This window comes from Streptomyces sp. NPDC046939, assembly GCF_040644575.1.
Classification (GTDB): Bacteria; Actinomycetota; Actinomycetes; order Streptomycetales; family Streptomycetaceae; genus Streptomyces.
This window is the reverse complement of record NZ_JBEYWV010000003.1, coordinates 167,834-224,396: the sequence shown is the minus strand read 5'-3', so window position 1 is coordinate 224,396 and position 56,563 is coordinate 167,834. Positions and strand designations below refer to the sequence as shown.

Genomic DNA, 56,563 nt, shown 5'->3' with positions numbered 1-56,563 from the left:
TGTTGCACGCGCTCGCGGGCGGGGGCCGCACCCTGGTCGCGTTCGGCGACCCGGACCAGTCGATCTACACGTTCCGCGGCGCCGACGTGAACGGCATCCTGGACTTCCCGGACGCCTTCCCGCGCGCGGACGGCGCGCCCGCCCCGGTCGAGGTCCTCACCACCTCGCGGCGCTCCGGAAGCAGCCTCCTTGAGGCCACCCGGCGCATCACCCAGCGGATGCCGCTGACCCGCCTGCCCGCCGACAAGGTGCGCGCCCACCGCGCGCTCAGACCCGTCCGCGAGGGCGGCAGGACCGAGGTCTACACGTACCCGACAGCAGGCACCGAGCTCGACAACATCGCGGACATCCTGCGCCGGGCCCACCTGGAGGACGGCGTCCCATGGAGCGACATGGCCGTCCTGGTGCGCGCGGGCGCGCGCAGCATCCCCTCGGTACGGCGCGCGCTCACCGCGGCGGGCGTCCCCCTGGACATCGACGGCGACGACCTGCCGCTGCGCCACGAACCGGCCGTCGCACCGCTGCTCACCGCGCTGAAGGCGGTCGCGCAGAGCCCGGCCGACGGGGACGCGGACGGCGCGGCCTTCCGGCTCGACGTCGAGACCGCCCTCACCCTGCTGACCTCGCCGCTGGCGGGTATGGACGCCGCGGACCTGCGCCGCCTCGGGCGCGCCCTGCGCGAGGAGGAGCGCGCCGCGGGCAACCACGTGCCGCCGCCCTCCGACGAACTGCTCGCCCGCGCCCTCGCCGAGCCCGAACGCCTCGCCCTGCACGACCCCGCCTACGCGCGCGGTGCGCAGCGTCTCGGCGCCCTCCTCGCGACGGCCCGCCGGAAGCTCGCCGACGGGGGCACCGCGGAAGAGGCCCTGTGGGAGCTGTGGAACGGCACGCCCTGGCCGCAGCGGCTGGAGCGCGCCGCACGCCGCGGAGGCGCCGCGGGACGCAACGCGGACCGGGACCTCGACGCCGTGTGCGCCCTGTTCGCGATCGCCGCCCGCGCGGAGGAGCGCACCGGCGGCCGGGGCGCCCGGAACTTCCTGGAGGAGCTGGAGGCCCAGGACATCGCGGCCGACACGCTGGCCGGGCGCGCCGTGCGTCCCGACGCCGTACGGCTGATGACCGCGCACCGCTCCAAGGGCCTGGAGTGGCGGCTCGTCGTCGTCGCGGGCGTCCAGGAGGGCCTGTGGCCTGACCTGCGCCGCCGCGGCTCCCTCCTGGAGGCGGACCGCATCGGCCGCGACGGCCTGGCCGCACCGCTGACGCCCGGCGCGCTCCTCGCCGAGGAGCGGCGCCTGTTCTACGTGGCCGCCACGCGCGCGAAGGAGCGCCTCGTCGTCACCGCGGTGAAGGCGCCCGCGGACGACGGCGACCAGCCCTCCCGCTTCCTGACCGAGCTCGGCGTCGAGCCCAAGGACGTCACCGGCCGCCCGCGCCGCCCGCTGTCGGTCGCCGCGCTGGTCGCCGAGTTGCGGGCCACCACGGTCGACCCGCGCGTCTCCGACGCCCTGCGGGAGGCCGCCGCCCGGCGCCTCGCCCGGCTCGCCGCGCTCAGCGACGACGACGGCCGCCCGCTCGTGCCCTCGGCCCACCCGTACCGCTGGTGGGGCATGTACGAGCCCACCGAGAGCAAGGTCCCCCTGCGGGACCGGGACCAGCCCGTCGTGCTCTCGGGCAGCGCCCTCGACCAGCTCGCCAACACCTGTGCGTTGCAGTGGTTCCTCGGCCGCGAAGTAAAGGCCGACGCGCCTGCCACCGCCGCGCAGGGCTTCGGCAACGTCGTGCACGTCCTGGCCGACGAGGTCGCCTCCGGGCGCACCCCGGCCGACCTCGCCGTCCTCATGGAGCGCCTGGACTCCGTGTGGGACGCGCTCGCCTTCGACGCGCCCTGGAAGTCGGCGCAGGAGAAGGAGCACGCGCGCGTGGCGCTCGAACGCTTCCTCCAGTGGCACGTCATGGACCGCTCCGGACGCACCCCGGTCGCCAGCGAGCACGCCTTCGACGTGACCCTCGAAGCGGGCTCCTACGAGGTACGCATCCGCGGCTCCATGGACCGCGTCGAGCGCGACGCCGAGGGCCGCGCCTACGTCGTCGACTTCAAGACCGGCAAGCAGGCGCCCAGCGCCGCCGAGGTGGCCCGCCACCCGCAGCTCGCCGTGTACCAGCTCGCCGTGCGCGAGGGCGCAGTCGACGAGCACTTCGACGGGGCCCGACCGCACCCCGGCGGCGCCGAACTGGTGCAGTTGCGCCAGGGCGCCCCCCAGAAGGCGGGCGGCGAGACGTTCCCCAAGGTGCAGGCGCAGGAGCCGCTCGAAGGGGAGTGGGTCGGCGACCTCCTGGCCACCGCCGCCGGGAAGGTCCTGGACGAGCGCTTCACCCCCACCACCGGACAGCACTGCACGCATTGCGCCTTCCGCGCCTCGTGCAGCGCGCGGTCCGAGGGGCAGCACGTCGTGGAGTGACGTGCGGGAGTGACGTACGGGAGTGACGTACGCCTCCGCTGTGCCGATTCGGGCCGGTGCTGTCAGTGGTGCCGGTTAGCCTCATTGAGGTGACCAACCGCCTCACCGACCCCGAGCAGCTCAAGGAGCTCCTCGGCATCCCGTTCACCCCGGAGCAGACGGCCTGCATCGTCGCGCCGCCCGCCCCGCAGGTGATCGTGGCCGGAGCCGGCTCCGGCAAGACGACGGTGATGGCGGCGCGCGTGGTCTGGCTGGTCGGCACCGGACAGGTCGCGCCCGAGCAGGTCCTCGGCCTCACCTTCACCAACAAGGCGGCGGGCGAGCTGGCCGAGCGCGTCCGCAAGGCCCTCGTCAAGGCGGGCGTCACCGACCCCGACACCATCGACCCGGACAACCCTCCCGGCGAGCCCGTGATCTCCACGTACCACGCCTTCGCCGGGCGGCTCCTGACCGACCACGGGCTGCGCATCGGCCTCGAACCGACGACGCGGCTGCTCGCCGACGCCACCCGGTTTCAGCTCGCCGCGCGCGTGCTGCGCGAGGCGCCGGGGCCCTACCCCGCCCTCACCCGCTCCTTCGCCGACCTCGTCAGCGACCTCCTCGCCCTCGACTCCGAGCTGGCCGAGCACCTCGTACGGCCCGACCGGCTGCGCGCGTACGACCACGAGCTGCTGCGCTCCCTGGAAGGCGTCAAGCTCAGCAACGCGGATCTGCGCAAGGTCCCCGAGGCCGCCGCCGCACGGCTCGAACTGACCGAGCTCGTGGACCGCTACCGGGAGGCCAAGCGCGCCCGCGACGTCCTCGACTTCGGCGACCAGATCGCCCTCTCCGCCACCCTGGCGAGCACCCGCCCCGAGGTCGGCGAGATCCTGCGCGAGGAGTTCCGCGTCGTCCTGCTCGACGAGTACCAGGACACCTCGGTGGCCCAGCGCATCCTCCTCGCGGGCCTCTTCGGCGGCGACACCGGCCACGCCGTGACCGCCGTCGGCGACCCCTGCCAGGCGATCTACGGATGGCGCGGCGCCTCCGTCGCCAACCTCGACGACTTCCCCCGCCACTTCACCCACGCCGACGGCCGCCCGGCCACCCGCTTCGCGCTCAGCGAGAACCGGCGCAGCGGCGGCCGCCTCCTGGACCTGGCCAACGAGCTGGCCGAGCCGCTGCGCGTGATGCACGCGGGCGTGGAGGCGCTGCGGCCCGCGCCCGGGGCCGAGCGCGACGGCATCGTGCGCTGCGCCCTCCTGGAGACGCACAGCGAGGAGATCGCCTGGCTCGCCGACTCCATCGCCCATCTCGTCCGCACCGGCAAGGAGCCCGGCGAGATCGCCGTCCTGTGCCGCACGGCGACCGACTTCGCCGAGATCCAGGGCGCCCTCGTCGCCCGCGACGTCCCCGTCGAGGTGGTCGGCCTGTCGGGCCTGCTGCACCTCCCCGAGGTCGCCGACCTCGTCGCCGTGTGCGAGGTGCTCCAGGACCCCGGCGCCAACGCGTCACTGGTGCGGCTGCTGACCGGACCGCGCTGGCGCATCGGCCCCCGCGACCTCGCCCTCCTCGGCCGCAGGGCCCGCCTCCTCGTCTCCCACGCGCGCGGGGGCGACGAGGACGACCCCGACCGGCGCCTGGCCGAGGCCGTCGAAGGCGTCGACCCCTCCGAGGTGATATCACTCGCGGACGCGCTCGACACCTTCCTGGAGACCTCCGTCGAGGCCGACGGGGACGACGACGGGCTGCCCTTCTCGCCGGACGCGCGCGTGCGCTTCGCCCGGCTCGCCACCGAACTGCGCGACCTGCGCCGCTCCCTGTCCGACCCGCTGATGGACGTCCTGCACCGCGTCCTGGCCGTCACCGGCCTGGAGGTCGAGCTCTCCGCCTCCCCGCACGCCCTCGCGGCCCGCCGCCGCGAGACGCTGTCCAACTTCCTCGACATCGCCGCCTCCTTCGCGGCCAACGACGGCTCCGCGTCCCTGCTCGCCTTCCTCGGCTTCCTGCGCACCGCCGCCCAGTACGAGAAGGGCCTCGACAACGCGCTGCCGGGCGGCGAGAACACCGTGAAGGTGCTCACCGCCCACAAGTCCAAGGGCCTCGAATGGGACGTCGTCGCCGTCCCCGGACTCGTCAACGGCACGTTCCCCAGCAGCCAGGGCCGCGAGAAGTGGACCGCACAGGGCAAGGTCCTGCCGCACGAACTGCGCGGTGACGCCGCCACCCTGCCCGACATCGAGGCGTGGGACTCCCGCAGCATGAAGGCGTTCCACGCCGCCATGAAGGACCACCAGCACACCGAGGAGCTCCGCCTCGGCTACGTCACCTTCACGCGCCCGCGCACGCTGCTGCTCGGCTCCGGCCACTGGTGGGGCCCCTCCCAGAAGAAGCGGCGCGGCCCGTCCGACTTCCTCCAGGCGCTGTACGAGCACTGTGCCGCCGGGTACGGCGAGATCGAGGTCTGGGCCGACGAGCCCGCCGAGGACGCGGAGAACCCGGCCCTCCAGGAGGCGTCGGCCGAGCACGCCTGGCCGCTGCCGCTCGACGAGGCGTCCCTGGCGCGCCGCCGCGCCGCGGCCGACACGGTGCTCGCCCACGTGGAGCGCGCCGCCGATCCGGCGCAGGGCCGGGCGCACACGCAGACGCACCCCGCCGCCCACGCCGAACCCCCCTTCGAGGACCCGGACTGGCCGCCCCCGCCCGACGACGAGGAACCACCCCTCGCGGACGAGGCGTTCGCCGAGGAGCTGCCCGACGACGAGGAACCGCCCCTCGGGGACGAGGCGTTCGCCGAGGAGTTGCCCGACGACTGGGACGCCCTGCCCACCGAGCGGCCCGCCGTCCCGCACCCCGCGGAGGAACCGCCCTCCCACGCGCGCGTGCCGGAGCCGGTGGACGAGCCGCCCTTGCCGGCCGTCCCGCACCCCTCCCCGGAGCCCACGCTCACCGCCGAGGAGGCCCGCACCATCGCCTCCTGGGACCGCGACCTCGACGCCCTCACGGGTGAGCTGCTGCGCGCCCGCGCCGGGGTGCGCGACGTGCCCGTGCCGCACTCGCTCACCGCCTCCCAGGTGCTGCGCCTGGCCGCCGACCCCGACGGGTTCGCCCAGGAGCTGGCCCGCCCGATGCCGCGCCCGCCCCAGCCCGCGGCCCGCCGCGGCACCCGCTTCCACGCCTGGATCGAGTCCCGCTTCGAAGAGCTGCGCCTGCCCATGCTCGACCCCGAGAAGCTGCCCGGCAGCGACGCCGAGGTCGCCGACGAGCAGGACCTGGAGTCGCTCAAGGAAGCCTTCGAACGCACCCCCTACGCGCACCGCGCCCCCTACCGGATCGAGCTGCCCTTCCAGCTGGCCGTCGCGGACCGGGTCGTGCGCGGCCGCATCGACGCCGTCTACAAGGACGGCGAGGGCGACGACGCCACGTACGAGATCGTCGACTGGAAGACCGGCCACCGGCAGAACGGCGACCCCCTCCAGCTCGCCGTCTACCGGCTCGCCTGGGCCGAGCGGCAAGGGGTGCCGCTGGAGTCGGTGAGCGCCGCCTTCGTCTACGTACGCAGCGGGGAGACGGTCCGGCCGCGGCGGCTGCCCGGCCGCGCCGAACTGGAGCGGCTGCTGACCGGGGAGCCGCACGCCCCGGCGGAGCCCGCCGAGGAGCCGCCGACCGAGCACGCCCCGGCGGGGGACTAGGCTCGTGAGCATGAGCAAGCCCGTCGAGAACGCTGACAACGCGGTCAGCACGGTCCGTGCGTACATCGAGAACAACCGAGCGGCGTTCCTCGACGACCTCGCGGCCTGGCTGCGGATCCCCTCCGTCTCCGCCCAGCCCGCCCACGCGCCGGACGTGCGGCGCAGCGCCGAATGGCTCGCCGCCGCCCTGGCCGCGACCGGGTTCCCGACCACCGAGGTGTGGGAGACGCCCGGCGCCCCCGCCGTCTACGCCGAGTGGCCCTCCGGCGACCCGAAGGCGCCCACCGTGCTCGTCTACGGACACCACGACGTACAGCCCGCCGCCCGCGAGGACGGCTGGGACACCGACCCCTTCGAACCCGTCGTCGTCGGGAACCGGCTCCACGCGCGCGGTGCCGCCGACGACAAGGGACAGGTGTTCTTCCACACACTGGGCGTGCGCGCCCACCTCGCCCTGACCGGGCGCACCGCCCCCGCCGTCAACCTCAAGCTGCTCGTCGAGGGTGAGGAGGAGTCGGGCTCGCCGCACTTCCGCGCCCTTGTCGAGCGCCACAAGGAGCGCCTCGCCGCCGACGCCGTGATCGTCTCCGACACCGGCATGTGGTCCGAGGACACCCCCACGGTCTGCACCGGGATGCGCGGCCTCGCCGACTGCGAGATCGAGCTGCGCGGCCCCGACCAGGACATCCACTCCGGCTCCTTCGGCGGCGCCGTCCCGAACCCGGCGACCGCCGCCGCCCGCCTCGTCGCCGCGCTCCACGACGAGCACGCGCGCGTGGCCGTGCCCGGCTTCTACGACGGCGTGGCGGAACTCACCGACCGGGAGCGCGAACTCTTCGCGGAGCTGCCCTTCGACGAGGAGCAGTGGCTGCGCACCGCCAAGTCCCACGCCACCCACGGCGAGGCCGGACACAGCACCCTGGAGCGCATCTGGGCCCGCCCCACCGCGGAGGTCAACGGGATCGGTGGCGGCTACCAGGGCCCCGGCGGCAAGACCATCGTGCCGTCCACCGCCATGCTGAAGCTGTCGTTCCGGCTGGTCGCCGGGCAGGACCCCGACCACGTCGAGAAGGCGGTCACCGCCTGGGTCGCCGAACAGCTGCCCGCCGGGATCAGCCACACGATCACCTTCGGCGCCGCCACCCGGCCCTGCCTGACCCCGCTCGACCACCCGGCCCTGCAGTCCGTCGTCCGGGCGATGGGCCGCGCCTTCGAGCAGAAGATCCGCTACACGCGCGAAGGCGGCTCGGGGCCGGCGGCCGACCTCCAGGACGTCCTCGACGCCCCCGTGCTCTTCCTGGGCATCTCCGTCCCCTCCGACGGCTGGCACGCCCCGAACGAGAAGGTCGAGCTCGACCTCCTCATGAAGGGCGTCGAGACCACCGCCTACCTGTGGGGCGACCTCGCGGAGAACTGGCCGGATGCGCACTGAGCCACGCCCCGCCCCCGCCGCACGACCCGCTGGACCACCCGCCGAACCACCCTTTTCACGACCGGGGGAGTTGGAAGCACCTGTGACCACCTGGACCGAACGCACCGCCGACCTCGTCGGCGACCGCCCGCTGACGCTCGCCGCGCCCAGCGGGATCGACCGCGCCGCGCACCACCGCCTCGACGAGGCATGGCTCGCCGCGGCCTGGAGCCACCCCTCGACCCGCGTCTTCGTGGTCTCCGGCGGTCAGGCGCTCATCGACGAGACGCCGGACGGTGCGACGGAACTGGTCATGACCCCGGCCTTCGAGGCGCCCCTCACCGAGGCCCACCGCTACTTCCTCGGCACCGACGAGGACGGCGTGAGCTACTTCGCGCTCCAGAAGGACAGCCTCCCCGGGCGCATGGACCAGTCCGCGCGCCCCGCGGGGCTGCGCGAGGCGGGCCTCCTGCTGTCGCAGCGCGACGCCGGCCTCCTGGTGCACGCCGTCGCCCTGGAGAACTGGCAGCGCCTGCACCGCTTCTGCTCCCGCTGCGGCGAACGCACCGTCATCGCCGCCGCGGGCCACATCCGCCGCTGCCCGGCCTGCGGGGCGGAGCACTACCCGCGCACCGACCCGGCCGTGATCATGGCGGTCATGGACGAGCAGGACCGCATCCTCCTCGGCCGCCAGGTCCACTGGCCCGAGGGCCGCTTCTCGACGCTCGCCGGGTTCGTGGAGCCCGGGGAGTCCATCGAGCAGTCGGTGCGGCGCGAGGTCTTCGAGGAGGCGGGCATCCTCGTCGGCGACGTCTCCTACGTGGCCAGCCAGCCCTGGCCCTTCCCCTCCAGCCTCATGCTCGGCTTCATGGCCCGCGCCACCTCGACGGAGATCAATGTCGACGGTGACGAGATCCACGAGGCGCGCTGGTTCTCCCGCGACGAACTGCGGGCCGCCTTCGAGACCGAGGAGGTCATGCCTCCCTACGGGATCTCGATTGCGGCCCGCTTGATCGAGCTCTGGTACGGCGAACCCCTGCCGAAGCCCAGCGACGCGCTGTGAGCGGTCGCCGGTCCGTCCGCCGGTAAGGGCCTCAGGCGCCGATCTTCTGCTTGACCTGCGCCAGCGAGGGGTTGGTCAGCGTCGTGCCGTCGGCGAAGAGGACGGTGGGGACCGTCTGGTTCCCGCCGTTCGCCTTCTCGACGAACGCCGCGGACTCCGGGTCCTGCTCGATGTTGATCTCGGTGTACTCAATGCCCTCGCGCGCCATCTGCTTCTTCAGTCGCTGGCAGTAGCCGCACCAGGTGGTGCTGTACATCGTCACAGTGCCCGGCATGTTCCTCGCGCTCCTTAAGGGCTGGGGTGCGTGTTCGCAATCAGACGAACGCGAGCGACGGGCCCGCCATTCCCGCCTGCCCTGCGCATTAGTACGACTAACACGCGCCGCCTGTGGACAACGCGACGCATCCGTCCCCACCGACCTGGCAGCATGGCGGGGTGACAGCAGCAACGCACTCCACCCTGTTCCCACAGGTCCCGCGCACGGCCGACGAGGTGCTCGACGGGCTCGACCCCGAGCAGCGCGCCGTGGCGACGGCCCTGCACGGTCCGGTGTGCGTGCTCGCGGGCGCCGGCACGGGCAAGACGCGGGCGCTCACCCACCGCATCGCCTACGGGGTCCGCGCCGGGATCCTGCAGCCCGCCAGTGTGCTCGCCGTCACCTTCACCAACCGCGCCGCGGGCGAGATGCGCGGCCGGCTCCGCCAGCTCGGCGCGGGCGGCGTCCAGGCCCGTACGTTCCACTCGGCGGCCCTGCGCCAGCTCCAGTTCTTCTGGCCGAAAGCCGTCGGCGGGGAGCTGCCCCGGCTCATCGACCGCAAGATCCAGTTCGTCTCCGACGCGGCGGCGGCCTGCGGGGTCCGCCTCGACCGCGGCGAGCTGCGGGACGTGACCGGGGAGATCGAGTGGTCCAAGGTCACCCAGACCGTCCCCTCGGACTACGCGGCCGCGGCGCACAAGGCCGGGCGGGAGACCGTGCGCCACCCGGCCGAGATCGCCCAGATCTACGCCCACTACGAGACCCTGAAGCGGGACCGCTCCGTCATCGACTTCGAGGACGTCCTGCTCCTGACCGTCGGCATCCTCCAGGACCGGCACGACATCGCCGAGCAGGTCAGGGCCCAGTACCAGCACTTCGTCGTCGACGAGTACCAGGACGTCAGCCCCCTCCAGCAGCGCCTGCTCGACCTGTGGCTCGGCGACCGGGACAACGTCTGCGTCGTCGGCGACGCCAGCCAGACGATCTACTCCTTCACCGGCGCCACCCCGGACCACCTGCTCAACTTCCGCACCCGCCACCCCGGCGCCACCGTCGTCAAGCTCGTCCGCGACTACCGCTCCTCGCCCCAGGTCGTCCACCTCGCCAACGGGATCCTCGGCCGCGCGGCGGGCCGCGCCGCCGAGCACCGCCTGGAGCTGATCTCCCAGCGCGAGAGCGGCCCCGAGCCGGCCTACGTCGAGTACGCCGACGAGCCCGCGGAGGCCGAGGGCGCGGCGCGCCGCATCCGCGAGCTGATCGCCTCGGGGATCTCGGCGGGCGAGATCGCGATCCTGTTCCGCACCAACAGCCAGTCGGGCATCTACGAGCAGGCGCTCGCCGACGCCGGGGTGCCCTACCAGTTGCGCGGCGCGGAGCGGTTCTTCGAGCGGGACGAGGTCCGCAAAGCGCACCGCAGACTGCGGGCCGCCGCGCGCTTCGGCCGGAACGACACCGAACTCGACGACGCCGTGGACCTGCCCTCCCAGGTCAGGGCGGTCCTCACGGGCGAAGGCTGGACGACCGAGCCCCCCGCCGGTTCCGGCGCCGTGCGCGACCGCTGGGAGTCCCTCGCGGCGCTCGCCCGGCTCGCCGAGGAGTACGCGCGCGCCGAGCCCGCCGCGGGCCTCGCCGACTTCGTGGCCGAGCTGGACGAGCGGGCCAACACCCAGCACGCCCCCACGGTCGAGGGCGTCACGCTCGCGTCGCTGCACGCGGCGAAGGGCCTGGAGTGGGACGTCGTGTTCCTGGTCGGCCTCGCCGAGGGCATGATGCCGATCACCTACGCCAAGACCGAGGAGCAGATCGAGGAGGAGCGCCGGCTGCTCTACGTCGGCGTGACCCGCGCCCGTCACCACCTGTCCCTGTCCTGGGCGCTGTCCCGCTCGCCCGGTGGCCGCCCCAACCGCAGGGCCAGCCGCTTCCTCGACGGGCTGCGGCCGGGCTCCACCGGCACGGTCGGCCGCGGCGGCGGCGGAGGGCGCGGCGGCGTCGAGCACGGGACGCGGGCGGGCGCCGCCGAGCCGCTGGGCGCGGTGCGGCGCAGGGGCGCCCGGAAGGTGGCGCGCTGCCGGGTCTGCGGGCGCACGCTCGAAGCGGTCGAGATGAAGCTGATGCGCTGCGAGGACTGCCCCTCGGACATGGACGAGGGGGTGTACGAGCGGCTCGTCGAGTGGCGGGCCCGCACGGCGGCCGCGCTCGGCCAGCCCGCGTTCTGCGTCTTCACCGACAAGACCTTGATCGCGATCGCCGAGGCGGCGCCGGAGGACGAGGCCGAGCTGTCCCGCATCCCGGGTGTCGGCGTACGGAAGTTCCGCGCCCACGGATCCGATGTGCTCGCCATCTGCGCAGGTCAGACCCTGGACGATGAGTCTTCGGAGGCCGACGGGGAGGGCTGAGGGAAACTCGTCGAAAAAATAGTTTGCGCATGCCCCAGCGATCCCCATAGGTTCTTAAGCACGAAAGCAGCGGCCTTCTCGAAGGCGCTGGTTCCGTGCTGTACTTACAAGCCGTCGGGCCGGTTCACCCCGGTCCCCTAGACGCCGAGAGGAGGCGATTCCAGTGATCAGCATCAACACCAGCTCCACCGTCGCGGACTTCACCACCGCCAAACTGACCGATCACTCGGTCGTCGCTTCCTGCCTGCTCGGCTTCTCGAACCTGGGCACCGGTCTGTCTGGCGTCAGCGCCATTCGTCCGGAGTCCGGCCTGTCTCTCGCGGGTCTTCCCGTCCGCGAGGGCAATGAGCGACCGACCAAGGCACCGGAAGCAGTAGCGGCGGCACAGGCTCAGGCCTATGCCTTCGCGGCGGCCGGTGCCGGATTCCGGAAGCAGACGACGCAGCACCACACGATGTGGGCCTTCCGTGGGCTCGAACCCTGGAGTGATCCAGCCTGATCGACGATCAGGCCGGCGCCTTCAGGGCCGCGGAACCCCACCCGGGATCCGCGGCCCTTCTGTTTTCCCGGAAGAACCAGCGATCTTCCGAGGAACCAGCTCGAAGGGGCCTCGGGACAACAGAAGAACCCGGTACCACCGCCACCCGGCACACCCGCCGGAACAACCAGACGAGGAAGACATCACCGTGCAACTCGAAGCGCACGCCCCGTCCGTACCGCCTTCGGACCCTCTTCCCCCGCCCGTCCCCACGGAGGACTCCACCTTGAACCCGCTGACTGCGCTCACCGCGCTCGACGACGCCATCGAGAACCTCGGCGTGCCCGTCCCCTGCCGTGCCTACGACCCCGAGGTCTTCTTCGCGGAGTCGCCGGCGGATGTCGAGTACGCCAAGTCGCTCTGCCGTACCTGCCCGCTGATGGAGGCCTGCCTCGCCGGCGCCAAGGAGCGGCGTGAGCCGTGGGGCGTCTGGGGTGGCGAGCTGTTCGTCCAGGGTGTCGTGGTCGCCCGGAAGCGGCCGCGTGGCCGCCCGCGCAAGAACCCGGTCGCCGCATGAACACCCGAGGAACGATCGACCGCCCCCTGACGCACGACCCCAAGAAGCAGGCCCCGATGAAGCCGTCCACGAGCGAGCCGACCGGCTCCGCGATCCCAGACTTCCCCACGTCCGACGCGAACGACTCGCGTCAGAACAGGACCCGTCAGATGCAACTCATCCCAGAAGCCCTGGCCCGTGCGCATATGCACGAGCAACTGCGGGACTCCCATGCCGAGCGTCAGGCCATGCGCCTGGTGGTCGCCCGCCGGATGCAGCGGCGCGCCGAGCGCGCCTCGCTGCGGGCCCGGCGGGCGCTCGCCCAGGCCGTCATGCAGTAGGACGCCGAGGCGGCAGGGCCGTCACGCGGCGACAACCGTCACGCATCACCGCGGGGGCCGGTCCGGAAGGGCCGGTCCCCGCGGTGCGTTGTACCGGACGATCATCGGTCCATGGGGTTATCGTCGCGGAGTGATGTCTCTTCCTGGCGGGGACTCCGCGCAGCCCAGCGACCAACTGTCGGACGACCGGCGGCCGGACGAGCGGCCGTACGTCGTGTGCGCCCGGTGCGGCGCCATGGCCGAGGTCGCGCCGCTGACCTGGTCGTACTCCGTGGAGGACGGAGTGGGCCGGCACGTCTGCGACTCCTGCGCCCGCGCGCACATCCGGGCCATCGAGGCCCGGCTCGACTCCGACTGGTGGTGAACCGGGGCCCGCGCCGGTGCTCAGGCCTCCGCGGCCGCGTCCTGCTCGGGCTCCTGCTCCGCCTCGGCCACGAACCCGGGCAGCCACGCCTCCAGTTCGTCCCGCAGCCGGACCGTGGCGCCGAGCTGGCACAGCACCCCGATCGTGCTGAGCGTCACCCGGTGGATCAGCAGGTACGCCGGCGGCAGGTTGAGCTGCTTGCCCAACTGGTGCGCCGGTGAACGGGGATCGGCGATCCGCGCCGCCTGGGTGCGCATCCAGGAGCGGGTGAAGGTGAACGCCTCGACCTGCGCGGGCTCGATGATCGGCAGCAAGTAGTCGAGCACCGCGTCCGGTTCGAGCTCGATCGACTCCTTGATGAAGCCCTCCTCGCGCAGCAGGCCGTAGACGGCGAGCGCCTCGCCGTCGAGCGTCATCCGCAGGGAGCGGCCGATCGTGGCGGGCAGCCCGCCCGGCAGCCGGTCCACGGTGCCGAAGTCCAGGACGCCCAGGCGCCAGCCGCCCTCGCCGTCCGGCAGCAGCCGGAAGTTGCCCGGGTGCGGGTCCGCGTGGAGCAGCCCTGTGCGCGCCGGTCCGGAGAAGAGGAACCGGGCGAGCAACTGCCCCGCGCGGTCCCGCTGTTCCTCGCTGCCGTCGTTGATGACCTCGGCGAGCGGTGTCCCGTCGATCCACTCCGTGACCAGGACCTGATCGCTCTGGTGCACGACGTCCGGCACCACGACGTCGGGGTCGTCGGCGAACTCCTCGGCGTGCGCGCGCTGGGCCCGCGCCTCCAGCTCGTAGTCCAGCTCCTCGGTCACCCGGTCCCGCAACTCGGCGATCAGCGGCTTGATGTCCATGCCCGGGATGAGCGGCCCCAACAGGCGGGCGAAGCGGCTGAGTTGGGTGAGGTCCGACAGCAGCGCGTCCCCGGCGCCCGGGTACTGCACCTTCACGGCGACCTCGCGCCCGTCGTGCCACACCGCATGGTGCACCTGGCCTATCGAGGCGGCGGCCGACGGCTTGTCCTCGAACTCCAGGAACAGCTCCTGCCAGTCCGCGCCGAGGCGCTCCTCCAGCACCGCGTGCACCGTGCGCGTCGGCATCGGTGGCGCGGCCTCCTGGAGCTTCGTCAGCGCGGCCCGGTAGGGACCGGCGACCTCCTCCGGCAGAGCGGACTCGAAGACGGACAGCGCCTGCCCGAACTTCATGGCCCCGCCCTTCAGCTCGCCGAGGACCTTGAACAACTGGTCGGCCGTGCGCTGCTGGAGCTCGCGGCCCACGATCTCGGCGGACTTGCCGCCGATGCGCTTGCCGATGCCCCAGGTCGCCCGGCCGGCGAAGCCGATCGGTAGGGCGGCCAGCTTGGCGGTACGGGTAACCGCCTTCCGGGGAAGATCAGACATACACCCCTCCAAGTGCCGGACAGCCGTGCCGCGCATGCCCAGGCGTCATGACGCCGTCAGCCGTTGCTTACACCGCCATTGTGTCGTGCGGCCCTCGCTCCACGGGGGTCTCCTTCCCGTTACCTCCCTCACCCGCACCGCACGGGCAGTGCGGATGTGGCCAGACCGGCCGGGCATGCCAGTCGAGGCCGGGCGCGGCCGCCTCCCAGCGGGCCCCGGTGGAGGACGGGGACTCCCCGTCGAGGAAGGCGAGGGCATGGGCCGCGGCGAGGCCCGCGACCGCGGTGGCGAGCGCCAGGTCACAGGGCTGGATCTGGCGTGCGGCCTGCCCCGAGCCCCACTGGGCGAGCAGCCGGGGCCACGTGGGGTCCCGCTCCGTGCGCCCGAGCAGCAGACAGTTCGCGCACCCGGTGCCGCCGGGGAGCACGAGGGGCCCGACGACCCCGGTTGCTTCGACCACACCCGCGTAGAGATGGGGAATGCCCGCCGCGACCAGGTCCTCGGTGGACGCCGGGTCGGGGGAGTGGACGGCGAGTCCGTCGCGCGGCGCGACGACCACGAGGGAGAGCGCGGACTCCTCCTGTTCCCGGCTCACCAGCCGGTCCCGCGTCCCGCGCCGGTCGGGGCGCGGGGGCCGCACCGGCGCCGAGGCGCGCACCACCTGGCGCGCCGACACGTCCCGGCGCTCGCCCACCGCCTCCGCCGGCTGCCCGCCCGGGCCCACGTCCCACGGTTCGACGCAGCCGCCGTCCCGCACGTCGACATGGCCCACGCCCGCGCCGGCGAGGACGGACGCCACCAGCGCCCCCACGCGGCCGGCGCCCCGCACCTGCACCCTCGTGCGGTGCCGGGCCGCGAGCTTCCGCGCCGCCTCGGCGGGTTCGGCCGTGGTCACCGTCAGCGCCGCATGGTCGGCGCGGAGCCGGTCCATCACCCGTGTCTGCGCCCGCAGCGCCTCGGCGTCCGGGCCGCCGCCCGTGGCGTCGTCGAGCAGTCCGGCCCCGCTCAGCCGCTCCAGGAGCGCGTCCACATGCCCATCGGGCAGGCCCATGCGCCGGGCCTCCTCCCGCAGCAGCGGCACGCCGCGCACTCCGTCGAGCAGGGTCAGGAAGGTGCCGGTGGCCGTGTCGACCGGGCCGAGCACCACGGCGTGCGCCGGGGTGAGCCCGAACTGCACCGTGTTCAGGTCGTGCCAGCCGCGCCGCAGCGCGGGCTTCAGGATCGGATGCATGGCTGTGTCCCCCCGTGTGGAGCCCCCGTGTCGAGCCCCTGTGTCGAGCCCTCTGTCGATCGAGGCCCAGCATGGCCCGCCCGGCCGGAACCGTGCTGAAGGTTGTCCACAGGCAGGGGGTATTAGTCGTACTAGTCGGTGGGCGGGATCGGTGACGTCCCGAACAGGTCCGCGACAGCCCCCTCGGCCGCTGCGCCACAGCCCCACCGAACCGTTCCGGAGACGGGACTTCCGTACCGCGCAACCGGTAACGTCGGGGCGTGCCCGCCGACCCTCCGCACCGTGCCACGAAACCGCAGCGCAGCACGACCAGTCCGCCGCCGGGCGGCCCCGGAGTGAGCGCGGTCGAGGTCCGCAGGAGCGCCCGGCGCCGCAGGACGGTCTCCGCCTACCGGGAGGGCGACCGCACCGTGGTGCTCATCCCGGCCCGGATGTCGGAGGCCGAGGAGCGGCGCTGGGTCACGGTCATGCTCGACAAGCTCGCGGCGCAGGAGAGCAAGCGGGTCCTCGGCGACACCGAACTCGTCGAGCGCGCCCAGCGCCTCTCCGCGCAGTACCTCGACGGCAAGGCCCGCCCGACCTCGGTGCGCTGGGTCACCAACCAGAACACCCGATGGGGCTCCTGCACCCCGGCGGAGGGCAGCATCCGCCTTTCGCACCGTTTGCAGGGAATGCCGGAGTACGTCGTCGACTACGTGCTCGTCCATGAGCTGGCGCACCTTCTCGTGCCCGGCCACGGCCCGCGCTTCTGGCGGCTCCTGGAGGCGTATCCGCGGACGGAGCGTGCGCGTGGATACCTCGAAGGCGTGGTCGCGGCGGACCGCCTTCCGCACCTGCCGACCACGCGCGGTGAGTGACGGTCCCACGGAACCGGTTCTGTACCAGGGCTGTACCGACTTCTTCCGCCCCCGGCGTTTGCAGTTAGCCTGACGCGACGCAATCACCATCGGGATGGGGGACGGTCGTTACGCATGGCCAGGGAATTCCAACGCGGCCACAAGGCCAGGATCAGCGACCTCACCGCGGGCACGGATCTGTACGTCGGCGTGCAGATCACCGGCCCCGGACTGACCTTCGACATCAGTTGCTTCGGGCTGGACGCCGAGGAGCGGTTGTCGGACGACCGGTACTTCGTCTTCTTCAACCAGCCCAAGACGCCCGAGGAGGCGGTGCAGCTCCTCGGCGCGCAGGCCGGTGACACGGAGTCGTTCCGCGTGACGCTCGACAAGATCCCGGCGAGCATCCAGAAGCTGTCGTTCACCGCGACCATCGACGGTCCGGGGCAGATGTCCCAGGTGGCGCCCGGCTACCTCCGCATCGTCGCCGGTGGCGAGGAGGTCGCCCGGTACTCCTTCCACGGGGGCGAGTTCTCCACCGAGCGCGCGGTGATGCTGGGCGACTTCTACCTGAAGGACGTGTGGCGCTTCGCCGCCGTCGGGCAGGGTTTCGACGGCGGTCTGGAGGCGCTGCTCAAGAACTTCGGCGGCGAGGTCGCCGAGGAGGAGCCCGCCGCGCAGCCGCAGGCCGCAGAGGCCCCCGGTTTCGCGCCGCCCGCCTTCGCCGCGCCGACGGCATCCGCGCCGGAACCGGCCCCCGCGCCGCCCGCCTTCGGCGCCCCCTCGGCCCCGGCGCCCGCGCCGCCCCAGAGCCCGCAGCCGCAGCACCACACGCCCCCGCCCGCCCCCGCTCCCGCCGCGCCGCCCGTCCACGCCGCGCCGACCGTCATCGCGCCGCTGGCCACACCGCCGGGCACGGTCCCGCAGCCCCCGGCCCCCGCCGCCCCGTACGGGCAGCCGCCGCAGCAGCCCTCGTACGGGCAGATGCCCGGCCAGGGCGGTGCGAGCCTGCCGCCCGGCTACGGGCAGCCGCCCCAGGCGCCGCCCGGTTACGCACAGCCGCCCGCGGCCCCGTCCCCGTACGGCGCCCCGCAGGGCATTCCGCAGCAGGCCGGGGCCCCGGGCGTCGCCGCCGCGCTCGAGAAGTTCCGCGAGGCGCCCACCGGGCAGCGCTGGACCTTGCAGAACAAGAAGCTGATCCGCGTCGACCTCGGGGCCGGCGGCGACCAGCCCGTGCTCGCCCGGCAGGGCAGCATGGTGCTCTACCAGGGCAAGGTCGAGTTCAGCTACAAGGGCGCGGGTTTCGCGGGCCGCATCGTCGGCAACGCCACCGGCCAGGAGATGCAGCTCATGCGCTGCACCGGGCGCGGCCAGGTCTTCCTCGCCGAGGAGGCCACCTATCTGCACCCCATCGAGCTCCAGGGCGACGCGATCTGCGTCTCCGCCGAGAACGTCCTCGCCTTCGACGAGAGCCTCCAGCACGAGGTGCGCAGGATCGAGGGGCACGGCATCCCCGGCGGCGCCCTGTTCGTGCTGCAGTTCCAGGGCACGGGGACCGTCGTCGTGAAGACGCACGGCACGCCCGTCGTGCTGCCCGTGACCCCGACGACCTTCGCCGACTGCAACGCGGTCGTCGCCTGGTCCGCCGCCGCCCAGGCGATCGTCTCCAGCCAGGTCCGGATGCGCCGCAACGCCTACCCCGGGGACAGCGGGGAGAGCGTGAACCTCCAGTTCCGGGGCGCACCCGGCAACTTCATCGTCGTCCAGCCGTACGAGGTCTGAGGGAGCCCGTCATGAACCAGCCACTCGCGGGCTTCGCCCCGACCCCGGTCGCCGCCCGCATGGAGAACCACGGCAGCAACATGCTGAAGGTCGCCATGCAGAGCGGGAACGACCTCTTCGCGCGCGTGGGCTCGATGGTCGCCTACGAAGGGTTCGTCCAGTACGAGCCGAACCCGCCCGCCGTCCGCCAGATCGCCCGCGACTGGATCACCGGCGAGGGCGCGCCCCTGATGAAGTGCTCCGGCGACGGTCTGCTGTACCTCGCCGACTACGGCGCGGACGTCGTCGTCATCAACCTCGGTGGCGACTCGATCTCCGTCAACGGCACCAACCTGCTCGCCTTCGACGCCCACCTGCAGTGGGGCGTCGAGCGCGTGAAGGGCCTCGCCAAGTTCGCGGGGCAGGGCCTGTGGAACATCAAGGTCAGCGGCCAGGGGTACGTCGCCCTGACCTCGCGCGGCACGCCCATCGTCGTCGACTGCGGCCGAGGCGAGGACGAGACGTACGTCGACCCGGACGCGCTCATCGCCTGGTCGCCGAGTCTGAAGGTGAAGGGCAAGCGCAGCTTCCGGGCCGGCTCGCTCATCGGGCGCGGCAGCGGCGAGGCCTACCAGATGGGCTTCTCCGGGGAGGGCATCGTCGTCGTACAGCCCAGTGAGGACAGCACCGACCGTCTCCGGGCACGGGGCTGAGGGGGAGCGAAACACCATGCAGAGCCCGCTTTTCGCGTACAACGAGCAGCAGACCCAGGAGCGCTACTCGGTGCAGAACCCGCAGATGCTGCGGGTCGCCCTGGACGGCCACGACGACATCCTCGCCCGCAAGGGCTCGATGGTCGCCTACCAGGGGCTGATGGAGTTCGACGGCGAGGTCCAGACGTCCGGGGAGCGCCTCTCGCGCGCGTACACCGGCGAGGGACTCGACCTGATGCGCTGCCACGGGCAGGGCACCGTCTACCTGGCGAACCTCGCGCAGTACATCCACGTGGTCGACGTGGAGCGGGACGGGCTGACCGTCGACAGCTCCTACGTCCTCGCGATGGACTCGACGCTGCACCACGAAGTGATCGCCGTGGACAGCCAGTTCGGCATCTCCGGCTCCGGCAAGTACCAGCTCAACATCACCGGGCACGGCAAGGTCGCCCTGATGACCTCGGGCCAGCCGCTGATGATGCAGGTCACGCCCGACAAGTACGTCAACGCCGACGCGGACGCCGTCGTCGCCTGGTCGACCGGGCTACGGGTGCAGATGCAGGCGCAGACGCACTCCTCGGGCGTCTGGCGCCGCCGCGGCAACACCGGTGAGGGCTGGGAGCTCAGCTTCATGGGCCACGGCTACGCGCTCGTCCAGCCCAGCGAGCTGCTGCCGCCGCAGAACGCGGTCGTCGGACAGGGGATCGCGGCCCAGTACGGCATGGGGCAGCAGGGCGCCCGCGGCCAGAACCAGGGCAACGTCTGGAGCTAGGCACCCCGCAAGGCGATGTGTAAGGGGCGAACACCATGGTGTTCGCCCCTTACACGTGGCCCGGGAACTACAGGCGCGCCCGCGCCGCCTCCACCAGCCGCACCACCGACGCGTCGGCCACCCCCGCGACCTCGTCGTACGGGAACCAGCGCAGGTCCAGGGACTCGTCGCTGATGGCCTCCGTGGCGTCGGCCGGGGCGAGCGCCGCGTACTGCGTGTCCAGGTGCTGCGTGCAGGGCCCCGGGATGGGGTGCCGGTCGAGGCGGACCGGGCCGCCCGACAGGAGCGTCAGACCTGGGATGCCGGACTCCTCGGTCGCCTCGCGCAGGGCGGCGGCGGCCAGCGTCGGGTCGCCCGGCTCACAGTGCCCGCCCATCTGGAGCCACATCTGGAGCTTCTTGTGCAGCGTGAGCAGGACCCGCCCCCGCTCGGGGTCGATCACCAGGGCGCTCGCCGTCAGGTGGCCCGCTGTGCAGGACTTCCACAGCGCGGCGTCACCGTGGGCGGCGAGGTGGTCCAGGTAGCCCTGGCGCAGCTCGGGCTGGTCCTCGTAGCCCTTGAGCACGAGGACCGCGTCGTCGTACAGGCTCACTTGTCGGTGTCGTCCTTGCCGTCCGTGCTGCCCTTGTCGCCCTTGTCACCCTTGCCGCCGTCGCCGCCCTCGTCACCCGAACGGTCGGCACCGGCCGCCTCGCCGAGCATCTTGTCCAGCTCGGAGAAGTCCATCTGCTCGCGGTGGACGAAGCCGTCCGGGTCGTCCAGGTCCGAGGCCGTCGGCAGCATGTCCGGGTGCTCCCACAGGCCGTCCCGGCCGTCCACCCCGCGCGCGTCCGTGAGCGAGGCCCACAGGCGCGAGGCGTCCCGCAGGCGGCGCGGGCGCAGCTCCAGTCCGATCAGCGTCGCGAACGTCTGCTCGGCCGGGCCGCCGGAGGCGCGGCGGCGGCGCAGCGTCTCGCGCAGCGCGTCGGCGGACGACAGACGCGGCTTGGCGGCCGCGTGGACCACGGCGTCGACCCAGCCCTCCACGAGCGCGAGAGCCGTCTCCAGGCGCGCCAGGGCGGCCTTCTGCTCCGGGGTGTCCTCCGGCTGGAACATGCCCTGCTGGAGTGCGTCCTGGAGCTGCTCGGGGTTCTGCGGGTCGAACTGGCCGACGACGTCCTCCAGCTTCGAGGTGTCGACCTTGATCCCGCGCGCGTACCCGTCGACGGCGCCGAACAGGTGCGAGCGCAACCACGGCACGTGCGTGAAGAGGCGCTGGTGGGCGGCCTCGCGCAGCGCCAGGTAGAGGCGGACCTCCTCCTTGGGGATGCCGAGGTCCTTGCCGAACGCCTCGATGTTCAGCGGGAGCAGCGCGGCCTTGCCGGCCGGGGCCAGCGGCAGGCCGATGTCGGTGGAGCCCACGACCTCGCCCGCGAGCACGCCGAGGGCCTGCCCGATCTGCGAGCCGAACATGGCGCCGCCCATGGAGCGCATCATGCCGATGAGCGGGCCCGCCATGGCCTGCATCTCCTCGGGCAGGACGTCGCCCATGGCCAGGCCGACGCGCTCGGCGACCGGGTCGACCAGCTCCCGCCACACCGGCAGGGTCGCCTCGACCCACTCGGCGCGGCTCCAGGCCACCGCCGTACCGGCGCCCGACGGCAGCGACGTGGCGTCGTCCAGCCACAGGTCGGCCAGGCGGACGGCCTCCTGGACGGCGGTGCGGTCGGCGGCGCCGACGCTCGCGTCCTTCACGCCGTCCTGCGTGCCCTGGGAGACGGTCTGGCGGGCGATGTCCTTGGCCATGTCCCAGTTCACCGGGCCGCCCTCGTACGAGAGCATCTGGCCGAGCTGCTGGAACGCCGCCCCCAGGTCGTTCGGGTTCATCGACCCGAACATCGCCGCGAACGGGTTGTCCCCGCCCGCGCCGCCCGGCCCGCCGGCGCCCGGCAGACCCGGGAACCCGAATCCGAGCGGGTTGGCAGGTCCCTGACCGCCACCGCCCTGCTGGCCCTTCTTCTTGCCCTCGTCGCCGTCCTCCGGCTCCTCCGGCGGAAGGCCGAAACCAAATGGGGTGTCACTCACGGGATTCCTCGGCTGGTAAGGCCACCGGTTCTCTCCCGGCGGCGACTGCCCGACTACACACACCCAGCGTAGACACCGTGACGGGATCGGGCCTCGGTGCTCCGCCGACTCATGTCCTGCGGCAGGATGGATGCCTCCTGGTACGTACGCGTCATACACGTACGTACTGAAGACAACCGCTGGAGACGCCGGGTGAGTTCCCCAGATCCGCAGGTTCGCGCAGCGCGAAACCCCTCAACCAGTCCCGCCGTGCGCGGCCCCGTCGTCGCGGTCACCGGTGCCGCCTCCGGCGTCGGCGCCCGGCTCACCGAGCGGCTCGCCGCCTCCGACGCGGTCAAGCAGGTCCTCGCCATCGACGAGCGGCGCGGCGAGTGCGCCTCCGCGACCTGGCACGTCCTCGACGTACGGGATCCGGCCATCGCCGAGAAGCTGCGCGGCGCGGACGTCGTCGTCCACCTGGCGCTCGACCTCGATCTGGAGTCGGACCCGGCGGCCCGCACCGCGTACAACGTGCGCGGCACGCAGACCGTGCTGACGGCGGCCGCCGCGGCCGGGGTGCACCGCGTCGTCCTGTGCACCTCCGCGATGGTCTACGGCGCGCTCGAGGACAACGAGCTGCCCCTGTCCGAGGACGCCGAGCTGCGCGCCACGGCGGAGGCGACCGGCGTCGGCGACCTCCTGGAGATCGAGCGGCTCGCCCGCCGCGCCCCGCGCGCGCACCCCGGGCTCAACGTCACCGTGGTACGCCCCGCCGTGCTCGTGGGCGGCGGCACCGACACGGCCCTGACCCGTTACTTCGAGTCACCGCGCCTCCTGGTGGTGGCCGGGTCGCGGCCCGCCTGGCAGTTCTGCCACGTGGAGGACCTGTGCAGCGCCCTGGAGTACGCGGTCCTGGAGAAGGTCGACGGGGAGCTCGCCGTCGGCTGCGACGGCTGGCTGGAGCAGGAGGAGGTCGAGGAGCTCAGCGGCATCCGGCGCATGGAGCTGCCCTCGGCCGTCGCCCTCGGCGCCGCCGCCCGGCTGCACCGCATCGGCCTGACGCCCTCCCCGGCCGGTGACCTCGCCTACACGATGTACCCCTGGGTCGTCAGCGGCAGCAGGCTGCACGACGCCGGGTGGCGGCCCCGCTGGACCAACGAAGAGGTCCTCGCCGAGCTCCTGGAGGAGGTCGCCGGGCGGCGCACGGTCGCGGGCCGGCGCCTCGGCCGCAAGGACGCGACGGCGGCCGGTGCCGCGGGCGCGACGGTGGCGCTCCTCGGCACGGCGGCGGTCGTCCGGCGGGTGCGCAAGGCGCGGCGGCGCATCTGAGCCCCGCACCGGCGCGCAAGGAGTCGTAGAAGGCTCCAAGCCGCCACGCGCGCGTGCCGGGCGAAAGCGCTATTCACGGTTGTCGGCGGCGTACGGCACGATGAACGCATGGCACCCACCCAGCACGACCACCCAGGTGAGCAGGCGGCACAGGACCCGATCACGCTGCTCGCCATCCGTGAGACGCCCCTCTCCCTCGACGAGGTCTTCCGGGCCGTGGGGGACGACGCGGCGGGCGGCACCGCGCTCTTCGTGGGGACGGTGCGCAACCACGACGGCGGGGCCGACGTGGACCGGCTCGGCTACTCCTGCCACCCGACGGCCGAGGCCGAGCTGCGGCGCGTCGCGGAGAAGGTCGTCGCCGAGTACCCCGTGCGCGCCCTCGCGGCCGTCCACCGCATCGGCGACCTGGCCGTGGGCGACCTGGCCGTCGTGGTCGCCGTCTCGTGCCCGCACCGCGGCGAGGCCTTCGAGGCGTGCCGCAGGCTCATCGACGACCTGAAGCACGAAGTCCCCATCTGGAAGCACCAGACGTTCTCCGACGGGACGGAGGAGTGGGTCGGGGCCTGCTGAGCGCGTTGTGCTTCCCGTGTGGTTCCGGTTGCGAAACGGCACCCCCGCTGTGACGGTGGACACGGAGGGCGGTTAGTCTGCTGATCAGTCAATTGCGGTCGCACACGGGATCGGGAGGTCGGCATGGGGGCGCTCCTGTGGCTGCTCATTCCGCTCATCGCCGCGGTAGGCGCCGGTCTGTGGGGCTCCTGGGCGGGCCGGCACCGTACGCAGACCGGTGACCACAGCGAGCTGCACGGCTATGCGCGCTTCCGTGAGGCGATGGAGAGGCGCGACGCCCTGGAGGGCACCGCCGCCATGGAGCGGTCGGACTCCGGGGCCTGACGAGGCGTCGGCCCCCGTGCGGTCCGGCCCCACAGGTGCGCCGACAGGCACGTCCCGTACTGTCGTTCCATGCCACGCCGCACCGCGACGATGCTCGCCTCGACCCTGCTGTTGATCGCGCTGCTCTGCGCGGGAGTGCTCATCAAAGTGCCCTACGCGGAGATGTCGCCGGGTCCGACGGTGAACACCCTCGGGGACCACGAGGGCGAGCCGGTCATCCAGATCTCCGGGCGCAAGACGTACGAGGCCAGCGGCCATCTGAACATGACGACGGTCCGTGTCACCAGCGCCGACTTCAACATGAACCTCGTCTCCGCCGTCTACGGCTGGCTGGCGCACGACAACATCGTCGTCCCGCACGACACGCTCTACCCGGACGGCCAGACCGAGGAGCAGTCCTCGCAGGAGAACGCGGAGGAGTTCAGCCAGTCCCAGGAGAGCGCCAAGGTCGCCGCCCTGAACGAGCTGAAGATCCCCGTGAAGTCCTGGGTGATCGTCTCGACGGTCGTCAAGGACAGTCCCGCGCAGGGCAGGCTGCACGCCGGTGACGTCGTCAAGGCGGTCGACGGCACCAGGGTCACCAAGCCCGCCGACGTCGCGAAGCTGGTCACCAAGCACAAGGCGGGCGAGAACGTCGTCTTCACCGTCGTGCCCGCCAAGGAGGCCGCCGCCGCCGAGAAGGAGGGCAAGGAGGCGACCCGCACGGAGAACGTCACCATCAAGACGGCCAAGGCCGAGGACGACCGCGCCATCGTCGGCATCCAGGCCGGGACCGACCACACGTTCCCGTTCCGGATCGACATCAAGCTGGCCGACGTGGGCGGGCCCAGCGCGGGCCTGATGTTCTCCCTCGGCATCGTCGACAAGCTCACGCCGACCGATCTGACCGGCGGCAAGTTCGTGGCGGGGACCGGCACCATCGACGACGACGGCAAGGTCGGCCCCATCGGGGGCATCGGCATGAAGACCGTCGGCGCCCGGCAGAAGGGCGCGCAGTACTTCCTGACGCCGAAGGACAACTGCGCGACCGCCGCGAAGGACGTCCCGGACGGCCTCACGCTCGTCAAGGTGAACACCCTCGACGACGCCATGGACGCCCTCAAGGACATCCGCAGCGGGAACACCGCGGCCCTGCCGAAGTGCACGGCCAAGAGTTGACCGAGAGCCGGCCGGGAGACGGCGGGAGTCGCGCGAAGGGGCGCGCCGGGGTCTCCGGCACGCCCCCGGGCCTCATTCGGCGAACGTCGCCGACAGCGCCTCCGCGAGCCCCGGCACCAGCTGGGAGCCGGTGAGGACCTCGGTCGCGGAGTCCTTCTCGCGCAGCCGCAGCGCCGATTCACGGGAGCCGTCGCGCAGCACGCCGACCGTCATGCGGACCTCCTGGCGGTCCGGGTGCGCGGCGACCCAGGCCGTCAGCTTCTTCTCGCTCAGGCCCTCCGGGACGCTCGCCTCCGCCGACGGCGGCAGCATGAGGCGCTCCACCGTCAGGGCGCAGCCCACGACGGCGTCCGGCCAGGCGATGGTGCCCAGGAACTCGTCCAGCGCCTTGCCCGCGGGGATCTCGTCCTGCTCGATGGGGGTGTAGCCGGTGCTCTCCTGTTCGCCGTCCAGGCCGAGCTGGGAGGCGAGAGCGGGTTCCTGGGCGCGCAGGGCGGCGGTGTCGACAAGGGCGAAGAGGCGAGCGGGCTGGTCCCAGCCGAGGCCGGAGGCGTACTCGTCGATCTCGAGTACGGCCCGGGTGAGGGGGCTCGCTGCCATGGGAGTGTTGGACATGGTCACAATCCTGCCTCGTTCCTCCCCCGAACCGGGAACTGAGTAAAGCGTGAGTAAGTTGCATAGGTGATGGGTTCTCGATCTCGGGGACCCGGCCGATCGATTACTCAACTTCGAGGTGCGCACCTTGGCTTTCCAGATGCCGGACCGCGGCGGAGGCCCGACGGGGCCGCGGATCAGAGTGGGCCGCCCGTCACGGCGGGCCCGGACGCTGCTGCTGACGCTGGGCGTCCTGGCCGTGCTGGGCATGGCCTTCGTCATGTTCGCCGGTTTCTGGACGGACTGGCTCTGGTACCGATCGGTCAACTACTCGTCCGTCTTCACGACGACGCTGTGGACGAAGATCGGACTCTTCTTCGTCTTCGGTCTGCTCATGGCGCTCGCCGTCGGCGTGAACATCTGGCTGGCGCACCGGTTGCGCCCGCCGCTGAGCGCCATGTCGATGGAGCAGCAGAACCTCGACCGCTACCGGATGGGCATCGCGCCCTTCAAGAAGTGGCTGCTGCTCGGCATCACGGCCCTGGTGGGCCTGATCGCGGGCGCGTCGGCCGCGGGCCAGTGGCGCACATGGCTGATGTTCGTGAACGGGGTGCCGTTCCACCAGAAGGACCCCCAGTTCCACCTGGACGTCTCCTTCTACGCCTTCGACCTGCCCTGGTACCGCTTCCTGCTCGGCTTCGGCTTCGCGGCCACCGTCATCGGCCTGGTCGCCGCCGCGCTGACGCACTACCTGTACGGCGGGCTCCGCGTCACCAGCCCGGGCGCGCGCGCCACCGCGGCCGCGACGGGGCACCTCTCCGTCCTGCTCGGCATCTTCGTCGCCCTCAAGGCCGTCGCGTACTGGCTGGACCGGTACGGGCTCACCGTGAAGTCGAGTGACTTCAAGGCGACGGACAACTGGACGGGCCTGCGCTACGTCGACGCGAACGCGTACCTGCCGGCGAAGACGATCCTGTTCTGCATCGCCGTCATCTGCGCGGTGCTCTTCTTCGCGACCTTGTGGCGCCGCACCTGGCAGCTCCCGGTCATCGGCTTCGGCCTGATGGTGCTCTCGGCGATCCTGATCGGCGGCCTGTACCCGGCCATCGTCCAGAAGTTCCAGGTCCAGCCGAACGAGCAGTCCAAGGAAGCCCCGTACATCGAGAAGAACATCGAGGCGACCCGCAAGGCGTACGGGATCGACAAGGCGGACCCGGTCGACTACAGCGGCAAGAGCGGGGACGACACCAAGAAGCAGCGCACGGACTCCGACTCCGCGGCCAGCTACCGCCTGAACGACCCGAACATCGTGTCGCCCACCTTCCAGCAGCTCGAGCAGCAGCGGAAGTACTACCAGTTCCCGACCACCCTGGACGTGGACCGGTACGACGGCGTGGACACGGTCGTCGGCCTGCGCGAGCTGAACCTCGGCAAGCTCGACAAGCGCAACTGGATCAACGACCACTTCGTGTACACGCACGGCTACGGCGCCGTGACCGCGAAGGGCACGTCGACGGCCCAGGGTGCCCCCCAGTTCACCGAGTCGGGTCTGCCGACCGGCGGTGACCTGGGCGACTACAACCAGCGCATCTACTACGGCGAGAAGACGACGCAGTACTCGATCGTCGGCGGGCCGCAGAAGGAGCTGGACTACGAGCAGGACGACGGCACGCAGAAGACCACGAGCTACAAGGGCAAGAGCGGCGTCAACCTCTCGAACCCGGTCAACCGCGCCGCGTACGCGGTGGCCTTCAGCGAACCGCAGATCCTGTACTCGGGCGCCATCGGAGACGGTTCGCGCATCCTGTACAACCGCACGCCCAAGGAGCGCGTCGAGGCCGTCGCGCCGTGGCTGACCATCGACGGCGACGCCTATCCGACCGTCGTCGACGGGAAGATCAAGTGGGTGGTCGACGCCTACACGACGTCGAACGGCTACCCCTACGCGTCCCGGACGACGCTGGGCGACACGACCGCCGACTCCCTCAACGAGGGGGACAACCAGCGCGCGGTGGTGGCCCAGCAGAACCAGGTCAACTACATCCGCAACTCGGTGAAGGCGACCGTCGACGCGTACACGGGCGAGGTCAAGCTCTACACCTGGGACAGCGACGACCCGGTCCTGAAGACGTGGAAGAAGGCGTTCCCGGGCACGGTCGAGCCGAAGAGCGCCATCCCGGCGGATCTCAAGGAGCACCTGCGCTACCCGCAGGACATGTTCAAGGTCCAGCGCGAGCTGCTCAGCCTGTACCACGTGACGAACCCGGCGCAGTTCTACAACGCGTCGGACGCCTGGCAGGTCCCGAACGACCCGACCAAGAAGGACAACAGCGCGGTCCCGCCGTACTACCTGTCCATGAAGATGCCGGGCCAGACCAGCCAGCAGTTCTCGCTGACGACGACGTTCACGCCGAGCGGGCGGCCGAACCTGCGGGCGTTCATGGCGGTCGACGCCGACGCCACGAGCAAGGACTACGGGACCATAAGGCTCCTGAGAGTCACCGAGGACAAGGTCTACGGACCCGAGCAGGTGCAGAACAAGCTCAACTCCTCGAACCCCGTGGCGAACTGGGTGCGCGACATGAAGGGCGCCGACTCGACGGTCCTGTACGGCAATCTGCTGACGGTGCCGCTCGACAAGGGCTTCCTCTATGTGGAGCCGATCTACGCCCAGGGCCGTAATGCCGAGTACCCGCTGATGCGCAAGGTCGCCGTCTCCTACGGGGACCGGATGGGCTTCGCCGACTCCCTGTCGGAGGCGCTCAACCAGGCGTTCGAAGTCGACGGGGCGCAGCCCGCGGAGCCGGAGAAGCCCGGTGGGGACACGACGAAGCCACCGGCGAACTCCACCGTCAAGGAAGCCCTCGACGACGCCGAGAAGGCCTTCGAGGACGGCCAGAAGGCGCTCAAGGAGAACGACTGGGCCGCGTACGGCGAGGCCCAGGACAAGCTCCAGGAGGCCCTGCAGCGTGCCGACAAGGCGCAGACCCAGGCCGACAAGGAAGCCAAGGCCAGCGGCGACAAGGACGCGGGGAAGAACGGGGACAGCGGCTGATTCCATGACCATCCCCGCGCCGTGGTACGGTTTGGACACAACGGCGCGGGGTGGAGCAGCTCGGTAGCTCGCTGGGCTCATAACCCAGAGGTCGCAGGTTCAAATCCTGTCCCCGCTACTGATGATCGAAGGCTCGGAAGCATCAGCTTCCGGGCCTTCGGTGCGTCGGGGCCCCGGGCGTCACGCGCCACCGGCATGTGCGAAGTCTGTATCAAGACAGTACGAACACTGCTCCACCCGGGGGCAGTTCGGGGATTTGTGTTTCACTTGTCGCCCTGTGGGCATGTCGACAAAACGCTGAAGTGACCTCAATGGCTGCGGTATACCAGGTGTACCCAGGTTGCAGGTGGTGCGACGATGGACGTTATGGGGGACAAGGCAACTCTGTTGGATACAGGGCGGTTTGTGCAGCCTTCCGACCGGGACGAACCGGGCGAGGCGGCAGAAGAAGCACGCCAGCGGCTGGCCGCCGAGGCCGGCGACGTCGAGGCGATGAGCGTCCTCGGCGCCATGCTGCTGCGCCGCGGTGATCTCGACGGAGCCGAGCCCCTGCTGCGCGCCGCCACCGCCGAGGGCGACCGCGCCGCCGCCAACAACCTGGGCGTCCTGCTCCACCAGCGCGGCTACGCCGACGAGGCCGCGGGATGGTGGCGGGTCGCCGCCGTCGCCGGTTCGGCCGCCGCCGCGCACGCGCTCGGCCGCCACTTCCGCGAGCGCGGCGACGAGCCCGCCGCCGAGTACTGGCTGCGCCAGTCCGCCGAGCAGGGCCACACCCTCGGCGCCTACGCCCTCGCCGACCTCCTGGAGCACCGCAGCGACGTCGGCGCCGAGCGCTGGATGCGGGTCGCCGCCCAGCGCGGGCACCGCGAGGCCGCGTACCGGCTCGCCCGCGCCCTGGACCGCCAGGCCGCCCGGCTCGGCCCCGAGGACGTCCTGGTCACCGACGAGAACAAGCAGCCCGCCGCCGAGGCCGAGCAGTGGTACCGGCAGGCTGCCGCCAAGGGGCACCGCCGCGCCGCCCTCCACCTCGGCTCGATCCTGGAGAAGCGCGGCGAGCTGAAGGAGGCCGGCCGCTGGTACCTGACGTCCGCCAAGGACGGCGAGCCGCGCGCCGCGTGCGCCCTCGCCTTCCTGCTGCGCGACGCCGGGGACGAGGAGAGCGCCGCCGTGTGGTGGCTGCGCGCCGCCCAGGACGGCGACGGCAACGCGGCGAACGCGCTCGGCGCCCTGCACGCCCAGCGCGGCGAGACCCAGACCGCCGAGCGCTGGTACCGGGCCGCCATGGACGCGGGCGACAACAACGGCGCCTACAACCTCGGCCTGCTCTGCGCCGAGCAGAAGCGCACCGCCCAGGCCGAGAGCTGGTACCGGCGGGCCGCCTACGCGGGCCACCGCGAGGCGGCCAACGCGCTGGCCGTGCTGCTCCTGCAGAACGGGGACGCGGTCGGCGCCGAGCCCTGGTTCTCCAAGGCCGCCGAGGCGGGCAGCGTCGACGCCGCCTTCAACCTCGGCATCCTGTACGCGAGCCGCGACGAGCCGGACGCCGCCCAGCAGGCCCTGCGGTGGTACGAGCGCGCCGCCGCGGGCGGCCACACCGAGGCCGCGCTCCAGGCCGGCATCGCGCGCCTGCGCGAGGGCGACGAGCAGAGCGCCGAGCGGCACCTGCGGTGCGCGGCGGGCGGCGGCAGCCCCGAGGCGGCGTACCGCCTCGCCCAGCTGCTCGACGTGCGCCGCCCGCCCGCGCCCCGGCACGAGCTGGGCGAGCCGGTCACCGAGAAGAGCGAGTGCGAGGAGTGGTACGAGCGGGCCGCCGAGCACGGGCACCGGCGCGCCCAGGTCCGGGTCGGCATGCTCGCCGCCGTGCGCGGTGACGTGGTCGAGGCCGCCCGCTGGTACCGCAAGGCCGCGGAGGCGGGCTCGCGCAACGGCGCGTTCAACCTCGGCCTGCTCCTCGCCCGCGAGGGCAGCGAGCCCGAGGCCGCCCTGTGGTGGACCCGGGCCGCCGACGCCGGGCACGGCCGGGCCGCGCTCCGGCTCGCCCTGCTGCGCGCCCGCCGCGGCGACCTCGTGGAGGGGCAGAAGTGGGCGTCCCGGGCGGTGGAGCTGGGCCCGGCGGAGGTCGCCGAGCGGGCCGGGCGGCTGCGGGACGCACTGCGCCAGGAGCTGTCGGCGTAGGGCGGGCCCGGGTTCGTACAAGGGAGCGCGGAACGGATTTGCGCTGGTCGGAACCGTCCCGTAGAGTTGTGTTCACCGACGCGGGGTGGAGCAGCTCGGTAGCTCGCTGGGCTCATAACCCAGAGGTCGCAGGTTCAAATCCTGTCCCCGCTACTCAAGGTCTCAGGGCCGGAATCCCAGGATTCCGGCCCTGAGTCGTTTTCCGGCGCGCACGGGTGGCGGCACGCAAGAAGGCCCGCATCAGAAGATGCGGGCCTTCTTGCGTTCCGTAGTCCCTAGGACGCGCAGTTCGGGCAGACGCCCCGGTACGTGACCTCGACGTCCGAGATCGTGAAGCCGAAGCGCTCCGAGTCGGGGAGAGCCGCCAGAGGGTTGCCCGTCGGGTGCACGTCGCGGATCTGGCCGCACTGGGCGCAGACGAGGTGCTGGTGCGGGCGGTGCGCGTTCGGGTCGTACCGCTTCGCCCGCTTGTCGGTGGCCACCTCGATGACCTCACCGAGGGACACCATCTCGCCCAGCGTGTTGTAGACCGTGGCCCGGGAGATCTCGGGGAGCTTCGCGACCGCGCGGGCGTGCACCTCGTCCGCGGTCAGATGGACGTGCTCTCCTTCGAGGACCTCGGCCACGACACGTCGCTGCGCGGTCATGCGCCAGCCGCGCTCGCGCAGTCGTTCCAGGAGGTCACTCATGACAACCAGCCTAACAGCAAGGGGACAAGATCCCGATCGGATGTGACTTTGGAACTTTCCTTGACTTAGACCCTGTCCATACTAGGATCTTCAGCGGCTGAGGCCAAGCGACAGGACACTCCCCGGAAGGGTTCGCATGACCGAGAACCATGAAGCAATCGTCACGGACGCGAAGACGGAGGAGACGGGTGGCTGCCCGGTCGCACACGGCCGCGCCAAGCACCCGACCCAGGGCGGCGGCAACACCCAGTGGTGGCCGGAGCGCCTCAATCTGAAGATCCTCGCCAAGAACCCCGAGGTGGCGAACCCCCTCGGCGCGGACTTCGACTACGCGGCGGCGTTCAACGCCCTGGACCTCCAGGCGGTCAAGCGCGACATCGCCGAGGTCCTCACGACGTCGCAGGACTGGTGGCCCGCCGACTTCGGCAACTACGGCCCGCTCATGATCCGCATGGCCTGGCACAGCGCCGGCACGTACCGGATCAGCGACGGCCGCGGTGGCGCGGGCGCCGGTCAGCAGCGGTTCGCGCCGCTCAACAGCTGGCCCGACAACGGCAACCTGGACAAGGCCCGCCGTCTGCTGTGGCCCGTCAAGCAGAAGTACGGCCAGTCGATCTCCTGGGCCGACCTGCTGATCCTCACCGGCAACGTGGCCCTGGAGACGATGGGCCTGAAGACCTTCGGCTTCGCCGGCGGCCGCGCCGACGTGTGGGAGTCCGAGGAGGACGTCTACTGGGGCCCCGAGACCACCTGGCTCGGCGACGAGCGCTACACCGGCGACCGCGAGCTGGAGAACCCGCTCGGCGCGGTCCAGATGGGCCTCATCTACGTGAACCCCGAGGGCCCCAACGGCAACCCGGACCCGATCGCCGCCGCCCGCGACATCCGTGAGACGTTCCGCCGCATGGCGATGAACGACGAGGAGACCGTCGCCCTCATCGCCGGTGGCCACACCTTCGGCAAGACGCACGGCGCCGGTCCCGCGGACGCCGTCGGCCCCGACCCCGAGGCCGCCCCGATCGAGGCCCAGGGCCTCGGCTGGGCCAACAGCCACGGCACCGGCAAGGGCGGCGACGCCATCACCAGCGGTCTGGAGGTGACCTGGACCAGCACCCCGACCACGTGGGACAACGAGTTCTTCGACAACCTCTTCGGCTTCGAGTGGGAGCTGACCCAGAGCCCCGCGGGCGCCAACCAGTGGGTCGCGAAGGACGCCGAGGCGACCGTCCCGCACGCGCACGACGCCTCGAAGAAGCAGCGTCCCACCATGCTGACGACCGACCTCGCGCTGCGCTTCGACCCGATCTACGAGCCGATCTCGCGCCGCTTCCACGAGAACCCCCAGGAGTTCGCGGACGCCTTCGCCCGCGCCTGGTTCAAGCTGACCCACCGCGACATGGGCCCGGTCGTCCGCTACCTCGGCCCCGAGGTGCCCTCCGAGGAGCTGCTCTGGCAGGACCCGCTGCCCGCGCGCACCGGTGAGGTCATCGACGCCGCCGACGTCGCCGCCCTCAAGGAGCAGGTCCTCGCCACGGACCTGACGGTCGCGCAGCTCGTCTCCGCCGCCTGGGCCGCCGCCTCCTCCTTCCGCGGCAGCGACAAGCGCGGCGGCGCCAACGGCGCCCGCATCCGCCTGGAGCCGCAGCGCGGCTGGGAGGTCAACAACCCGGACGACCTGGCGCAGGTCCTGCGTACGCTCGAAGGCGTCCAGGAGTCCTTCAACGCCAAGGGCGGCCGTCAGGTCTCCCTCGCCGACCTGATCGTGCTCGCGGGCTCCGCGGCCGTCGAGAAGGCGGCCAAGGACGGCGGCTTCGACATCGAGGTGCCGTTCTCGCCGGGCCGCGTGGACGCCTCGCAGGAGCAGACGGACGTCGAGTCGTTCGCCGCGCTCGAGCCCGCCGCCGACGGCTTCCGCAACTACGTCGGCAAGGGCAACCGGCTGCCCGCCGAGTACCTGCTGCTCGACAAGGCGAACCTGCTGACGCTGAGCGCCCCCGAGATGACCGTCCTCGTCGGCGGTCTGCGGGTCCTCGGCGCCAACACCGGCGGCTCGAAGCACGGCGTGCTCACCGAGCGGCCGGGCGCCCTGACCAACGACTTCTTCGTCAACCTGCTCGACATGAGCACGACGTGGAAGTCCACGTCCCCGGCGCAGGACGAGTTCGAGGGCCGCGACGCCACCGGTGCCGTCAAGTGGACCGGCACCCGTGCCGACCTGGTCTTCGGCTCCAACTCCGAGCTGCGCGCGGTGGCCGAGGTCTACGCGAGCGACGACGCCAGGGAGAAGTTCGTCAAGGACTTCGTCAAGGCGTGGAGCAAGGTCATGGACCTCGACCGGTTCGACCTGGTCTGACCCGACCTCGTAAGAGCAACACCACGTAAGAGAGACAAGGGCCGGTTCCCCGAGGGGAGCCGGCCCTTGGCCTGCTAGACGGCCAGCGTCGGTGCCTTGTGCCTCTCCTGGGTCCAGCAGCGGGTGAGGTCACGGACCGAGACGATGCCGGCGGGCTCGCCGCGGTCGAGGACGATGAGGTGGCGGAAGCCGCCGTGGGTCATCGCGTCCGCCGCCTGCTCCAGGGTCCACGCCGGGGTGGCGAAGACGACGTCGGTGGTGGTGTGGGTGCCGGCCGTCTCGCGGTCCGGCTCCTGGTCCAGGGCGAGTGAGTTGAGGATGTCGCGCTCGGTCAGGATGCCGATGCCGGAGCCGTCGGGGTCCAGGACGACGGCCGCGCCGACGCGGCGCGCCGACATCAGCCGGGCCGCCTGGCGCAGGGTGTGGTTGGGGCCGATGGTGAGGACCATCGTGCTCATGGCGTCGCGGACGAGCATGGATGGAGCCACCTTCCTTGGGAGGCACCTGTGGGACCGCGCCGCCCCGGCCGGGACCGGGTACGAGAAGCGGTTCACAAGTTCACAAGTGGGGGGACTCTCAGAGTCGCAGGCAAAGGGAGCGTCAACAAGAGGGCGCGCGAAGCGAGTTGAGGGGCGCGGTCAGCGCCCGCCCAGGTAGCTCAGCATCTCATCGTGCAGCAGGCCGTTCGACGCCGCCGCGTTGCCGCTGTGCGGGCCCGGGCGCCCGTCGAGACCGGTGAACGAGCCGCCCGCCTCCGTCACCACGATCGCGGGCGCCGCCATGTCCCACAGCGACAGCTCGGGCTCCGCGCACAGGTCGACCGAGCCCTCGGCCACCATCATGTAGGGCCAGAAGTCGCCGTACCCGCGCGTGCGCCACACCGTCCGCGTCAGGTCCAGGAACCCGGGCAGCCGGCCCTGCTCCTCCCAGCCCGTCAGCGAGGAGTACGCGAAGGAGGCGTCGGCCATCCGGCCCACCTTCGACACGCGCAGCCGGGTGGCGGAGGTCAGGCTGCGGCCGGTGTACGCGCCCGCGCCCTTCGCCGCCCACCAGCGCCGCCCGAGCGCGGGCGCCGACACCACACCGACGACCGGCTGGTAGCCGCCCTCGCCCGCCTCCATCAGGGAGATGAGCGTCGCCCACACGGGGACGCCGCGTACGTAGTTCTTGGTGCCGTCGATCGGGTCGACGACCCAGCGGCGCGGCCCGGTGCCCTCGACGCCGTACTCCTCGCCGAGGATCGCGTCCCGCGGCCTGGCGCGCTGGAGGTGGCCCCGGATCAGCTCCTCGGCCGACTTGTCGGCCTCGCTGACCGGCGTCATGTCCGGCTTGGTCTCCACCTTCAGGTCGAGGGCCTTGAACCGGTCCATCGTCGCGGCGTCGGCGGCGTCCGCGAGGACGTGGGCGAGGCGCAGATCATCGTGGTAGTCGGGCATGGCTGCACAGTATCGATCGTGGTCGCCCGAGAGCCACACGGCCTCCCGCGCGTGGGGGGCGCGGCAGGGGCGCATGCGAGGGCGCGTACGGGTGCGCGTACGCGGTATTGACAGGGCGGTCGGGCCCGTCAACTCTGGCGGAACACGCCGTGTCGGAGACGGCGGCCCGGGGAGGCGACGATGCCTGCAGCACGGGAATCCCTATTGGACGCGGCCTACACGGCGCTCGCGCGGCGCCCCTGGTCCGGGGTGCGCATGGTGGACGTGGCGGCGGTCGCCGGGGTCTCCCGGCAGACGCTCTACAACGAGTTCGGCTCCAAGGAGGGGCTCGCCCGCGCCCTCGTGCGGCGCGAGGCCGACGCCTACCTCGCGGGTGTCGACCGGGCCCTGAAGGAGGGCGGCCTCGACACGGTCGCCGAGTGGACGGTGGCGAGCGCCCGCCGCAATCCGCTGGTGCGCGCCGCGCTCACCGGCTGCTGGAGCGAACGGCTGCCCGCGCCGACGCTCTCCGCGGTGCCGTCCTCCTCGGCCGTGCCCGCCCAGCGCCGCGCGGACGGGCCGCTGCCCGCCCCCGCCGACCTCCTCGCCTCCGTACGGGACCGGACGCTCGCCGCGCTCGGCTCGGCGGGCGCCGCCAAGACGGAGGGCGAGGCGCTCGCGCGCGACTGCGAACTGGCGGTGCGGCTCGCCTTGTCGTGCGTGATGGTGCCGCCGGGGGAGGGCGGTGTGGGGCGCCTTGTGCGCGAGACGATCCGGCAGGGGCGGGCGCACGCCTGACGGACCGGACGATCAGTGTGCCGAGCCCGACAGCTGCAGGCCGATCACGCCCGCGATCACCAGACTGATCGAGATGATCTTGAGTGTGGAGACCACGTCGCCCAGGAAGATCATTCCGTAGATCGCGGTGCCCGCCGCGCCGATCCCCGTCCACACCGCGTACGCCGGACCCACGTCGAGCTTCTTCAGGGACAGCGTGAGCAGGCCGAAGCTGCCGAGCGCGAACGAGGCGAAGGCGATCGTCGGCCACAGCCGGGTGAAGCCGTGCGAGAGCTTCAGACAGACGGCGAACCCGGTCTCCAGGAACCCCGCGACGATGACCAGCAGCCACGCCATGTGATGTGCCTCCCGCGTTCCACTGATCCGCTGATCACGTACGGTCTCGATCTTGCGTCCGGCTTGGTGTGATTATGCCTTCACCCATGCCCGGCGGCAGCAAACAAGACAGAGGTCAGTCGCCCTCGCGCCGCTCGCGCGTGGCGAGCAGACGGCGCAGTGAGTACAGGCGGGCCGGGTCCGCGTGGCCCTCCGCCACCCAGGCGTCCAGGGCGCAGTCCGGCTCGTCGTGGCTGCACGCGCGCGGGCAGTTCTCCGTGCCGGGCTCCAGATCGGGGAAGGCGTGGATGACCCGGGACGGATCCACGTGGTGCAGGCCGAACGAGCGTACGCCCGGGGTGTCGACCACCCAGCCTGCCTCGCCCGGCAGCGGCAGCGCCCGCGCGGAGGTGGTGGTGTGCCGCCCGCGCCCGGTGACTGCGTTGACATGGCCCGTCGTACGGCGCTGGTCCTGCGCCACCAGGGCGTTCACCAGCGTCGTCTTGCCGACGCCGGAGTGGCCGACGAACGCGGTGATCTTGCCGTCGAGCTGCTCGCGCACCCGCGCCACCGCCGTGCCGTCCTCCAGCTCCGCGCGGCTGGTCACCACGTAGGGGATGTCCAGGTCCCCGTACAGCTCCAGGAGCTTGTCCGGCGGGGCCAGGTCCGACTTGGTCAGGACGAGGAGCGGAGTGAGCCCGCCGTCGTACGCCGCGACGAGGCAGCGGTCGATCATGCGCGGGCGCGGCTCGGGGTCGGCGAGCGCGGTGACGATGGCGAGCTGGTCGGCGTTGGCGACGACGACGCGCTCGTACGGGTCGTCGTCGTCCGCCGTACGGCGCAGGACCGAGGTGCGCGGCTCGATGCGGACGATGCGGGCGAGCGTGTCCTTCTTGCCGGACAGGTCGCCGACGACGGCCACCTGGTCGCCGACGACCGCCGCCTTGCGGCCCAGTTCGCGGGCCTTCATCGCGTGGACGGGGCGGTCGTCGATGAGCACGGTGAGCCGTCCCCGGTCGACGGTGAGGACCATGCCCTCCGCCGCGTCCTCGTGCTTGGGCCTGATGTTCGTCCGCGGCCTGTTCCCCTTGCGGTTGGGGCGCTGGCGGATGTCGTCCTCGTCGGTGTGCTTGCCGTAGCGGCGCATTGCTCTGTGTTCCCTACGGCCTGACCGTCCCGGACGCCCCGGACTCCCCGGACGCGCCGAGCATCTCGGTCCACATGTCGGGGAAGTCCGGCAGCGTCTTCGCCGTCGTCCCCACGTTCTCGATCTGCACGCCGTCCACGGCCAGGCCGATGATCGCGCCCGCCGTCGCCATGCGGTGGTCGTCGTACGTGTGGAAGATCCCGCCGTGCAGTCGGCGCGGGCGGATGTGCAGGCCGTCGGCCGTCTCGGTGACGTCACCGCCCAGCTCGTTGATCTCCTTGGTGAGCGCGGCCAGGCGGTCCGTCTCGTGCAGGCGCAGATGCGCGACGCCGCTGAGCGTGGAGGGGCCGTCCGCCAGCGCCGCGACCGCCGCGATGCCCGGCGTCAGCTCGCCGACCTCGCCGAGGTCCACGTCGATGCCGTGGACCGTGCCGGAACCCGTGAAGGTCAGGCCCTGCTCGGTCAGTTCGCAGGAACCGCCCATTCGCGTGAAGATCTCGCGCAGCGCGTCGCCCGGCTGCGTGGTGTGGTGCGGCCAGTCGGGGATCGTCACCCGGCCGCCCGTGACCAGGGCCGCCGCCAGGAACGGCTGGGCGTTGGAGAGGTCCGGCTCGATGACGATGTCCCGGCCGAGCAGGGCGCCCGGCGTGACCCGCCAGACATTCGGCTCGCCGCCGGACTCCGGGGTGTCGACCTGCGCGCCGACCGCCCGCAGCATGTCGACCGTCATCCGGATGTGCGGCATCGAGGGGAGCGTCGGGCCGGTGTGGCGGACCTCCACGCCCTGGTTGAAGCGCGGCGCGGACAGCAGCAGCGCGGAGACGAACTGGGAGGACGACGACGCGTCGATCTCCACCGGGCCGCCGTCCAGCGCCCCGCCGCCGTGCACCGTCAGGGGGAGCGCGCCCCGGTTGTCGTCGTCGATGCGGGCGCCGAGCGTGCGCAGCGCGTCGATCACGCCGTGCAGCGGACGCTCGTACGCACGGGGGTCGCCGTCGAACCGGATCGGCCCGTCGGCGAGCGCCGCGACCGGCGGCAGGAAGCGCATGACCGTGCCCGCGTTGCCCACGTCGACCGTGGCCGGGCCGTGCAGGCCCGAAGGGATGACGCGCCACGCCTCGCCCGAACCGTCCGGGCCCACGCCCTCCTCGATGCCCACGCCCATCTCGCGCAGCGCGCCCGCCATCAGCAGGGTGTCGCGCGAGCGCAGCGGGCGGCGCAGCCAGCCCGGCTCGGCGGCGAGCGCGGCCAGGACCAGGGCACGGTTGGTGACGGACTTGGACCCCGGCACCGCGACGGTCGCGTCGACGGCGCCGCTCGCGACGGGGGCGGGCCAGAGGGCGGTGGGCGCGGGGTGCGTGGTCATGCCCCCACTTTAGTGGGCGCGGGGCCAGGCACCTGTTCAGAGGCCGAGCAGCCAGCGACCCCCGCCGAGCAGGGAGCACAGTGCGACGGCGTGGAAGAAAAAGAGCCACATTCCCGCGGGGACGTGCGTGAGGCGGGAGAGCTGATCCGCGTCGGAGTCGCCCGCGCCGCCCCTGCGGCGCTTGCCCTGGAGTTCGAACGCGGGGCGGACGCCGCCCAGGAGCAGGAACCAGACCGCCGCGTAGGCGAAGGCCGCCTGGACCTGGGGGCCGGTCAGCCAGGAGACCAGGAGGAAGGCGCCGCCGGTCAGGACGACCGTCAGGGCGCCGTACGCGTTTCTGATCATCACCAGCATCGCGAGGAGCAGGGCCGTCGCCAGCCAGAGGAGGAGGGTGATGTGGCCCGTCGCCAGAAGGGCCGCGCCGCCCAGGCCCAGGAGGGGCGGCGCCGTGTAGCCGGCCGCCGCGGTGAGGATCATGCCCAGGCCCGTCGGCTTGCCGCGGCTCACCGTGAGGCCGCTGGTGTCCGAGTGGAGGCGGATGCCGTCCAGCCTGCGGCCCATGAGGAGCGCGACGAGGCCGTGGCCGCCCTCGTGGGCGATGGTGATGGCGTTGCGGGTCAGGCGCCAGAGCGTGTGGGGGCTCACGGCGGCCAGGGCGATGACGCCGGTGGCTATGACCACCCACTGGTCGGGGTCGGGCTGGGTGCCGGTGAGGCGGTCCCAGAGAGTGGTGTCCATCGAGGGTCCGGCTCCCGTTCGGTGACTTCTGGCGGTTGCGCTTCGCGCTCTGGCACTGTGGCACGTATGTGCGGACGGTATGCGTCGAGTCGTGGGCCCGAGGATCTCGCAGCGATCTTCGAGATCGAGAAGTGGGAGCCGGAGGAGGGGTACGAGCCCGACTACAACGTGGCGCCCACCAAAGAGGTGTACGCCGTTCTCGACCGTCCCGTGAAAGACGCCGACGATCCGCGTCCGGTTCGCCAGTTGCGCAAACTGCGGTGGGGGCTCGTGCCGTCCTGGGCCAAGACGCCCGAGGGGGCGGCCCGGATGATCAACGCGCGGGCCGAGACGGTGCACGAGAAGCCGTCGTACCGGCGGGCCTTCGCCGCGCGGCGCTGCGTTCTTCCCGCCGACGGGTATTACGAGTGGGTCACCGGGGAGCGCGAGCGGGAGCTGGAGGTCGAGGGGAAGCGGAAGCGTCCGCGCAAGCAGCCGTACTTCGTGACGCCCGCCGACGGGTCCGTGTTCGCCATGGCCGGGCTGTACGAGTTCTGGCGGGACCGGACGCTGGCCGATGATCATCCGCTGGCGTGGTGGGTCACGTGCTCGGTGATCACCACTGAGGCGGAGAGCGCTCCGCTCGGGGTCGCGCCCGAGGGCGGGCCTCGGTCCCTTGCCGATATTCATCCGCGGATGCCGTTGATGCTCACGCCCGATCGGTGGGATGCCTGGCTGGATCCGGGGCTGAGTGACGTGGAGAGTGCGCGGGCGCTGCTCGCGCCTCCGCCGGGAGGGCTCATGCGGGCCTACCCCGTGTCCACCGCGGTCAGCAATGTGCGGAACAACGGCGCCGAACTGGTCAAAGAGATCGACGGGCCCGAGGAAGGCACGCTGTTCTGACGCCTCCTTCGTCCGTGGGCGGGGCCGCGCCGGCGTACCTCCTCGGCCGGATCGGTCCCGTCGCCCTCTGACCGCCATAGGCGCGTCGTCCCGCGCTGCGTTCCCGCGGTGTCCTGCGGGGGCACCCCGACACGTCCCCTCGCGTCGAGATGCGTGTGCGGGCCGGTGGGGGTTCTGAGTCACCATGGGGGGTGTGGATCATCGTACGGAGATTCTTCCCACTGGTGTGGGTGATGCTCGTGTCACCTGGTACGAGGGCGAGGCGGCTGTTTTTGTGCTTGCCGTCAGTCATGGGGCGGGGGGTGGGATCGAGGCCCGGGATCTGCAAGCCCTTGCCCGCGTGTTGCCTCGGCACGGTGTGAGCGTCGCCCTTGTCGAGCAGCCCTGGCGGGTCGCCGGGAAGAAGCTCGCTCCTGCCCCGAAGACCCTGGACGCCGGATGGCGTGATCTCTGGCCCGCCCTCGCGGGGGAGGGGCTTCCGGTGATCGCCGGAGGGCGGAGCGCCGGGGCCCGGGTCGCCTGCCGGACCGCCGGGGAGCTGGGGGCCGCCGCCGTGCTCGCGCTGAGCTTTCCGCTGCATCCGCCCGGCAAGCCGGAGAAGTCCCGGGCCGACGAGTTGCTCGGGGCCGGGGTGCCCACGCTGGTCGTCCAGGGCGGCAACGATCCGTTCGGCAGGCCCGAGGAGTTCCCGGCGGGCGGCGGGTACCGGCTCGTGGAAGTTCCGTACGGGGATCATGGGTTCGCCGTTCCCAAGCGCGCCGGGGTCACTGAGGAGGAGACGATGGGCGTCCTCACCGACGGTGTGGTCGCCTGGGTGCGGTCGCTTCTGTAGGCGCGGGAATGTCCCGGGCGGGGCGCGTGTTGTCGCAGGCGTCGGTGACATCGTGTACGAGAGGAAGTCCGCCGCATGGGTTCGACCATCTGCCCGGGCCGCGCCACCGCTCCTGAGCTGGAGTGGAGCGTGCTGAGTGCGGCCAAGACCGCTCCCATTCGGGCGGCGGGCGGACCGGATCGTCGTCTATCCTCCGATTCGGGCGGGGCCTTCCCGGGTCTCGCGAAGTCTTCGGAGGAGGTGGGTCCGGTCACAGGGACCGACGCAGGGACCGAGCACGGCCAGGCGGACGAGCGCCCGGAGCCCGCGGAGAGCGACGCCGAGCGCAGCGCTCGCTTCGAGCGGGACGCTCTGGAGTTCCTCGACCAGATGTATTCGGCCGCGCTGCGCATGACGCGCAATCCGGCGGACGCCGAGGACCTGGTGCAGGAGACGTATGCCAAGGCGTACGCGTCCTTCCACCAGTTCCGTGAGGGGACGAATCTCAAGGCGTGGCTGTACCGGATCCTGACGAACACCTTCATCAACTCGTACCGCAAGAAGCAGCGTGAGCCCCAGCGCAGCGCTGCCGAGGAGATCGAGGACTGGCAGCTCGCGCGCGCCGAGTCGCACATGTCCACCGGTCTGCGCTCCGCCGAGTCGCAGGCCCTCGATCACCTGCCCGACTCCGATGTGAAGCGGGCCCTCCAGGCGATCCCCGAGGAATTCCGCATCGCGGTCTATCTCGCGGACGTAGAGGGCTTTGCGTACAAGGAGATCGCGGACATCATGGGAACACCCATCGGTACGGTGATGTCCCGGCTGCACAGGGGGCGTCGCCAGTTGCGCGGCATGCTCGAGGACTACGCCCGCGACCGCGGGCTCGTCCCGGCCGGCGCCGGAGAGTCGAACGAAGCGAAAGGCTCGGGCTCATGAGCTGCGGAGAGCCGCACGAGACGGACTGCAGTGAGGTCCTCGACCATCTCTATGAGTTTCTTGACCGAGAGATGCCGGACTCCGACTGCACCAAGTTCGAGGTGCACTTCGAGGAGTGCTCCCCGTGCCTGGAGAAGTACGGTCTGGAGCAGGCCGTGAAAAAGCTGGTCAAGCGGTGCTGCGGGCATGACGACGTCCCCGCCGACCTGCGGGCCAAGGTCATGGGGCGCATCGACCTCATCCGCTCCGGGCAGCCCGCCTCGTCCGACGAGGGCACGGCGCTCGGCTGAGGTTCGAACTCCCGCGCATTGTGCGGGAGTTCGCTTGCTGCGCCACAGCATTCACTCGAACGTGTAGTTACCCGGCTCTGAGCTGCCCGGGTGGGTCCGCGCGCGTCCTATCCTCCCTGAATCTGTTGTCACGGGGAGGGGTTGGGCATGCGGTCGGTACCGCCGGGGGCCCGTGTGTTCGTCCTGCTGGCGGGCGGTGGCGCCCTCGTGTGCGTCGCGTCCGCCCTTCTCGACGACGACACCGCTTGGGGTGTCGTCGCGGTGCTCGCGGGTGTCTACGCCGGGGGTGAGCAGGTCGGGCGGTGCCGGTTCATCGGGCGCCGGGCCCCCAAGGGCATGGGGACCTTCTTTCCCGTACTCCTCGCAGGAGCGTTTCTCCTGCCCGCGTCCGCCGCCGCGCTCGTCGTCGTGCCCGGGGCTTGCCTCGCCCGCGTCGACCAGCGGCCCGTCGCCCTGCGGAAGCTGTGGCGCGGCGCGCAGCTCGTGCTCGGCATCTGGGCGGCCGCCCGGGTCTTCGAGGCGCTCGGCGGGCCGGACGCCGTCGCGCAGGGACGTCTCGCCGACACCCTCGAGCCCGCTGCCGCCGCCGTCCTCGTCTTCTGCGCCGTCCTGACCGTGCTCGACGGCGGCATCCTCGCCCTCGCCGAACGGGTGCCCGCGCGCACCGCCTGGCGCGGACTCCTCCTGCGCTCCCTCGCCCCGGTCGGCGTCCACGGGCTCGCCGGCCTGGTGATGGCCGTCCTGTGGGCCAGCCCGTACGGGGCCGTGGCCGCGCTGCTCGTCCTGCTGCCGATGTACATCTCCTGCTGGGTCTTCGCCCAGTACCAGCGCGAGCGCGCCGCCCACCAGGCCACCATCCGGGCGCTCGTCCAGGCCGTCGACATCAAGGACGGCTACACGCGCGGGCACAGCGAGCGCGTCGGACAGGCGTCCATGATGATCGCCCGGCAGCTGGGGATGGCCGACGAGCGCGTGGAGATCCTGCGCTTCGCCGGGATCCTGCACGACGTGGGCAAGCTCGGCGTCCCGACCCGGCTGCTGCGCAAGGACGGGCCCCTCACCCCCGAGGAGCGGGAGATCATCCAGCTCCATCCCGAGTACGGGCACGAGATCGTGCGCGGGATCGGGTTCCTCGGGGAGGCGCGCGCCGCGATCCTCCACCACCACGAGCGGCTCGACGGCAGCGGATACCCCTACGGGCTCGCCGGATCGCAGATCCCCGAGTTCGCGCGCGTGGTGGCGGTCGCCGACGCCTTCGACGCCATGACCTCCACACGTACGTACTCGCGGGCGCGGCCCGTCCCCGTGGCCCTCGCGGAGCTGGAGCGGTGCGCCGGCTCACAGTTCGACCCGGTGATGGTGCGGGCGCTGGTCGACGTGCTGGAGAGGGAGGGCTGGCACCCCGTGGTCACCGCCGACGAGGGCGCGGTCCCCGCCGCCCGCCGCGAGGGCGTCGCCGCACCGGGGGCGGCCTCCCGGTGACCTCGCCCGGCCCCGCTTGCCCGCCCATGGTGGCCGGCCTCTACGCCGCCGCGGGCCTGCTCACCCTGGTCGCCCTCGCCTCCACCGCCCGGCACGGGCTCGAACGGCCCGGGGTCGCGCTCGCCTTCGGCCTCCTCATCGTCGTGGGGGAGCTGGCCCGGTGGGGCGAGGGCGGGGACCGGGAGCCCGCGCCGCTCGGCACCGCGGGAGCGCTCGCGTACGCGCTGCTCGGACAGGCGGGCGGGCAGCCCTCGCAGCACGGGGTGCCCCAGGTCGTCGCCATCACCGTCGCGGGCACGCTGCTCGGCTGCGTCCCGCACGTCGCCCAAGGGCGCGGGCCCTCGCTCGACCACATGGCACGGCGCGTGCTGAGCGTCGCCTTCGCCGCCGTCTGCTTCCAGCCGCTCTACGACCGTGGAGTGGTGCAGCGCTGGGTCGGCGGCGGGGCGTCCTACGCGCTGCTCGTCGCCGGGCTGCTCGCGCTCACCGCCCTGTGCGACGCCGTGCTCGCCGCCGCCATCGCGCACGCGCGCACGCGCTGGCCGTTCGGACCGCTGCTCCGCGACGAGCTGCGGGCCATGCTCGGCATCGGCTCCGCCGTCTGTGCGACCGGCGCCGTCATGGCGCTCGCCGTCGCCGTGGCCGGGCTGTGGGCGCTGCCCGTCATCAGCCTGCCGCTGCTCCTCACCCAACTGGCGTTCCGGCGCTACGCCGCCGTCCGGGCCACGTACCGGCAGACCATCGCCTCGCTCGCCCGCGCCACCGAGATCGCCGGGTACACGCCGCACGGGCACGCCCGCAGGGTCGCCGCGCTCAGCCGGTCCGTCGGGCGCGAGCTGGGGCTCTCCGAGCCGGACCTGACCGTTCTGGAGTACGCGGCCCTGATGCACGACATCGGGCAGCTCTCCCTCCTCGACCCGGTCGCGCAGGGGGCGACGGCCGCGCTGCCCGCCGCCCAGCAGCGGCGCATCGCCCTCCTCGGCGGTGCCGTCGTACGGCAGACGGGCGTGGACGCCCAGGTCGCCGTGGTGGTGGAGCGGCAGGCCGACCCGTACCGTGAGCAGCCGTTGACCGCGCGGATTGTGCGGACAGCGAACGCGTACGACGAGATGGCCAGGGAAGAGGGCCCCCACGGCCCGCTCACGGCCCTGGAACGACTGCGCCTCGGCACGGGCCGGGACTACTCGTCCGAGGTCGTGGAGGCGCTGGCCAGGGTGGTGGCACACCCCGGTCTGAGCCTGGGGTCGGCTGGGTAACCCATGGGTAATGAGCGAGCGTCCGACCGTACGTGGTTGGATGCGAAGAAGAGGGTGTTCCGGGGGCACGGGCCTCGAGTATCGGCAGGCGGGAATCGTGAGGATCTTCGGCAAGGGACGACACCGGCCCTCCGCCTCATGGCGGCAGGCCACAGATCGCGCGTTCACGCTGATCGGTGACGGACGCTACGAGGACGCTGGGGCGCTGCTCACACGCGCCGCCGATCTGGAGCCCTGGCTGTCCGAGTCCTGGTTCAACCTCGCGCTGCTGCACAAGTTCCGGCACGACTGGGAGCAGGCGCGCACCGCGGGGCTGCGCGCCGTGGCGCTGCTCGAACGGGAGACCGGCGCCCCCGACTGGTGGAACGTGGGGATCGCCGCGACCGCCCTCCAGGACTGGCCGCTGGCCCGGCGGGCCTGGCAGGCGTACGGGCTCAAGGTGCCCGGGGGCGCCGCCGCCGCGGGTGAGCCGACCGGGATGGACCTCGGCAGCGCTGCCGTACGGCTCTCGCCCGAGGGGGAGGCCGAGGTCGTGTGGGGGCGCAGGCTCGACCCCGCGCGCATCGAGGTGCTCTCCATTCCGCTGCCGTCCTCCGGGCGGCGCTGGGGCGAGGTCGTGCTGCACGACGGCGTCCCGCACGGGGAGCGGACGACGGCCGCCGGGCACTCGTACCCCGTGTTCGACGAGATCGAGCTGTGGGCGCCGTCCCCGGTGCCGACCTGGGTCGTGCTCCTGGAGGCCGCCACCGAGGCCGACCGGGACGCCCTGGAGCGGCTCGCGGCCGACGCGGGGTTCGCGGCCGAGGACTGGTCGTCGTCGGTGCGGCTGCTCTGCCGGATGTGCTCCGAGTCGCGGATGCCGTCCGACGAGGGTGACGGGCAGCATCTCGATCCGCACGATCACAGTGAGCCCGGGCATCCGGGGCCGCTCGGGCATCGGACGGATGGGCAGTTGTGGGTGCCTGAGCGTGAGTGCGGGGTGGCCGCGCCGGCTTCACTGGTTCGGGGGTTGCTGGACGGATGGGTTGCCGACTCGCCCGATTCGCGGGACTGGCGGGATCTTGAAGAGGTCTGTTGAGGTGGACTGCCGACCGCGGGTCGTGGTGGGCTGAGCGCGCCGTTCCCCGCGCCCCTTGCGGGGCGCTCCTGACCGTACCCTGTTGTCAGTACACCCAGTTTCCCAGGAAGGCATACCTCGGTCATGGCCCAGCAGGACATCGATCAGCAGCGCGCGGGCGTGCTCCCCGTGGACGACGAGGGCTTCGTCATCGACACCGAGGACTGCGAGGCGCGCGAGGCGGCGTACCGGGAGCGCGGGACGTCGCGGCCGATCACCGTCGTCGGCAACCCCGTCCTGCACAAGGAGTGCAAGGACGTGACCGAGTTCGACGACGAGCTGGCCGCCCTGGTCGACGACATGTTCGCCAGCCAGCGCACCGCCGAGGGCGTCGGGCTCGCCGCCAACCAGATCGGGGTCGACCGCAAGGTCTTCGTCTACGACTGCCCGGACGACGAGGGCGTGCGCCACACCGGCGTCGTCTGCAACCCCGTCCTCCAGGAGCTGCCCGCCGAGCGGCGCCGGCTCGACGACTCCAACGAGGGCTGCCTCTCCGTGCCGACGGCGTACGCCGAGCTCGCGCGCCCCGACTACGCGGTGGTCACCGGGCAGGATGAGAAGGGCAACCTCATCAAGGTGCGCGGCACCGGGTACTTCGCGCGCTGCCTCCAGCACGAGACCGACCACCTGTACGGCTACCTCTACATCGACCGCCTGTCGAAGCGGGAGCGCAAGAACGCCCTGAAGCAGATGGAGGAGGGCACTCCGCGCTACCCTGTCGTCCCCAACGACTGAGGCCCTTTGGGCAGTTGAGCGCTGAGCGGCGCCCGGTACGGATGTTTCCGAGCCGGGCGCCGCTCGTGTGTGCGCTCGCGCCCCCATTCGTACGCCCTCATGTGCGAACAGGACCGGCCGAACGTGACCCATATTCAGACATGTAAGGGGACGATTCCGGCGGCTGGGGGTAGTGAGGGGAGCAAATCCATTCCCAGAACGGTCAGTTGTAGTGCTGAATAGAAAGCGCGGGGATACGCAACGGCGCGCGCCCGGCACTGCGGGAGGGCGTACGCCATCAGGCGGCAGAGAGGGGTTTGTTTCGTGCCTGCTCATCCAGAGACAGCGGTCCCACCGGCGCTGGCCCTACCGGTGATCGAGGACGCGTTTCCTCGCAATCTGCACCCCTATTGGCCCAAGCTCCAGGAGAAGACGCGCTCCTGGCTGCTCGAAAAGCGCCTCATGTCCGCCGACAAGGTGCAGAAATATGCCGATGGTCTGTGCTACACGGACTTGATGGCGGGCTATTACACGGACGCGCCCGACGACGTGCTGGCCGCCATATGCGACTACAGCGCGTGGTTCTTCGTCTGGGACGACCGCCACGACCGCGACGTGATCCACGGCCGGACGGCGAACTGGCGGCGGCTCGCCGTCGAACTGCACGCGGCCACGGAGGCCCCACAACTGCACCTGAACCACAAGGACCCCGTGGTCGCGGGGTTCGCGGAGAGCCTGGACCGGCTCTACGGCTCGCTCGGCCGGACGTGGAACGCCCGGTTCGCCCGCCACTTCCACGTGGTGATCGACGCGTACGACCAGGAGTTCCACAACCGGATGACGGGCACCGTCCCGTCCGTCGACGAATACATCGAGCTGCGCCGCAATACGTTCGCGCACTGGATCTGGCTCGACCTGCTCGAACTGAGCGCACAGTACGAACTCCCGGCGTGGGTGCGGAAGAACGAGTCCTATCGCCGTGCGGCGCTCGCCTGCCAGGATTTCGCGGCCTGGTACAACGACCTGTGCTCATTGCCCAAGGAACTCGCGGGCGAGGAATTGCACAACCTCGGGATAAGCCTCATCAAACACGAGGGGCTCACTCTCCGGGAAGCGATAGACGAGGTGCGTCGCAGAGTCGAGGGGACCATCGACGATTTCCTCGCCGCGGAGGCGGAGGTGGAACAGCTCGCGGTCGCCACGGAGCATATCGGCGCCCACGGCAAGGAACTCGCGCGGGCTTTACGGTCGTGCGTCGGAAACATGCGGAACTGGTTCAGCTCCGTGTACTGGTTCCACCACGAATCCGGGCGCTACGCGGTCGACCAGTGGGACGACCGGGCGACCCCGCCCTACATCACCGACGGCGAGCCGACCGAACAGACGGACCAAGTGGGAGAGTGCGCATGACCGTCGAGTCCACCCTGCCGGCGCCCTCCTCGCCCGGCGCGCGGCCGGGGCTCCCCCCACTCGCCCCGGGCGGCGCGCCCCTGCTCGGCCACGCCTGGAATTTGCTGCGCGACCCGCTGGGCTTCCTGACGCGGCTGCGCGACGGCGGCGACGTCGTCCGGCTGCGACTGGGCCCGAGGACGGCCTATGCGGTGTGCGACCCCGAGTTGGTGGCCGCCCTGCTCAAGAGCCCGGACTTCCTGGTCGGAGGCCCGCTGTGGGAGACGATGGGCGTCCTGCTCGGCAAGGGCGTGGCGACGAGCAACGGGCCGCTGCACCGGCGCCAGCGCCGCGCCATCCAGCCCGCGTTCCGCATGGACCGCATCCATGAGTACGCGACGGTGATGGAGGAGGAGGCGCGGGCGATGACCGCCCGCTGGAGCGACGGACAGCAGGTCGACATCGCGGCCGAGGTGTTCCGCACGGCGACCCGTATCGTGGCCCGCTCCGTGCTCCACATCGAGTCCGTCGACGAGCGCGCCGACCGGCTCTCCACGGCGCTGCACACCGTCTTCGAGGGCCTGTACCGCCGGATGGTCCTTTCCTTCGGACCGCTGTACAAGCTGCCGACCCCGGCCAACCGGCGATTCGAGAACGCGCTGGCCGATCTGCACCGTCTGGTCGACGAGATCATCGCCGAACGAAGGGCGTCGGGAACCAATCCGGGCGACCTTCTCGCCGCCTTGCTCGACGATCGCGACGAGAAGGGTGAAACCGTCGACGAGCAAGAGGTGCACGACCAGGTCGTGTCCCTCGTCGTGGCCGGTGCCGAGAATGTCGCGAAGACCCTGACGTGGGTCTTCCAGCTTCTCGCCGAACACCCCGACGCGGAAAAGCGGTTGTACGCGGAGGTTGAATCCGTGACGGGTGGCGGACCGGTCGCTTTCGGTGACGTGAAAGAACTCGCATATATGCGGAATCTGCTCACCGAGGCGATGCGGATTCGGCCCGCTGTCTGGATTCTGACGCGGCTCGCCGTCGTCGACACGACACTCGGCGGCTATTCGATTCCCGCCGGGTCGGACATCGTCTACAGCCCGCTGGCCATGCAGCGCGACCCCCGCGCGTTCACCGACCACCTCGCGTTCGACCCCGACCGGTGGCTGCCCGAGCGCGCGGCGGACGTCACGCCCGCCGCACACGCCCCCTTCAGCGTCGGCAACCGCAAGTGCCCCGGCGACCACTTCAGCATGGCCGAGATGGCCGTGGTCCTGGGCACGGTGGTCTCCCGCTGGCGGCTCGTGCCGACCCCGGAGACGGACGGCGCGGCCCGGATCGGGATCACGCTCCAGCCGAAGCGGGCCGTGCTGCGCGTCGAGGCGCGCGGCTAGCGCTCAACTGGCCAGGCGCACCCGGAAGGTCCTGCGGAAGGCGTTGGGCGTCGTGCCCAGCGCCTTCATGAACTGGTGGCGCATCGCCGCCGCGTTGCCGAACCCGGCGCGCGCGGCGATGGCGTCCACCGTCTCGTCCGTCCGCTCCAGCAATTCCTGCGCGAAGAGCACCCGCTGGCGAAGCAGCCAGCGGTACGGGGTCGTGCCCGTCTCCTGCTGGAAGCGGCGCGCGAAGGTGCGGGGCGACATGTGCGCCCGTGCCGCGAGATCCTCCACCGTCACTGGCTCGTCCAGGTGCCGCTCCATCCAGGCGAGGACCTCGCCCACGGTGTCGCAGCGCGTCGGGGGCAGCGGCCGCTCCACGTACTGGGCCTGCCCGCCGTCGCGGTGCGGCGGCACGACCATGCGGCGCGCGATGGCGTTGGCCACCTCGGAGCCGTGCTCGGTGCGCACGATGTGCAGGCACGCGTCGATGCCCGCCGCCGTGCCCGCGGACGTGATCACCGGGCTCTCGTCCACGTACAGCACGTCCGGGTCGACGCGGGTGCGCGGATGCCTGATCGACAGCTCGCGCGTGTACCGCCAGTGGACGGCGCAGCGGCGGCCGTCGAGGAGTCCGGCCGCGCCGAGCACGAAGACGCCCGAGCAGATGCTCAGGACGCGCGCGTTCCTGTCCACCGCCCGGCGCAGCGCGTCCAGCAGCGCGGGCGGGTATCCGTCCGGCCGGGGCGCCGCCGCCGGTATGGCGATGAGGTCCGCCTCCTCCAGGCGTTCGAGCCCGTACGGGGTGGAGATCGTCATCCCGGTGACGTGCGTGGACAGCGTGGGACCGTCCGCGGAGACCACGGCGAAGTCGTACGCGGGCAGCCCGGAGTCGCTACGGTCGAGGCCGAACACCTCGCACACGACTCCGAGTTCGAAGGGGTGCACACCGTCGAGCAGTACCGCGGCCACGTTCTTCAGCATGTCTGCCAGTGTGCCGCAGAGTTGGCAGCAATTCGAGGGTCAGTGACAGGACTGCCACTGCCGTGCGGGGCCGGGCGGCGGGAGAGTAGAGGACATGAACACAGCGATGAACTACCTCACCGTCCTCTTCGTCTTCCTCCTCCTGGCCGCCCCGTCCCTGTACGGAGCCGCCCACGACCGCCGGATCGACCGGGAGATCCGGCGCGCCCGGCAGGCGCAGGAGCGCGAGACCCTGGCGCGCGGCCCCGAGTACGCGAAGGTCGCGTAACCCGCTCCGCAGCGCCGGAGAGTCCGCCTAGAAGTCCTCGTCGAAGCCGACCGAGCCCTCGACCGCCACCTGGTACGCCGAGGGCCGGCGCTCGAAGAAGTTCGTCAGCTCCTGCACCCCCTGCAACTCCATGAACGAGAACGGGTTCTCCGAGCCGTACACCGGTGCGAACCCGAGCCGCTGGAGCCGCTGGTCGGCCACGCACTCCAGGTACTGCCGCATCGAGTCGGTGTTCATCCCCGGCAGCCCGTCCCCGCACAGGTCACGGGCGAACTGCAGCTCGGCGTCGACCGCCTCCCGCAGCATGGCGGTGACCTCCTCCCGCAGGGCGTCGTCGAACAGGTCCGGCTCCTCCTTGCGCACCGTGTCGACCACGTCGAAGGCGAAGCTCATGTGCATCGTCTCGTCACGGAAGACCCAGTTGGTGCCGGTGGCCAGGCCGTGCAGCAGGCCCCGCGAGCGGAACCAGTACACGTAGGCGAAGGCCCCGTAGAAGAACAGACCCTCGATGCACGCCGCGAAGCAGATCAGGTTGAGCAGGAAGCGGCGGCGGTCCGCCTTGGTCTCCAGGCGGTCGATGGACTCCACCGAGTCCATCCACGTGAAGCAGAACTCCGCCTTCTCCCTGATGGACGGGATGTTCTCCACCGCGGCGAACGCGGCCGCCCGGTCGTCCGGATCGGGCAGATAGGTGTCGAGCAGCGTCAGATAGAACTGGACGTGCACGGCCTCCTCGAACAACTGGCGCGAGAGGTAGAGCCGCGCCTCGGGCGAGTTGATGTGCTTGTACAGCGTAAGGACCAGGTTGTTCGCGACGATCGAGTCGCCCGTCGCGAAGAACGCGACCAGGCGGCCGATCATGTGCTGCTCGCCCGGCGACAGCTTCGCCAGGTCGGCGACGTCGGAGTGGAGGTCGACCTCCTCGACGGTCCAGGTGTTCTTGATCGCGTCGCGGTAGCGCTCGTAGAAGTCCGGGTAGCGCATGGGGCGCAGGGTCAGTTCGAAGCCCGGGTCGAGCAGGTTCTTGTCCGAAGGGGTGGTCGTCGTCATTACTGGCAGGCCTCGCAGGACTCGGGGTTTTCCAGGGAGCAGGCGACGGCGTCGGGCTCGGCCATCTGGACCGGGACCCGGGCCGCGGCCCGCGCGATGCGCGTCGCGGGGCGCGAGCGCAGGTAGTACGTCGTCTTCAGGCCCGACTTCCAGGCGTACGCGTACATCGAGGAGAGCTTGCCGATGGTCGGCGTCTCCATGAAGAGGTTGAGGGACTGGGCCTGGTCGAGGAACGGGGTACGGGCCGCCGCCATGTCGATCAGCCCGCGCTGCGGCAGCTCCCACGCCGTGCGGTACAGGGCGCGGACCTCCTCCGGCACCCAGGTGAAGTCCTGCACGGAGCCGTTCGACTCGCGCAGCGCCTCACGGGTCTGCGCGTCCCACACGCCGAGCCGCTTCAGGTCGTCCACCAGGTAGGAGTTGACCTGGAGGAATTCGCCGGACAGCGTCTCGCGCTTGAACAGGTTGGAGACCTGCGGCTCGATGCACTCGTAGACGCCCGCGATGGAGGCGATCGTCGCGGTCGGCGCGATGGCGAGCAGGAGCGAGTTGCGCATGCCGACGGCGGCGATCCGTTCCCGCAGCGCGGCCCACCGCTCCGGCCAGGTGAGTTCCGTGTCGTAGTGGTCGGGGTGCAGGACGCCGCGCGCGGTGCGGGTCTTCTCCCAGGCAGGCAGGGGCCCATTGCGCTCGGCCAGGTCGGCGGACGCCTCGTAGGCGGCGAGCATGATGCGCTCGGCAAGGCGCGTCGAAAGAGCTTTCGCCTGCGGTGAGTCGAAGGGCAGGCGCAGCTTGAAGAAGACGTCCTGGAGGCCCATCGCGCCGAGGCCGACCGGGCGCCAGCGGGCGTTGGAGCGGCCCGCCTGCTCGGTCGGGTAGAAGTTGATGTCGACTACGCGGTCGAGGAAGGTCACGGCGGTGCGGACCGTCTCGTCGAGCCGCTCCCAGTCGATCTCCCCGTCGATGACGAAGGCGCCGAGGTTGACCGAGCCCAGGTTGCAGACGGCGGTCTCCCCGTCGTCCGTCACCTCCAGGATCTCCGTGCACAGGTTCGAGGAGTGGACGGTGTGGCCGGGCTCCGCCGTCTGGTTGGCGGTGCGGTTGGCGGCGTCCTTGAAGGTCAGCCAGCCGTTGCCGGTCTGCGCGAGGGTGCGCATCATGCGCCCGTACAGCTCGCGGGCGGGAATGGTCTTCTGTGCCTTGCCCTCCGCCTCGGCCTTGCGGTACGCGGCGTCGAACTCCTCGCCCCACAGGTCTACGAGGTCGGGCACGTCGGCCGGGGAGAAGAGGGACCAGGGGCGGTCGTCGGCGACCCGGCGCATGAACTCGTCGGGGATCCAGTGCGCCAGGTTGAGGTTGTGGGTGCGGCGCGCGTCCTCGCCGGTGTTGTCGCGCAGCTCCAGGAACTCCTCGATGTCCGAGTGCCAGGTCTCCAGGTAGACGGCGGCGGCGCCCTTGCGGCGGCCACCCTGGTTCACGGCGGCGACCGAGGCGTCGAGGGTCTTCAGGAACGGGACGATGCCGTTGGAGTGCCCGTTGGTGCCCCGGATCAGCGAACCCCGGCTGCGGACGCGGCTGTACGAGAGCCCGATGCCGCCGGCGTGCTTGGAGAGGCGGGCCACTTGGTGGTAGCGGTCGTAGATCGAGTCCAGCTCGTCCAGCGGGGAGTCCAGCAGATAGCAGCTCGACATCTGGGGGTGGCGGGTGCCGGAGTTGAAGAGGGTGGGCGAGGACGGCAGGTAGTCCAGGCGGCTCATCAGGCCGTACAGGTCGGCGACCTCGTCCAGGGCGCGTACGGAGTCGTCCTCGGCCAGACCGGCGGCCACGCGCAGCATGAAGTACTGCGGCGTCTCGACGACCTTGCGGGTGATCGGGTGGCGCAGGAGGTAGCGGCTGTACAGGGTGCGCAGGCCGAAGTAGCCGAAGCGGTCGTCGGCGCCGGTGTCGACGAGCGCGTCGAGCCGTGCCGTGTGGACGCGGGTGAACTCGGCGGTGCGGTCGGCGATCAGGCCCTCGCGGTGGCCGACCGCGATCGAGGCGGTGAAGGAGGTGACGCCCTGCGAGGCGGCCTCGGCGGCGATCGTGCGCGTGAGCAGGCGCGCGGCGAGCCGGGAGTAGACCGGGTCCTCGGAGATCAGCCCCGCCGCGGCCTCCGTGGCGAGCTCGCGCAGCTCGGCCTCGTCGGCGCGGGCGCTGCGGCCGCGCAGCGCGGCGGCGGCGACCCGGCCGGGGTCGGCGCCGGTGAGGTCGGAGGTCAGCTCGGTCAGGGTGCGCAGCAGCGCGGTGCCCGGGGCGTCTTGCTCCGCTGCGGCTGAGACCGGTTCGGCGGGCGGCGCGATGGTCACGTGGGGGCTCTCCCTCGCTCGGCTCGGGGCCCGGCGGGGAGGAGTGGCTCGGGCGCCCGCACGCACGGCGGCACCCTCGTCACCGGCCCATTCCGCGAGGCCCGGACGTCGTCACCACCCGCGCCGGACGGCTCGGGTGGGCTGCGGCAGGTCGTCGGACTCACGCGGGCGCGCCCTGAATGCGCGCTACGTACACCGTTGCGGGACAGCTCCGGATTCGCACCGGATTCCCCTGCGGCTGCAGCGAGAGCGAGCATACATGTTGTGCCGGGTGGGAGGGGCGGCCCCATATGTTGTGTCGCCCCGGGCGAGCCGAGGTGCCGGGGGTCGCGAGGTGGGGGCCGTCGCTGGGTGGGGCGCGGGGTCGTGGTGCCCGGGGTTGTCACGTCGCCGTGCGCGGGGTCGTGGTGCCCGGGGTTGTCGCGTCGGCGTGCGCGGCTCGGGGCGGTCCGGCACTCGATCGGCACGCGCGCGTGGCTGCGAACGACGGGCCTGCGCGAGTGAAGCGGCCCGTCGCTGTGTGGCGTGGGGCGGTTCCGGCCCGGCGCCCGTTGCTCGCGCCGGCGGTATCTGCGCTCGGGCGCGAACGACGGGCCCTGCGTTCGCCGCTCCGTGGTGCAGGGCGGCCCCGGCCCCTGTTGTCTGCGGCGCCCTCGGTGGCGCCGTTCGGCGTTGTCGGGGTGGCGCCTTCAGGGCCGTACGGCCCGTGGGAGGGTCGGCACGCGCGCGTGGATATGGCGAACGGGCCCCTCCAGGAGTGGAGAGGCCCGTTCCGAGTGACGTACGACTTGGTCAGTGGCCGGAGCCCGCTCCGACCACCGGCGGGAGGTCCGTCTGGACGCCCTTGTCGCCCGCGTCGGCGGTGTAGTCGCCGGGGGACGTCTCGTCGATGCCCTCGGGAGCCTTCGCGGCCTTCAGGACGAAGGTCAGGACGACCGTCACGATCACGTTCAGGACGAACGCGGTCAGGCCGATGTACCCGATCTCCCCGATGCCGGGGATCTCCTTCGAGGACCCGCCGAAGTGCTTCTGCGTCGGCGAGGCCACCCCGTACGCGGCGAGCGTGCCGTACACCATGCCGACCGCCCAGCCCGCGATCAGCGCCCACCGGTGGAGCCAGCGGGTGAACAGGCCGCCGACGAGCGCCGGCATGGTCTGCAGGATCCAGATGCCGCCAAGGAGCTGGAAGTTGATCGCGACGGTCTTGTCCATGGTGAGGACGAAGACGAGCGCCCCGACCTTCACGAGCAGCGACACGAGCTTGGAGACCTTGGTCTCCTGCGCGGGGGTCGCGTCGGGCTTGATGAAGTCCTTGTAGATGTTGCGCGTGAAGAGGTTCGCCGCGGCGATGGACATGATGGCCGCGGGCACGAGCGCACCGATGCCGATGGCGGCGAACGCGACGCCCGTGAACCAGTCGGGGAACATGTCCTCGAACAACTGCGGGATCGCCAACTGCCCGTTCTGCACCTTGATCCCGGCCGCGATCGCCATGAACCCGAGCAGCGCCAGCAGGCCGAGCATGAGCGAGTACAGCGGCAGGATGGTGGTGTTGCGGCGGATCACGTCACGGCTCTTGGAGGAGAGCGTCGCGGTGATCGAGTGCGGGTACATGAACAGCGCGAGCGCGGAGCCGAGCGCGAGCGTCGCGTACGTCCAGTGGCCCGCCTCGCCGGGCGCGAGCGCCCCGACGGGTTTCCCTGTCGCCGGGTTGATCTGCTCGAACTTCTTGCCCGCCGCGGCGAAGATGTCGTCGAAGCCGCCGAGCTTGATCGGGATGTAGATGATGGCGACCGCGATGACGAGGTAGATCAGACCGTCCTTGACGAACGCGATCAGCGCGGGGGCGCGCAGGCCCGAGGAGTAGGTGTACGCCGCGAGCACGCCGAAGGCGATGAGGA

At 71.7% G+C, this 56,563-nt stretch carries 49 protein-coding genes, 2 tRNA genes and 1 riboswitch (2 of these 52 cut by a window edge); of the genes, 34 read left to right on the top strand and 17 right to left on the bottom strand.

Annotated elements, in window-relative coordinates; translation table 11 throughout:
- The 4 genes from ABZ877_RS05040 to nudC form a co-directional block, all read left to right on the top strand.
- Window positions 1-2,459, top strand: partial view of an ATP-dependent DNA helicase gene (locus ABZ877_RS05040; protein ID WP_361064466.1) — the 3' portion only. Its footprint begins 835 nt before the window's first position; the window shows 2,459 of its 3,294 coding nt (coding positions 836-3,294); its start codon lies off the left edge, out of view; its stop codon occupies window positions 2,457-2,459.
- Window positions 2,460-2,548: 89 nt separating this feature from the next.
- A complete protein-coding gene (locus ABZ877_RS05035) occupies window positions 2,549-6,130 on the top strand; it encodes an ATP-dependent DNA helicase (protein ID WP_361064463.1) in 3,582 nt (1,193 codons plus the stop codon).
- A 10-nt stretch (window positions 6,131-6,140) separates the two neighbouring features.
- Window positions 6,141-7,562, top strand: coding sequence for a dipeptidase (locus ABZ877_RS05030; protein WP_361064460.1), 1,422 nt, complete (start codon window positions 6,141-6,143; stop codon window positions 7,560-7,562).
- 82 nt (window positions 7,563-7,644) lie between these two features.
- Window positions 7,645-8,604 (top strand): NAD(+) diphosphatase, encoded by a 960-nt coding sequence (nudC, locus tag ABZ877_RS05025; RefSeq protein WP_361064457.1) that lies wholly within the window; start codon window positions 7,645-7,647, stop codon window positions 8,602-8,604.
- Between the two features lie 31 nt (window positions 8,605-8,635).
- On the opposite strand, the gene ABZ877_RS05020 is transcribed toward nudC, so the two are convergent.
- Window positions 8,636-8,878, bottom strand: coding sequence for a mycoredoxin (locus ABZ877_RS05020; RefSeq protein WP_361064454.1), 243 nt, complete (start codon window positions 8,876-8,878; stop codon window positions 8,636-8,638).
- Between the two features lie 161 nt (window positions 8,879-9,039).
- On the opposite strand from ABZ877_RS05020, the gene ABZ877_RS05015 reads away from it, so the two are divergent.
- The 5 genes from ABZ877_RS05015 to ABZ877_RS04995 all read left to right on the top strand — a co-directional run bounded on the left by ABZ877_RS05015 (window position 9,040) and on the right by ABZ877_RS04995 (window position 12,995).
- The gene (locus tag ABZ877_RS05015) at window positions 9,040-11,256 is read left to right on the top strand and encodes an ATP-dependent DNA helicase UvrD2 (RefSeq protein WP_361064451.1); all 2,217 of its coding nucleotides are present in this window, start codon (window positions 9,040-9,042) and stop codon (window positions 11,254-11,256) included.
- 163 nt (window positions 11,257-11,419) lie between these two features.
- Window positions 11,420-11,755: a hypothetical protein gene (locus ABZ877_RS05010; RefSeq protein ID WP_361064448.1), complete on the top strand. Its 336-nt coding sequence runs from the start codon at window positions 11,420-11,422 to the stop codon at window positions 11,753-11,755.
- Window positions 11,756-11,942: 187 nt separating this feature from the next.
- Window positions 11,943-12,311, top strand: a complete 369-nt coding sequence (locus ABZ877_RS05005; protein ID WP_361064445.1) for a WhiB family transcriptional regulator — start codon at window positions 11,943-11,945, stop codon at window positions 12,309-12,311.
- Complete coding sequence (locus ABZ877_RS05000) at window positions 12,308-12,631, top strand: hypothetical protein (protein ID WP_361064442.1); 324 nt, start codon at window positions 12,308-12,310, stop codon at window positions 12,629-12,631. Before ABZ877_RS05005 ends, ABZ877_RS05000 begins: the two co-directional genes overlap by 4 nt.
- Window positions 12,632-12,764: 133 nt before the next feature.
- The gene (locus ABZ877_RS04995) at window positions 12,765-12,995 is read left to right on the top strand and encodes a hypothetical protein (protein ID WP_361064770.1); all 231 of its coding nucleotides are present in this window, start codon (window positions 12,765-12,767) and stop codon (window positions 12,993-12,995) included.
- A 20-nt stretch (window positions 12,996-13,015) separates the two neighbouring features.
- On the opposite strand, the gene ABZ877_RS04990 is transcribed toward ABZ877_RS04995, so the two are convergent.
- Both ABZ877_RS04990 and ABZ877_RS04985 read right to left on the bottom strand, forming a co-directional pair.
- The gene (locus ABZ877_RS04990) at window positions 13,016-14,380 is read right to left on the bottom strand and encodes an AarF/ABC1/UbiB kinase family protein (RefSeq protein ID WP_361064439.1); all 1,365 of its coding nucleotides are present in this window, start codon (window positions 14,378-14,380) and stop codon (window positions 13,016-13,018) included.
- Window positions 14,381-14,447: 67 nt separating this feature from the next.
- On the bottom strand, window positions 14,448-15,611 hold the full coding sequence (locus tag ABZ877_RS04985; RefSeq protein ID WP_361064436.1) for a TOMM precursor leader peptide-binding protein: 1,164 nt from the start codon (window positions 15,609-15,611) through the stop codon (window positions 14,448-14,450).
- Window positions 15,612-15,871: 260 nt separating this feature from the next.
- Here ABZ877_RS04985 and ABZ877_RS04980 point away from each other — a divergent pair, with 260 nt between their 5' ends.
- The 4 genes from ABZ877_RS04980 to ABZ877_RS04965 all read left to right on the top strand — a co-directional run bounded on the left by ABZ877_RS04980 (window position 15,872) and on the right by ABZ877_RS04965 (window position 19,693).
- On the top strand, window positions 15,872-16,468 hold the full coding sequence (locus ABZ877_RS04980; RefSeq protein ID WP_361064433.1) for a M48 family metallopeptidase: 597 nt from the start codon (window positions 15,872-15,874) through the stop codon (window positions 16,466-16,468).
- A 114-nt stretch (window positions 16,469-16,582) separates the two neighbouring features.
- Window positions 16,583-18,229: a TerD family protein gene (locus tag ABZ877_RS04975; RefSeq protein ID WP_361064429.1), complete on the top strand. Its 1,647-nt coding sequence runs from the start codon at window positions 16,583-16,585 to the stop codon at window positions 18,227-18,229.
- A gap of 11 nt (window positions 18,230-18,240) precedes the next feature.
- Window positions 18,241-18,921, top strand: a complete 681-nt coding sequence (locus ABZ877_RS04970) for an AIM24 family protein (RefSeq protein WP_361064426.1) — start codon at window positions 18,241-18,243, stop codon at window positions 18,919-18,921.
- Between the two features lie 16 nt (window positions 18,922-18,937).
- Window positions 18,938-19,693, top strand: a complete 756-nt coding sequence (locus ABZ877_RS04965; protein ID WP_361064422.1) for an AIM24 family protein — start codon at window positions 18,938-18,940, stop codon at window positions 19,691-19,693.
- Between the two features lie 67 nt (window positions 19,694-19,760).
- On the opposite strand, the gene ABZ877_RS04960 is transcribed toward ABZ877_RS04965, so the two are convergent.
- Window positions 19,761-20,285, bottom strand: coding sequence for an NUDIX hydrolase (locus ABZ877_RS04960; protein WP_361064419.1), 525 nt, complete (start codon window positions 20,283-20,285; stop codon window positions 19,761-19,763).
- Window positions 20,282-21,757 (bottom strand): zinc-dependent metalloprotease, encoded by a 1,476-nt coding sequence (locus ABZ877_RS04955; RefSeq protein ID WP_361064416.1) that lies wholly within the window; start codon window positions 21,755-21,757, stop codon window positions 20,282-20,284. Before ABZ877_RS04955 ends, ABZ877_RS04960 begins: the two co-directional genes overlap by 4 nt.
- Window positions 21,758-21,949: 192 nt before the next feature.
- Between ABZ877_RS04955 and ABZ877_RS04950 the strand changes: the two genes are divergently transcribed.
- From ABZ877_RS04950 to ABZ877_RS04935, 4 genes are all read left to right on the top strand, one after another.
- Complete coding sequence (locus ABZ877_RS04950) at window positions 21,950-23,065, top strand: SDR family oxidoreductase (protein ID WP_361064413.1); 1,116 nt, start codon at window positions 21,950-21,952, stop codon at window positions 23,063-23,065.
- Between the two features lie 108 nt (window positions 23,066-23,173).
- Complete coding sequence (locus tag ABZ877_RS04945; protein WP_361064410.1) at window positions 23,174-23,638, top strand: molybdenum cofactor biosynthesis protein MoaE; 465 nt, start codon at window positions 23,174-23,176, stop codon at window positions 23,636-23,638.
- A 123-nt stretch (window positions 23,639-23,761) separates the two neighbouring features.
- Entirely contained in the window at window positions 23,762-23,962 is a 201-nt protein-coding gene (locus tag ABZ877_RS04940; RefSeq protein ID WP_361064407.1) for a hypothetical protein, read from the top strand.
- 69 nt (window positions 23,963-24,031) lie between these two features.
- Window positions 24,032-25,120, top strand: a complete 1,089-nt coding sequence (locus ABZ877_RS04935; protein ID WP_361064403.1) for a PDZ domain-containing protein — start codon at window positions 24,032-24,034, stop codon at window positions 25,118-25,120.
- A gap of 72 nt (window positions 25,121-25,192) precedes the next feature.
- Here ABZ877_RS04935 and ABZ877_RS04930 read toward each other — a convergent pair whose 3' ends face one another.
- Entirely contained in the window at window positions 25,193-25,741 is a 549-nt protein-coding gene (locus ABZ877_RS04930) for a PPA1309 family protein (RefSeq protein WP_361064400.1), read from the bottom strand.
- 133 nt (window positions 25,742-25,874) lie between these two features.
- Between ABZ877_RS04930 and ABZ877_RS04925 the strand changes: the two genes are divergently transcribed.
- The 4 genes from ABZ877_RS04925 to ABZ877_RS04910 all read left to right on the top strand — a co-directional run bounded on the left by ABZ877_RS04925 (window position 25,875) and on the right by ABZ877_RS04910 (window position 31,097).
- Window positions 25,875-28,769: a UPF0182 family protein gene (locus ABZ877_RS04925; protein WP_361064767.1), complete on the top strand. Its 2,895-nt coding sequence runs from the start codon at window positions 25,875-25,877 to the stop codon at window positions 28,767-28,769.
- 44 nt (window positions 28,770-28,813) lie between these two features.
- Window positions 28,814-28,887: transfer RNA gene (locus ABZ877_RS04920), tRNA-Met, on the top strand.
- Window positions 28,888-29,126: 239 nt separating this feature from the next.
- Window positions 29,127-30,944 carry a tetratricopeptide repeat protein gene (locus ABZ877_RS04915; RefSeq protein WP_361064397.1) on the top strand — a complete coding sequence of 606 codons (1,818 nt, stop codon included), beginning with the start codon at window positions 29,127-29,129 and terminating at the stop codon, window positions 30,942-30,944.
- 79 nt (window positions 30,945-31,023) lie between these two features.
- Window positions 31,024-31,097: transfer RNA gene (locus tag ABZ877_RS04910), tRNA-Met, on the top strand.
- Window positions 31,098-31,219: 122 nt separating this feature from the next.
- Here ABZ877_RS04910 and ABZ877_RS04905 read toward each other — a convergent pair.
- Window positions 31,220-31,633 carry a Fur family transcriptional regulator gene (locus tag ABZ877_RS04905; RefSeq protein WP_361064394.1) on the bottom strand — a complete coding sequence of 138 codons (414 nt, stop codon included), beginning with the start codon at window positions 31,631-31,633 and terminating at the stop codon, window positions 31,220-31,222.
- A 136-nt stretch (window positions 31,634-31,769) separates the two neighbouring features.
- On the opposite strand from ABZ877_RS04905, the gene katG reads away from it, so the two are divergent.
- Window positions 31,770-33,986, top strand: coding sequence for a catalase/peroxidase HPI (gene katG, locus ABZ877_RS04900; RefSeq protein WP_361064391.1), 2,217 nt, complete (start codon window positions 31,770-31,772; stop codon window positions 33,984-33,986).
- Between the two features lie 74 nt (window positions 33,987-34,060).
- On the opposite strand, the gene ABZ877_RS04895 is transcribed toward katG, so the two are convergent.
- The gene (locus ABZ877_RS04895; RefSeq protein ID WP_361064388.1) at window positions 34,061-34,462 is read right to left on the bottom strand and encodes a CBS domain-containing protein; all 402 of its coding nucleotides are present in this window, start codon (window positions 34,460-34,462) and stop codon (window positions 34,061-34,063) included.
- Window positions 34,463-34,624: 162 nt separating this feature from the next.
- Window positions 34,625-35,422 carry a histidinol-phosphatase gene (gene hisN, locus ABZ877_RS04890; protein ID WP_361064385.1) on the bottom strand — a complete coding sequence of 266 codons (798 nt, stop codon included), beginning with the start codon at window positions 35,420-35,422 and terminating at the stop codon, window positions 34,625-34,627.
- A 180-nt stretch (window positions 35,423-35,602) separates the two neighbouring features.
- On the opposite strand from hisN, the gene ABZ877_RS04885 reads away from it, so the two are divergent.
- A complete protein-coding gene (locus ABZ877_RS04885; RefSeq protein WP_361064382.1) occupies window positions 35,603-36,199 on the top strand; it encodes a TetR/AcrR family transcriptional regulator in 597 nt (198 codons plus the stop codon).
- Window positions 36,200-36,211: 12 nt separating this feature from the next.
- On the opposite strand, the gene ABZ877_RS04880 is transcribed toward ABZ877_RS04885, so the two are convergent.
- The 4 genes from ABZ877_RS04880 to ABZ877_RS04865 all read right to left on the bottom strand — a co-directional run bounded on the left by ABZ877_RS04880 (window position 36,212) and on the right by ABZ877_RS04865 (window position 39,765).
- Window positions 36,212-36,535 carry a multidrug efflux SMR transporter gene (locus ABZ877_RS04880; RefSeq protein WP_361064379.1) on the bottom strand — a complete coding sequence of 108 codons (324 nt, stop codon included), beginning with the start codon at window positions 36,533-36,535 and terminating at the stop codon, window positions 36,212-36,214.
- Window positions 36,536-36,650: 115 nt separating this feature from the next.
- Window positions 36,651-37,661, bottom strand: a complete 1,011-nt coding sequence (gene rsgA / locus ABZ877_RS04875) for a ribosome small subunit-dependent GTPase A (protein ID WP_361064376.1) — start codon at window positions 37,659-37,661, stop codon at window positions 36,651-36,653.
- A 13-nt stretch (window positions 37,662-37,674) separates the two neighbouring features.
- Window positions 37,675-39,027, bottom strand: a complete 1,353-nt coding sequence (aroA, locus tag ABZ877_RS04870; RefSeq protein ID WP_361064373.1) for a 3-phosphoshikimate 1-carboxyvinyltransferase — start codon at window positions 39,025-39,027, stop codon at window positions 37,675-37,677.
- Between the two features lie 36 nt (window positions 39,028-39,063).
- Window positions 39,064-39,765, bottom strand: a complete 702-nt coding sequence (locus tag ABZ877_RS04865) for a M50 family metallopeptidase (protein ID WP_361064370.1) — start codon at window positions 39,763-39,765, stop codon at window positions 39,064-39,066.
- 66 nt (window positions 39,766-39,831) lie between these two features.
- Between ABZ877_RS04865 and ABZ877_RS04860 the strand changes: the two genes are divergently transcribed.
- From ABZ877_RS04860 to ABZ877_RS04815, 10 genes are all read left to right on the top strand, one after another.
- Entirely contained in the window at window positions 39,832-40,647 is an 816-nt protein-coding gene (locus ABZ877_RS04860; RefSeq protein WP_361064367.1) for an SOS response-associated peptidase, read from the top strand.
- A gap of 184 nt (window positions 40,648-40,831) precedes the next feature.
- A complete protein-coding gene (locus tag ABZ877_RS04855; protein WP_361064363.1) occupies window positions 40,832-41,479 on the top strand; it encodes an alpha/beta family hydrolase in 648 nt (215 codons plus the stop codon).
- Window positions 41,480-41,719: 240 nt separating this feature from the next.
- Window positions 41,720-42,394, top strand: a complete 675-nt coding sequence (gene sigR / locus ABZ877_RS04850; RefSeq protein ID WP_361064360.1) for an RNA polymerase sigma factor SigR — start codon at window positions 41,720-41,722, stop codon at window positions 42,392-42,394.
- Entirely contained in the window at window positions 42,391-42,684 is a 294-nt protein-coding gene (gene rsrA, locus ABZ877_RS04845; protein ID WP_361064356.1) for a mycothiol system anti-sigma-R factor, read from the top strand. Before sigR ends, rsrA begins: the two co-directional genes overlap by 4 nt.
- A gap of 147 nt (window positions 42,685-42,831) precedes the next feature.
- On the top strand, window positions 42,832-44,166 hold the full coding sequence (locus ABZ877_RS04840) for an HD-GYP domain-containing protein (protein ID WP_361064353.1): 1,335 nt from the start codon (window positions 42,832-42,834) through the stop codon (window positions 44,164-44,166).
- A 26-nt stretch (window positions 44,167-44,192) separates the two neighbouring features.
- Window positions 44,193-45,422, top strand: coding sequence for an HD domain-containing protein (locus ABZ877_RS04835; RefSeq protein ID WP_361064350.1), 1,230 nt, complete (start codon window positions 44,193-44,195; stop codon window positions 45,420-45,422).
- A gap of 97 nt (window positions 45,423-45,519) precedes the next feature.
- Window positions 45,520-46,500, top strand: a complete 981-nt coding sequence (locus ABZ877_RS04830; RefSeq protein ID WP_361064347.1) for a hypothetical protein — start codon at window positions 45,520-45,522, stop codon at window positions 46,498-46,500.
- Window positions 46,501-46,623: 123 nt separating this feature from the next.
- Entirely contained in the window at window positions 46,624-47,274 is a 651-nt protein-coding gene (gene def, locus ABZ877_RS04825) for a peptide deformylase (protein WP_361064344.1), read from the top strand.
- A 351-nt stretch (window positions 47,275-47,625) separates the two neighbouring features.
- A complete protein-coding gene (locus ABZ877_RS04820) occupies window positions 47,626-48,663 on the top strand; it encodes a multidrug MFS transporter (protein WP_361064765.1) in 1,038 nt (345 codons plus the stop codon).
- Complete coding sequence (locus ABZ877_RS04815) at window positions 48,660-50,033, top strand: cytochrome P450 (protein ID WP_361064341.1); 1,374 nt, start codon at window positions 48,660-48,662, stop codon at window positions 50,031-50,033. The genes ABZ877_RS04820 and ABZ877_RS04815 overlap by 4 nt, the downstream gene beginning before the upstream one ends.
- Before the next feature lie 3 nt (window positions 50,034-50,036).
- Here the strand turns inward: ABZ877_RS04815 and ABZ877_RS04810 are convergent, their stop codons facing one another.
- A complete protein-coding gene (locus ABZ877_RS04810) occupies window positions 50,037-50,999 on the bottom strand; it encodes a helix-turn-helix domain-containing protein (protein ID WP_361064338.1) in 963 nt (320 codons plus the stop codon).
- Window positions 51,000-51,093: 94 nt separating this feature from the next.
- On the opposite strand from ABZ877_RS04810, the gene ABZ877_RS04805 reads away from it, so the two are divergent.
- A complete protein-coding gene (locus ABZ877_RS04805) occupies window positions 51,094-51,267 on the top strand; it encodes a hypothetical protein (RefSeq protein ID WP_361064335.1) in 174 nt (57 codons plus the stop codon).
- A 27-nt stretch (window positions 51,268-51,294) separates the two neighbouring features.
- Here ABZ877_RS04805 and ABZ877_RS04800 read toward each other — a convergent pair whose 3' ends face one another.
- The 3 genes from ABZ877_RS04800 to mctP all read right to left on the bottom strand — a co-directional run.
- The gene (locus ABZ877_RS04800; RefSeq protein WP_361064332.1) at window positions 51,295-52,317 is read right to left on the bottom strand and encodes a ribonucleotide-diphosphate reductase subunit beta; all 1,023 of its coding nucleotides are present in this window, start codon (window positions 52,315-52,317) and stop codon (window positions 51,295-51,297) included.
- Window positions 52,317-54,662 (bottom strand): ribonucleoside-diphosphate reductase subunit alpha, encoded by a 2,346-nt coding sequence (locus ABZ877_RS04795; RefSeq protein ID WP_361064329.1) that lies wholly within the window; start codon window positions 54,660-54,662, stop codon window positions 52,317-52,319. Before ABZ877_RS04795 ends, ABZ877_RS04800 begins: the two co-directional genes overlap by 1 nt.
- A gap of 127 nt (window positions 54,663-54,789) precedes the next feature.
- Window positions 54,790-54,926: riboswitch (cobalamin riboswitch) on the bottom strand.
- A gap of 528 nt (window positions 54,927-55,454) precedes the next feature.
- Window positions 55,455-56,563, bottom strand: partial view of a monocarboxylate uptake permease MctP gene (gene mctP / locus ABZ877_RS04790; RefSeq protein ID WP_361064326.1) — the 3' portion only. It continues 520 nt past the right edge of the window; only the last 1,109 of its 1,629 coding nucleotides appear in the window; its start codon lies beyond the right edge, outside the window; its stop codon occupies window positions 55,455-55,457.

What these genes read in the sequence shown, in the direction of transcription:
- ABZ877_RS05030 (WP_361064460.1), top strand. Translation starts at nt 6,141, where the DNA reads ATGAGCAAGCCCGTCGAGAACGCTGACAACGCGGTCAGCACGGTCCGT.
- ABZ877_RS05020 (WP_361064454.1), bottom strand. Translation starts at nt 8,878, where the DNA reads ATGCCGGGCACTGTGACGATGTACAGCACCACCTGGTGCGGCTACTGC.
- ABZ877_RS05000 (WP_361064442.1), top strand. Translation starts at nt 12,308, where the DNA reads ATGAACACCCGAGGAACGATCGACCGCCCCCTGACGCACGACCCCAAG.
- ABZ877_RS04995 (WP_361064770.1), top strand. Translation starts at nt 12,765, where the DNA reads ATGTCTCTTCCTGGCGGGGACTCCGCGCAGCCCAGCGACCAACTGTCG.
- ABZ877_RS04990 (WP_361064439.1), bottom strand. Translation starts at nt 14,380, where the DNA reads ATGTCTGATCTTCCCCGGAAGGCGGTTACCCGTACCGCCAAGCTGGCC.
- ABZ877_RS04985 (WP_361064436.1), bottom strand. Translation starts at nt 15,611, where the DNA reads ATGCATCCGATCCTGAAGCCCGCGCTGCGGCGCGGCTGGCACGACCTG.
- ABZ877_RS04975 (WP_361064429.1), top strand. Translation starts at nt 16,583, where the DNA reads ATGGCCAGGGAATTCCAACGCGGCCACAAGGCCAGGATCAGCGACCTC.
- ABZ877_RS04970 (WP_361064426.1), top strand. Translation starts at nt 18,241, where the DNA reads ATGAACCAGCCACTCGCGGGCTTCGCCCCGACCCCGGTCGCCGCCCGC.
- ABZ877_RS04965 (WP_361064422.1), top strand. Translation starts at nt 18,938, where the DNA reads ATGCAGAGCCCGCTTTTCGCGTACAACGAGCAGCAGACCCAGGAGCGC.
- ABZ877_RS04945 (WP_361064410.1), top strand. Translation starts at nt 23,174, where the DNA reads ATGGCACCCACCCAGCACGACCACCCAGGTGAGCAGGCGGCACAGGAC.
- ABZ877_RS04940 (WP_361064407.1), top strand. Translation starts at nt 23,762, where the DNA reads ATGGGGGCGCTCCTGTGGCTGCTCATTCCGCTCATCGCCGCGGTAGGC.
- ABZ877_RS04935 (WP_361064403.1), top strand. Translation starts at nt 24,032, where the DNA reads ATGCCACGCCGCACCGCGACGATGCTCGCCTCGACCCTGCTGTTGATC.
- ABZ877_RS04925 (WP_361064767.1), top strand. Translation starts at nt 25,875, where the DNA reads ATGCCGGACCGCGGCGGAGGCCCGACGGGGCCGCGGATCAGAGTGGGC.
- ABZ877_RS04915 (WP_361064397.1), top strand. Translation starts at nt 29,127, where the DNA reads ATGGACGTTATGGGGGACAAGGCAACTCTGTTGGATACAGGGCGGTTT.
- ABZ877_RS04905 (WP_361064394.1), bottom strand. Translation starts at nt 31,633, where the DNA reads ATGAGTGACCTCCTGGAACGACTGCGCGAGCGCGGCTGGCGCATGACC.
- katG (WP_361064391.1), top strand. Translation starts at nt 31,770, where the DNA reads ATGACCGAGAACCATGAAGCAATCGTCACGGACGCGAAGACGGAGGAG.
- ABZ877_RS04895 (WP_361064388.1), bottom strand. Translation starts at nt 34,462, where the DNA reads ATGCTCGTCCGCGACGCCATGAGCACGATGGTCCTCACCATCGGCCCC.
- hisN (WP_361064385.1), bottom strand. Translation starts at nt 35,422, where the DNA reads ATGCCCGACTACCACGATGATCTGCGCCTCGCCCACGTCCTCGCGGAC.
- ABZ877_RS04885 (WP_361064382.1), top strand. Translation starts at nt 35,603, where the DNA reads ATGCCTGCAGCACGGGAATCCCTATTGGACGCGGCCTACACGGCGCTC.
- ABZ877_RS04880 (WP_361064379.1), bottom strand. Translation starts at nt 36,535, where the DNA reads ATGGCGTGGCTGCTGGTCATCGTCGCGGGGTTCCTGGAGACCGGGTTC.
- rsgA (WP_361064376.1), bottom strand. Translation starts at nt 37,661, where the DNA reads ATGCGCCGCTACGGCAAGCACACCGACGAGGACGACATCCGCCAGCGC.
- aroA (WP_361064373.1), bottom strand. Translation starts at nt 39,027, where the DNA reads ATGACCACGCACCCCGCGCCCACCGCCCTCTGGCCCGCCCCCGTCGCG.
- ABZ877_RS04865 (WP_361064370.1), bottom strand. Translation starts at nt 39,765, where the DNA reads ATGGACACCACTCTCTGGGACCGCCTCACCGGCACCCAGCCCGACCCC.
- ABZ877_RS04860 (WP_361064367.1), top strand. Translation starts at nt 39,832, where the DNA reads ATGTGCGGACGGTATGCGTCGAGTCGTGGGCCCGAGGATCTCGCAGCG.
- ABZ877_RS04855 (WP_361064363.1), top strand. Translation starts at nt 40,832, where the DNA reads ATGGGGGGTGTGGATCATCGTACGGAGATTCTTCCCACTGGTGTGGGT.
- rsrA (WP_361064356.1), top strand. Translation starts at nt 42,391, where the DNA reads ATGAGCTGCGGAGAGCCGCACGAGACGGACTGCAGTGAGGTCCTCGAC.
- ABZ877_RS04840 (WP_361064353.1), top strand. Translation starts at nt 42,832, where the DNA reads ATGCGGTCGGTACCGCCGGGGGCCCGTGTGTTCGTCCTGCTGGCGGGC.
- ABZ877_RS04835 (WP_361064350.1), top strand. Translation starts at nt 44,193, where the DNA reads ATGGTGGCCGGCCTCTACGCCGCCGCGGGCCTGCTCACCCTGGTCGCC.
- def (WP_361064344.1), top strand. Translation starts at nt 46,624, where the DNA reads ATGGCCCAGCAGGACATCGATCAGCAGCGCGCGGGCGTGCTCCCCGTG.
- ABZ877_RS04815 (WP_361064341.1), top strand. Translation starts at nt 48,660, where the DNA reads ATGACCGTCGAGTCCACCCTGCCGGCGCCCTCCTCGCCCGGCGCGCGG.
- ABZ877_RS04810 (WP_361064338.1), bottom strand. Translation starts at nt 50,999, where the DNA reads ATGCTGAAGAACGTGGCCGCGGTACTGCTCGACGGTGTGCACCCCTTC.
- ABZ877_RS04805 (WP_361064335.1), top strand. Translation starts at nt 51,094, where the DNA reads ATGAACACAGCGATGAACTACCTCACCGTCCTCTTCGTCTTCCTCCTC.
- ABZ877_RS04800 (WP_361064332.1), bottom strand. Translation starts at nt 52,317, where the DNA reads ATGACGACGACCACCCCTTCGGACAAGAACCTGCTCGACCCGGGCTTC.